Source organism: Streptomyces sp. H51 (assembly GCF_035656535.1).
Lineage (GTDB): Bacteria > Actinomycetota > Actinomycetes > Streptomycetales > Streptomycetaceae > Streptomyces.
The window spans coordinates 1-57,671 of the sequence record NZ_JAYMHD010000046.1 but is presented as its reverse complement, the minus strand read 5'-3'; the positions used below and the strand labels follow the sequence as shown (position 1 = coordinate 57,671).

Sequence of the window (57,671 nt, the reverse complement as noted above, 5' to 3'; positions counted from 1 at the left end):
GTCACCTGGCACACCCGGGCCTACGCCGACGGCGCGCGCGCCCATCTGCTGCGCCTGCTGGAGCGCCGGGTCGCGAAAGCGGCGACCGTCGTGCTCGGCACCTGCTCGGACCTCGTGGACCGGGCGCGCCGGACCGGGGCGCGCGACGCGCGGCTCGCCGCGGTGTCGCTGCCCGGCCCGCGGCCCCGCACGGCCGCCGAAGCCGACGACCCGGACCGGCAGCGCGCCAAACTCCGGGCCGAACTCGGCGCCACCGACCGGCCGTTGCTGGTGGCGGCCGGCTCCCTCGACCGGCACGGCGGCCATCAGACCCTGCTGGACGCCGCACGCGTGTGGGGCCGCCTCGACCCGGTGCCGCTCGTCGTGCTCGCGGGCGAGGGCCCGCTGCGTCCCGCCCTGCAACGCCGGGTCGAGGACGAGCGGCTGCCCGTCCGGCTCGTCGGGCTCCGCGACGACCTCGCCGAACTGCTCGCCGCGGCCGACGTCGCGCTGCTGACCAGCCGGTGGGAGTCGCGCTCGGTGCTCGCCCAGGAGGCCCTGCACGCGCGCGTGCCGCTGGTCGCGACCGAGGTCGGCGGCGTGCCCGACCTCGTCGGCGACGCCGCCGACCTCGTCCCGTACGGGGACGCCGCGGCCCTCGCCGACACCGTCGTACGCCTCCTCGGCGACCCCGAGCGCCGGGAACTGCTCGCGGAGCGGGGCGTCCGGCAGACGGCCAGCTGGCCCACCGAGGACCAGACGGTGGCCCAAGTGCTCAGCATCTACGACGAGTTGACCCAGATCTGGCCGCTCGGGCAGCCCCCGGAGAGGCGTTAGGGGACGTGCCGGCGGGCCCGCAGCGCCAGGCTCAACGCCAGTACCGTCTGCGGGTCCTCGAGGTCGGTGCCGAGCAACTCGCCGATGCGGGCCAGGCGGTTGTAGAGCGTCTGCCGGTTGAGGTGGAGCTCACGGGCGGTCTCCGCCTTGCGGCCCGCGTGCGCCAGGTACGTCTCCAGCGTGGGCAGCAGCGGCGGCCGGGAACGGCTGTCGTGATCGCGCAGCGGACCGATCGCGCGGTCCACGAAGGCCGCCAGGTCCGGATGGTCGCGCAGCCGCCACAGCAGCAGGTCGATGTCCAGGCGACGGGCGTCGTACCAGGGCCGGTCCGACAGCCCCTGCGCCGCGGTCGCCGTCTCGGCCGCGTGCCTGAGCCCCGCCGACGCCGCCGCCCAGCCGCCGGCCACCCCGACCACCACCACCGGGGGCTGGGTCCCCGGGCGCTGCATGCCGGCCCGTTCCACCCCGGCCCGCAGCGCCGCCGCCGCCCGGTCCGCCACCGCCGGCCGCTCCCGCTCCGAACGCAGGCCCAGCAGCACCAGCACCCGGCCCTCGACGGGCCGCACACCGAGCAGCACCGGGACCCCCACCGAGGACAGCTCCTCCAGGACCGCGCGCGCCAGCACCGCCCAGCCGCCTCCGGGGGAGAGGGTGTCGCCGAGCCGCATGACGACCGGCAGCAGCGGGCCGTCGCCCGGCTTGAAGCCCAGCACGCGGGCCTGCGCGGGCGCGTCCTGAGCGGTGATGCGGCCCTCGGCGAGATCGGTCAGGAAGTCGCCGCGCCCGCGCGCCGCCAGCTCCTCCTCCTGCCGGGCCTGCATCAGCACCACCGCGAGGATGCCCGCGGCCCGTTCGGCCGCCATGCGGTGGACGGGGGCGAGCGGAGCCCGTACGGGCAGCAGGACCAGCCGCGCCCGCACCGACCCGGTGCCGGGGCCGCCGCCGGGCACGTCCACGAGCACGGAACCGGCGGGCGGCGCGTCCTTGTGCTGGCTGCGCAGCCCTTCCCACACCTGGAGCGGATCCGCCCCTTCCGGCCCGGCGCCGGCCGCGTACAGGAGCTGGCCGTCCGTCGTCTCCAGGAAGACCGGGTTGCCGCCGAAGTCGGCCAGGATGCCCAGCACCTGCGGCACGCCACCGCCGCCCAGCAGCGCCTCGGTGCACCGGCGGTGCACCTCCTCGGCCCGCTGCAGCAGCGCGTAGTGGCCGTTGACGATCTCGGTGTGGATCTCCTCGGTGACCGTGACGAACGGCACCTCGCGGTGCAGCTGCACGAGCGGGAGGCCGGCCGTCCGCGCCGTGTCGACGAGGGCGGCCGGCAGGCGCGTGAAGCGCGGACCGAGCTCGACGACCAGGGCGGCGATGCCGCGCTCGGCCAGGGTGCGCACGAACGCGCGCTGTTCCGCCGGGCGCGTGCCCAGGCCGTACCCGGTGGTCAGCAGCAGTTCGCCGCCCTTGAGCAGCGAGGCGATGTTGGGCACCTCGCCCGCGTGCACCCACCGCACCGTCCGCTGCAGCCGGTCGCCGCCCGCCACGACCTCGGGCAGCCCGCTGCGCAGTCCGGGCAGCTCCAGCGCCCGCTGCACGGTGATCCCGGCGCCCTGGGTGTCGAATCCGCTGTTCATGCCGCTGTCCATGAGCCGGACGCTACCCGGGCACGTGCGCCGAGGGCATCCCCGGGCGCATCGGCGTCAGCCGGGCACGGCGGCCCGGCCCGCTCGCGGGTCAGGCCCGCAGATACGTGAGGACGGCCAGGACCCTGCGGTGGGTCCGGTCCGTCGGAGGCAGGTCCAGCTTGGCGAGGATGTTGCCGACGTGCTTGCCGACCGCGGCCTCGGAGACCACCAGCTCCTCGGCGATCGCGCCGTTGGACCTGCCCTCGGCGATCAGTGCCAGCACCTCGCGTTCGCGCGGGGTGAGCCGCTCCAGCGGATCGCGGCGGCGGCGCAGCAGCCGGCGCACCACCTCGGGGTCGACCACCGTCCCGCCGTCCGCGACCTTGCGCAGCGCTCCCACGAACTCCTCGACCTGGCCGACCCGGTCCTTGAGCAGATAGCCGACGCCCGACCCGTCGCCGGAATCCAGCAGTTCGGCGGCGTACGTCCGTTGCACGTACTGACTGAGGACCAGGACCGGGAGAGCGGGGCGCTTCTCCCGCAGCCGTACAGCCGCGTGCAGGCCCTCGTCCTGGAAACCGGGCGGCATGCGTACGTCCGTCACCACGATGTCGGGGACGTGCTCCTCGACCGCGGCGATCAGCGCCCGCGCGTCCCCGACGGCCGACACCACCTGGTGGCCGCAGCGGCCGAGCAGGCCGACGAGCCCTTCCCGCAGCAGCACGCTGTCCTCGGCCAGTACTACGCGGAGCGATCGGCCGCCCTGGTCAACTCGCAAGGAAACTCCACACGCAACAGAGTCGGTCCACCCGGCGGACTGGTCAGGGCAAGTCTGCCATCCAGGACCGACACCCGGTCCGCGAGACCGGTGAGGCCGCTGCCCGCCGAGGGGTCAGCGCCGCCGCGGCCGTCGTCGCTCACCTCCAGGACCAGGCGTCCGCCGCGATGACCGCCGCTCACCCGCGCGCGGCCGGCCCCGCTGTGCCTCGCGACGTTGGCGAGCGCCTCGCAGACCACGAAGTACGCCGCGGACTCGACCGCCTGGGGCGGCCGGCCCGGCAGTGCGAGGTCGACGTCGACGGGTACCACGCAGCGGTCGGCGGCGTCGGCGACCGCTGCCTGGAGGCCGTAGTCCGTGAGGACCTTGGGGTGGACGCCGTGGATGAGCTCGCGCAGTTCCGCGAGCGCCTTGCCCGCCTCCTCGTGCGCCTTGGCGAGCTGGTCGGCGAGCGGGCCGGGCGGGGCGTCGAGGCGGGCCAGCCCGAGGGCCATCGTCAGGGCCACCAGGCGCTGTTGGGCGCCGTCGTGCAGATCGCGCTCGATCCTGCGCCGCTCGGCCTCGAAGGCGTCCACCAACCGGACGCGGGAGCGGGCCAGTTCGACCACCCGGGCGCCGAGCTCGCCCTCGCGGGAGGCGATCAGCAGCCGGGTCAGCCCGGCACGGGCGCCCGCCGCGACGCCGAGCGCGTAAGCGCCCAGGCCCGTCAGGAGCAGACCCAGTACGGCTACGGCGAAAGCGGCCGGCCAGGTGGTGACCGTCCACTGCTTGAGCACCTTCGCCTCGTGGCCGTCGCCGATCGTGGCCATCAGCAGCGGGGTGGCGGCCATGGACAGCGGGAAGAACAGGGCGACCGTGATCGCCAGGGCGTCGACCGGCCACAGCAGCCCGGCGAACAGCAGCGTGTACCCGAGCTCCCGCCAGGTCGCCTGTTCCCGCAGCCGGGTGGTCAGCCAGGCCCACAGCCCGGGCGCGGCCGGCGCCTGGTGCCGGCCGGACACCGGGTCGCGGGCGATCAGGCGCAGCCTGAGCCGCTCCACCCAGGCCACCGGGATCCCGCCGAGGGCGACCACGACGAGCAGGGGCAGCCCCACCAGGACCAGGGTCAGCACGCCGCAGACCGCTGCCGCGGTCACCGTCCCCACCAGGGTGACGGCCCCGGTCACCGCGCCGGTGAGCAGATACGCGGCGGAGCGCCAGGGCCAGGCCGACAGCAGGAAGCCCGGCCGGGACATGGCCTGCCACACGTTCCGAGGGTGCATGTGCATGACCGTAGGGGGCCGCGTCGGCCGGGGCCATCGGGCCGGAGCCCGTGTCAGGGGTAGGCCTGGCCCTACCCCAGGTCTCGTTCCGGCCGTACTGCGCCAGGAGGGCGGTCCGCGGTTTCGTGGAGGCACCGACGAGCCGAGGAGCAGGTGCTGGTGGCGGAACACATGACCGACGACGCGATCCGATTGCGGTCCGTGACCCGGCGGTACGAGGCGGGCGGCACGTCCGTCACCGCCCTCGACCGGGTGTCGCTCGCCTTCCGGAGGGGGACCCTCACCGCCGTGATGGGCCCGTCCGGGTCCGGCAAGTCGACCCTGCTGCAGTGCGCCGCGGGCCTGGACCGGCCCACGTCGGGCTCGGTCACCTTGGGGGACACCGAGCTGACCACGCTGAGCGAGACCAGGCTGACCCTGCTGCGCCGCGAGCGCATCGGCTTCGTGTTCCAGGCGTTCAACCTGCTGCCCTCGCTGACCGCCGAGCAGAACGTGGCCCTGCCGCTGCGGCTGGCCGGCCGCCGCCCGAAGAAGGCCCAGGTGCGCGGGGTGCTCGAACAGGTCGGACTCGGCGACCGGGCGCGGCACCGGCCGGCGGAGATGTCCGGCGGCCAGCAGCAGCGGGTGGCCCTGGCCCGCGCCCTGATCACCCGCCCCGAAGTGCTGTTCGGCGACGAGCCGACCGGCGCGCTCGACTCCCGCACCGGCCGCGAGGTGCTGACCCTGCTGCGCGGCATGGCCGACCGGGACGGCCGGACGATCATCATGGTCACCCACGACCCGGTCGCCGCCTCCTACGCCGACCGCGTCGTCTTCCTCGTCGACGGCCGTGTCGACGGCGAGCTGACCGGCCCCTCCGCCGAGGAGATCGCGGCGCGCATGACCAAGCTCGAGGCGGCGCCGTGCTGAGCACCACGCTGCGTACCCTGCGCACCCGCTGGGTCACCTTCGCCGCCAGTTTCGTCGCCCTCTGCCTGGGCGTGGCGCTGATCGCCGTGATGGGACTGGCCCTGGCGTCCTCACTGGACGCCCCCGGCCGCGGGCCGGAGCGGTTCGCCGCCGCGCCGGTCGTCGTCAGGGGGCAGGACACCCTCGACGTGCCCACCCGGAAGGGCCGCCGCACCCAGAAGCTCGCGCAGCCGCGCGCCGTGCCCGCCGCCGCGATCGCGAAGCTGCGCGGCCTCGGGACCGTCGTCGAGGACCGGTCGTTCGCCGTGCGGGCCGACGGCGGGCCCTCCGATCTGGTCGGCCACCCCTGGTCCACCGCGGCCTTCGCGCCGTACGAGCTCGACGCCGGACGCGCGCCCGAGGCCGCGGACGAGGTCGTCGTCAGCGGTGACTGGGCCCGTCCCGGCACCCGGGTGCGGACCGACCGCGGCACCGTACGCGTCGTCGGCACCGTCGCCGGGCTCGGCTTCGAGAACGCCGTCTTCTGCACCGACGCCCGCGCCGCCGGACTGTCGCCGCGCAGCCTCCAGCTCGTGGTCGACGCCGATGCGGCGGCCGTGCGCGAGGCGGTGCGTGGCAGCGCGGGCGTCCGGGTCCTCACCGGGGACGCGCGTCGGTACGCGGACGCCGACCCCGACCGGGACGGCGAGGCCCTCACCGCGATGAACGCCATGTTCGGCACGGCCGGCGGCGTCACCGGGTTCGTGGCGGTGTTCGTGGTGGCCTCGACCTTCGCGTTCGCGGTGGCCCAGCGACGCCGCGAGTTCGGACTGCTGCGCACCGCCGGGGCGACCCCGGGGCAGATCCGCCGCATGGTCGTCTCCGAGGCGCTCGTGGTCGGCGCGCTCGCCTCGGCCGCCGGCTGTGTCCTCGGCTCCTACGGGGCTCCGAAGCTCGCCGAGTGGGCGGTCGACGAGAGCCTCGCGCCCCGCTGGTTCACCATCGGCGATCACACCTGGCCCTACCCCATGGCGTTCTCGACGGGCCTGTTCGTGGCCCTGTGCGGGGTGCTGGCCGCGTCCTGGCGGGCGGGGCGCACCGGTCCCGCCGAGGCACTGCGCGAGGCGTCCGTGGACACCCGGGCGATGACCTGGGGCCGCGGGCTGTCCGGCGCCGCCCTGCTGATCACCGCCGCGGTGACGTCGGCGCTGGCCCTGGTGACGGACCCGGGCGACCTGCTGCACCGCAAGACGTATGTGAGCCGGCCGATGCTGCTGATCACCGGGGTCGCGCTGCTCGCGCCGGTGCTGGTGCCGCCACTGACCCGGCTGATCGTCTGGCTGCCGGCCCGGCTGCCCGGCGCGAGCGGGATGCTGGTGCGGGAGAACGCCGCGGCCGGGGTGCGCCGTACCGCCGCCGTCGCGGCGCCCGTGCTGGTCACGGTCGCGCTGGCGGGCTCGCTGCTGGGCGCCACCGCCACCCTCGACGAGGCGAGGGCCACCGAGGCGCGCGAGCGGACGGCCGCCGACTTCGTGGTCACTCCGGCAGGCGACGCCGGCTTCGACGAGGCGACGCTGAAGCGGCTTCGGGCCGTGTCCGGCGCAAAGGTCTCCGCGAGCTCGTCGAGCGCCGTGTTCGTCCTGGAGGACGGCGTGGCGCTCATCAGGTCCGACGCCAGGGCCGTCGAGCCGGGACCGCTCGCGGCGACGGCACGCCTCCCGCTCGCCGCGGGGAAGGTGAGCGACCTGGACGACGACTCGGTCATCGTCAACGAGGAGTGGGAGAGGCACACCGTGGGCGAACGGGTGGACGTGTGGCTCGGCGACGGCACGCGGAAGTCCCTGAGGATCGCCGCGGTCATGACCATCGGCACCGGCGACAACGGCGTGTACGTCACCCCGCGCAACGCCCCCGCGGCGCCCGTCGACCGGGTCGACGTACGCCTCGCGGACGGCGCCGGCCCGGCCACCGTGGCCGCCGGTCTGCGCCAGGCGGTGCGGGCGTCGGGCGGGCAGGTCCGCACCAGGGACGCCTGGCTGCGGGCGACGCACTCCGGGACCGGCCGGACGACCCGGACGGGCCTCTTCCTGGTCCTGGGCATCGCCCTCCTGTACACCGGCATCTCACTGGCGAACACGATGGTCATGGCGACCTCCGACCGGGCCCGCGAGCTGGCTGTGCTGCGGCTGGCCGGCGCCACCGGGTGGCAGGTGCTGTGGCTGGTGGGCGCCGAGGCGCTGATGGTGGTCGTGATCGGCGGGCTGCTGGGAGCGCTGGTCGCCGGCATCGGCCTGGCGGGCCTGTGGAGCGCGCTGGGCCTGCTCTCGGTGCGGACGTCGATCGAGGTCCCGTGGGCGGCGCTCGCCGCCGTGCTGGGCGCCTGCGCGGTGATCGCCGTGGGCTCGGCGGTCGTGCCGGCCGGCCTCCGCCTGCGCCGCGGGGCGGTGAAGCCGGCGGGCGCACGCGAGTGACCGCCCGCCGACGCCGGAGCCGGGCGGCCGCCTGCGGCGGCCGACGGATCACCCGGCCGCGTGCCGTGCGGGCCCGCCCGCCCCGGTCGTCCGCACAGGTGACGACCGGGGCGGTGCGCGGTCAGCCGCCGTACGCGCCCGAGGCGGTCAGGCGCAGGGCCGTGTCGATCAGGGGCACGTGGCTGAAGGCCTGCGGGAAGTTGCCGACCTGGCGCTGCCGGCGCGGGTCCCACTCCTCGGCGAGCAGGCCGAGGTCGTTGCGCAGCGACAGCAGCTTCTCGAACAGCTTGCGCGCCTCGTCCACGCGGCCGATCATCGCGAGGTCGTCCGCCATCCAGAACGAGCACGCGAGGAAGGCGCCCTCGTCGCCGGGCAGGCCGTCGACGCCCTCGCTCTCGCCCTCGGTGGGGTAGCGCAGGATGAACCCGTCCGGGGTGGACAGCTCGCGCTGGATCGCCTCGATGGTGCCGATCACGCGCTTGTCGTCCGGCGGCAGGAAGCCCATCTGCGGGATCAGCAGCAGCGAGGCGTCCAGTTCCTTCGAGCCGTAGGACTGGGTGAAGGTGTTGCGCTCCTTGTCGTAGCCCTTCTCGCAGACGTCCCGGTGGATGTCGTCGCGCAGCTCGCGCCAGCGCTCCAGCGGGCCGTCCGCGTCGCCGGACTCGATGAGCTTGATCGTGCGGTCGACGGCGACCCAGGCCATCACCTTGGAGTGCACGAAGTGGCGGCGCGGGCCGCGCACCTCCCAGATGCCCTCGTCCGGCTCCTGCCAGTGCTTCTCCAGGTACCGGATGAGCTTCAGCTGGAGCAGGGACGCGTAGTCGTTGCGGGCCAGGCCCGTCATGTGGGCCAGGTGCAGCGCCTCGGTGACCTCGCCGTACACGTCCAGCTGGAGCTGGTGGGCGGCGCCGTTGCCGACCCGCACCGGCGCGGAGTTCTCGTAGCCGGGCAGCCAGTCCAGCTCCGCCTCGCCCAACTCCCGCTCGCCCGCGATGCCGTACATGATCTGCAGGTTGTCCGGGTCGCCGGCGACGGCCCGCAGCAGCCACTCGCGCCAGGCGCGGGCCTCCTCGCGGTAGCCGGTGCGCAGCAGCGAGGACAGGGTGATCGCCGCGTCGCGCAGCCAGGTGTAGCGGTAGTCCCAGTTGCGGACGCCGCCGATGTCCTCGGGCAGGGAGGTCGTCGGCGCGGCGACGATGCCGCCGGTGGGGGCGTACGTCAGCGCCTTCAGCGTGATCAGCGAGCGGATCACGGCCTCGCGGTAGGGGCCGTGGTACGTGCAGTGCTCGACCCACTCGCGCCAGAAGTCCGCGGTGGCCTGGAGCGACTGCTCCGGCTCCGGCAGCGCGGGCGGCTGCTTGTGCGAGGGCTCCCAGGAGATCGTGAACGCGATCCGGTCGCCCGGGGCGACGGTGAAGTCCGAGTACGTGGTGAGCCCCTTGCCGTACGTCTCGCACTCCGTGTCGTACCAGACGGAGTCCGGGCCGGCCACGGCCACCGTGCGCCCGTCGTGCCGGTGCACCCAGGGCACGACACGGCCGTAGGAGAAGCGCATCCGCAGCGCCGAGCGCATCGGGACCCGTCCCGTGACACCCTCCACGATCCGGATCAGCTGGGGGGCGCCTTCACGCGGGGGCATGAAATCGGTCACCCGGACCGTGCCGCGCGGGGTGTCCCACTCGGACTCCAGGATCAGTGAGTCGCCCCGGTAGCCGCGCCGGGCCGCCGTGGGGGGTTCGGCGTCGGAGGCGTGCGCGGGGCCGAGCCGCCAGAAGCCGTGCTCCTCGGTGCCCAGCAGGCCGGCGAAGATGGAGTGCGAGTCGAAGCGGGGCAGGCACAGCCAGTCCACTGTCCCGTCCCGGCAGACCAGCGCAGCTGTCTGCATGTCTCCGATGAGTGCGTAGTCTTCGATGCGCCCGGCCACGTGCAACTCCAGTCGAACGGCCACGTCGCCCCGGGAAGGGGCTGTCGCTAGTGCGGTCAAGGGGTCGTTGTATTGCGTCGTTCAGCGGTGAAGCAAAGCCGTCGTCCGGCTGTGTGGCAAAACGACGATTGGTGCTCAATGAACTGACGAGCTCTCGTTCTCCGGTGAGTACGGGCGGGGGTGTGCCGTCGTACCCGGCCGGGCTCGGCAGCGAGTGTCCGAGCAGGATACGACGCACGTAGATGATCTGCGTGCCGCTCTCGGCAACCCGGGTCGGCCGAACGGGTGAGCAGCGGGTGAGAGACCCGTGAGGGCGCGCGGGTCCGTGTCGACGCGTGTACGGAGAGTGGCCGGGCGCCGTGGTGTTCCGGCGCTGATACCCTGGTAGCCCGTGGACCGGTGGGAGAAACCCCCCGAACCGCAGCGACGGCACCCCCGGAGATTCCCGGTCGGCAGCCGCACAGCACCCAGACCGCGACCACGGGAGCCCTCTCTTGGCCATGCCCGCTGCTTTCCGAAACAGCACAGCCACGACGACCAAGCACATCTTCGTCACCGGGGGTGTCGCCTCCTCGCTCGGGAAGGGGCTGACGGCCTCCAGCCTCGGCATGCTGCTCAAGGCGCGGGGCCTGCGCGTCGTGATGCAGAAGCTCGACCCGTACCTGAACGTCGACCCCGGCACGATGAACCCCTTCCAGCACGGTGAGGTGTTCGTCACCAACGACGGCGCCGAGACCGACCTGGACATCGGCCACTACGAGCGCTTCCTCGACCGCGACCTGGACGGCTCCGCCAACGTCACCACGGGCCAGGTCTACTCGACGGTGATCGCCAAGGAGCGGCGCGGCGAGTACCTCGGCGACACCGTGCAGGTCATCCCGCACATCACCAACGAGATCAAGCACCGCATCCGCCGCATGGCGACGGACGAGGTCGACGTCGTGATCACCGAGGTCGGCGGCACGGTCGGCGACATCGAGTCCCTGCCGTTCCTGGAGACGGTGCGCCAGGTCCGCCACGAGGTGGGCCGCGACAACGTCTTCGTCGTGCACATCTCGCTGCTGCCCTACATCGGCCCCTCGGGCGAGCTGAAGACCAAGCCGACCCAGCACAGCGTGGCCGCGCTGCGGAACATCGGTATCCAGCCGGACGCCATCGTGCTGCGCTGCGACCGCGAGGTGCCGACCGCGATCAAGCGCAAGATCTCGCTGATGTGCGACGTCGACGAGGCCGCCGTGGTGGCCTGCCCCGACGCCCGCTCGATCTACGACATCCCGAAGACCGTGCACGGCGAGGGCCTGGACGCCTACGTCGTCCGCAAGCTGGACCTGCCGTTCCGTGACGTGGACTGGACGACCTGGGACGACCTGCTCGACCGCGTGCACAACCCCGACCACGAGATCACCCTCGCCCTGGTCGGCAAGTACATCGACCTGCCCGACGCCTACCTGTCGGTCACCGAGGCGCTGCGCGCCGGCGGCTTCGCCAACCGGGCCCGCGTGAAGATCAAGTGGGTCACGTCCGACGACTGCAAGACCCCGGCGGGCGCCAAGGCGCAGCTCGCCGACGTCGACGGCGTCTGCATCCCCGGCGGCTTCGGCGACCGGGGCGTGCTGGGCAAGGTCGGCGCCATCCGCTACGCCCGCGAGAACCGGATCCCGCTGCTGGGCCTGTGTCTGGGCCTGCAGTGCATCGTGATCGAGGCCGCGCGCAACCTGGCCGACATCTCGGACGCCAACTCCACCGAGTTCGACCCGGCCACCGCCCACCCGGTGATCTCCACCATGGCCGAGCAGCTGGACATCGTCGCCGGCGAGGGCGACATGGGCGGCACCATGCGCCTGGGCATGTACCCGGCCAAGCTGGCCGAGGGCTCCATCGTGCGCGAGGTCTACGACGGCAAGGAGTACGTCGAGGAGCGCCACCGCCACCGGTACGAGGTGAACAACGCCTACCGCGCGGAGCTGGAGAAGAAGGCCGGGCTGCTGTTCTCGGGCACCTCGCCGGACGGCAAGCTCGTCGAGTACGTCGAGTACCCGCGCGACGTGCACCCCTACCTGGTCGCCACGCAGGCGCACCCCGAGCTGCGCTCGCGCCCGACCCGTCCGCACCCGCTGTTCGCCGGCCTCGTGAAGGCGGCCGTCGAGCGCCGGCGGGAAGCGGGCGAGCGGGGGAATGCGAAGTAACACACCGGTTGTACGGTGGCCGGGGTGCGTACCTTCACCAGGTGAGCACCCCGGTTTTCGCTGTGCGCGTGGAAGGGCAGGGCATGACGATCAAGGACACCCCCGAGGAGTGGGAGATCCGGGCGACGGACACCCCCTTCACGGGCAACAAGACCTCGGTCCGCACCGACGACGTGGTCATGCCCGACGGAACGGTCGTCCACCGCGACTACCAGGTCCACCCCGGTTCGGTCGCCGTCCTCGCCCTCGACGAGGAGGACCGCGTGCTGGTCATCCGCCAGTACCGCCACCCGGTGCGCCACAAGCTGTGGGAGATCCCGGCGGGCCTGCTGGACGTGCCCGGCGAGAACCCGCTGAGCGCCGCCCAGCGCGAGCTGTACGAGGAGGCGCACGCCAAGGCCGGGGACTGGCGGGTCCTGACCGACGTCTACACCAGCCCCGGCGGCTGTGACGAGGCCGTGCGGATCTTCCTCGCCCGCGACCTGTCCGCGGCCGACGGCGAGCGCTTCGAGGTCGAGCACGAAGAGGCCGACATGGAGATCTCCCGGGTGCCGGTGGCGGAACTGGTCCGGGGCGTGCTCGCGGGCGAGCTGCACAACAACTGTCTCGTCGTGGGCGTGCTCTCGCTGGCCGCCGCGCGGGGCGGGGACGGGCTGGACGCGCTGCGCCCGGCCGAGGCGCCCTGGCCGGCGCGCCCGTTCGAGGCCTGACCGCGACCGGCCCCGCCGCCGCCCTCGTCGGTACGACCATCGCCTGATCCGATCGGGGGATCCGCCCGCCGCGCTCGTCACGGAACGTTGCAGAGCGTGAACTAGGCTCTGTGCATGCCCGGACCGGTTCCCGGCGGGCTTGCGCGTGCGGTGGGACGGGAGTGTGGCCCGTGACGGATCAGGCGGTGGACACGGCCGGCGTACGGCTGTCGGGGCGCGCTGCCGAGGAGAGTCGATTCCTGGGCCGCACCCGTGAGTTGAAGGAGCTGCGGGCCGACATCGAACGCGCGGGCCTGGACACCCTGGCCGGCCGCAAGGCCCCCCGCGCGCGCGTGCTGCTCATCGCCGGCCGGCCCGGCTCGGGCCGCACGGCCCTCGCCGAGGAACTCGTACGGCAGGTCGCGGACCGTTACCCCGACGGGGTGCTGCGCGCTCGTCTGAGCGAGCCCGACGGCACCCCCGTCCCCGTCGGGCGTACCGCCCGCGAACTGCTCGCCGCCCTGGACCGGTCCGCCCCGCCCGGGGCCACCGAGGACGACCTGACCGACGCCCTGCGCACCGCCCTCGCCGACCGCCGCGCCCTGCTCCTGCTGGACGACGCGGCCGACGCCGAACAGGTCGACGCGCTCCTCCCGGACAACCCGGACTGCCTGGTCGTCGCCGTGTCCGGCGGCCCGCTCACCGGCATCTCCGACGTGCGCCCCTGCACCCTCGGCGGCCTGGACGTCAAGTCCGCCATGGAACTGCTGACCCGGTACACCGGCTCCGTGCGCATCACCGTCGACCCGCTGGCCGCCGAGGGACTGGTGGAGGAGTGCCAGGCCCAGCCCGCCGCGCTGCTGCTGGCCGGCGGCTGGCTGGCCGCCCGCCCCGAAGCCGCCGTCGCCGACCTCGCCAGGCAGCTGCGCGCCCAGGGAGCGGAGGCGACCCCGCTCAGCCGGGCCTTCCGGCTCGCCTGCGCCGCGCTGCCCGCCCAGGCCGCCCGTATCCTGCGGCTGCTCTCCCTCGCCCCGGCCGGACTGGTCGACCCGCACACCGCCTCCGCGCTGGCCGGCTGCTCGGTGGGCGCCGCGCGCGCCGCCCTGGACGACTTCGTCGCCCGCGGCCTGCTGCGGCCGCTGGACTCGCCGCTGCCGCGGTACGAGGTGCCCGGCTGCCTGCACCCCCTGCTCGAGGCGCTCGCCGGGAGCCAGGACCGCCCCGGGGAGCTGCAGCTGGCCCGCGCCCGGATGCTGGAGCGGACCGTGCGGCTGCTGCAGTCGTGCCGGGCGATCACCGAGACCGACAGCATCGAGGCGCGCGAGAAGCTCCAGGGCATGCCGCGCTCCCTGCGCTTCCCCAGCCCGCGGGCGGCCGAGGAGTGGCTGCGCGCCGGCAGGCCCGCCCTGCTGGCCCAGGCCCGCCTGGCGGTGGCCGACGGCGAGCTGGACACGCTCGCCCGCCGTCTGATGTCCCAGCTGGTCAAGGCCATGATCGCGCACTTCGGCACGCAGGCCGCTGCGGCCGATCTGTACGGCGTCCACCGGCTCGTCCTCGACGTGGCCGAGCGGCGCGGCCTGCCCCGGGAGAAGGCCGCGGCGCTGCTGAACCTGGGCGACCTGGACGCCCGGACCGGGCGCACCGCCGAGGCGCTGGCACGCTACCGGGCGGCTCTGGACGCCGGACGCGAGGCGAACGACCCGTACGCGGCCGGCCGCGCGATGGAATCCGTAGGCGGCGCCCACCAGGAACTCGGTGACCACGACCGGGCCGCCGACTGGTTCGGCCGGGCTCTCGCCCAGCGCCTGGCCCGCGGCGAGCACGCGGACGCCGCCCGGCTGTACGGCCGTATCGCCGAGGCGCACACCTACACGGGCCGCTACGGCGAGGCGCTGCGCAACTGGCGCGCGGCGGTCGCCGGGTACCGCAGGACCGGCGACGTGGCCGCCCAGGCGCGGGCGTTGAGCGAGCTGGCGCGGGTCCAGGAGTACGCCGGGCGGCCCGAGGAGTCGCTGCAGACCTGTCACGAGGCGGTGGAGCTGGCCCACCGCGCCGGGGACGTGCGCCTGCAGGCCGCGCTGCAGTTGCGGCTCGCCGACACGATGGAGCACCTGGGCGATCCGGTGGCGGCCGGGGTGCACCGGAGCGCCGCCGACCGGCTGCTGGCGGAGGACCCGGAGGAGCCGGAGGAGGCGCCGGAAGGCACCGGCCAGCCGAAACACGGCGCTGATGCCTGCGAAATCCGTAGTACATCCGCTGAAGATTGATGCAATGAAAGGCTAGACAGCGGGAACACCTTCATTAAACTGGCTTTGCCGCACCTTCTCCTGCGGTGTCTCCCGGTGTGCCGCGGCATGCCTGGGTATGTCTTGTAATGCACCACATTCCCCCTGAGCCAAGGACCGTGATCCACGTGAAGGTCGGCATCCCCCGCGAGGTCAAGAACAACGAGTTCCGGGTGGCCATCACCCCCGCAGGCGTGCACGAGCTCGTGCGCAACGGGCACCAGGTCGTCGTCGAGCGCAACGCCGGTGTCGGCTCCTCGATCACGGACGACGAGTACGTCGCCGCGGGCGCGCAGATCCTCGACACCGCCGACGAGGTGTGGGCGACCGCCGACCTGCTGCTGAAGGTCAAGGAGCCGGTCGCCGAGGAGTACCACCGGCTGCGCAAGGACCAGACCCTCTTCACCTACCTGCACCTGGCCGCCTCCAGGGAGTGCACCGACGCCCTGCTGGAGTCCGGCACCACGGCGATCGCCTACGAGACCGTCGAGCTGCCCAACCGCGCCCTGCCGCTGCTCGCCCCGATGTCCGAGGTCGCGGGCCGGCTGGCCCCGCAGGTCGGCGCCTACCACCTGATGCGCGCCGGCGGTGGCCGCGGCGTGCTGCCCGGCGGCGTCCCGGGTGTGCCGGCCGGCAAGGCCGTCGTCATAGGCGGCGGCGTCTCCGGCTGGAACGCCGCGCAGATCGCCATCGGCCTGGGCTTCCACGTGACCCTGCTCGACAAGGACATCAACAAGCTCCGCGAGGCCGACAAGATCTTCGGCACGAAGATCCAGACCGTCGTCTCCAACGCCTTCGAGCTGGAGAAGGCCATCCTGGAGGCCGACCTCGTCGTCGGCGCGGTGCTCATCCCGGGCGCCAAGGCCCCGAAGCTGGTCACCAACGAGCTGGTCTCCCGCATGAAGCCCGGAAGTGTCCTTGTCGACATCGCGATCGACCAGGGCGGCTGCTTCGAGGACTCCCGCCCGACCACGCACGCGGAGCCGACCTTCCCGGTCCACGGCTCGGTCTTCTACTGCGTCGCCAACATGCCCGGCGCGGTGCCCAACACCTCCACCTACGCGCTGACCAACGCGACGCTGCCGTACATCGTCGAACTCGCCAACCGTGGCTGGGTGGAGGCGCTGCGCCGCGACCCCGCGCTGGCCAAGGGCCTCAACACCCATGACGGCAAGGTGGTTTACCGCGAGGTCGCCGAGGCACACGGTCTGGAGCACGTGGAGCTGGAGTCGCTGCTCGGCTGATCCCGGGCCAAGTCACCTTTTCATAAAGGCGATACGTCAACAACTCGCGTCAACCACGCACCCGCGGCCGGACCTTGCCCGACAAGGTCCGGCCGGATGTGTGTATGGTCACTCCGCGGCTCTCGACCAACTCGCCTCGAACGTGACACTTCGGTCGATTCGCGCGCCGGTGGGACCTGCCGTGCGACGGCCGTACGCCCTTGACAGAGGGATGTTTCATTGCCGACACATCCTGCCGGGTCCGGTGGATTGTGTTGCTGCGGACGCCCGACACGCCATAGAGTCGCCAATCGTCGGCATGGTGTCACGCTGACCTTGTCTAGAAGTTTCCTGGTCACCAAGGAGGTAAGACGACTTGTGAATGAGTCGACATTTTCTCCCGGGGGTGGTCAACCAGGAATGCCTGTCCGGGGCCAGGGCGGCCCCGCGGGATTCGAGGCTGTCGGCTCCGTCGCTGTGCGCACCTTCGCAGCCCACCAGAGTCACCACGCAGGCGTGACTCAGCCAGCACACCAGAGCATGGATGGCCATCACGTGAACGCCATGGCCGGCGACGGAAGTGGCGCGCCCCACAACCACTTCGCCGACTACGACGAACTGCCCGACGGGCACTTCTACGACCCCGACGCCGAGTACGAGCCCGATCCGGAGTACGCGGCCACGCTCGCGCCCGACGCCGCCCGCCAGCGCCGTGAGCGCATCGGCCCGACCGGGCGCCCGCTGCCGTACTTCCCGATCCCGGGTCCGCTGACCAGCCACGGCCCCGCGACGATCATCGCGATGTGCAACCAGAAGGGCGGCGTCGGCAAGACCACGTCGACCATCAACCTGGGTGCCGCGCTCGCGGAGTACGGCCGGCGTGTGCTGCTCGTGGACTTCGACCCGCAGGGCGCGCTGTCGGTGGGTCTCGGCGTCAACCCGATGGAGCTCGACCTCACCGTCTACAACCTGCTCATGGAGCGGGGCATGGCGGCCGACGAGGTGCTCCTGAAGACGGCGGTCCCGAACATGGACCTGCTGCCCAGCAACATCGACCTGTCGGCGGCGGAGGTCCAGCTGGTCTCCGAGGTCGCGCGCGAGTCCACGCTCCAGCGCGCCCTGAAGCCGCTGATGGCCGACTACGACTACATCGTGATCGACTGCCAGCCCTCGCTCGGCCTGCTCACCGTGAACGCGCTGACCGCCGCGCACAAGGTGATCGTGCCGCTCGAGTGCGAGTTCTTCGCGCTGCGCGGTGTCGCCCTGCTGACCGAGACCATCGAGAAGGTCCAGGAGCGGCTCAACCCGGAGCTGGAGCTCGACGGGATCCTCGCCACGATGTACGACTCGCGCACGGTGCACAGCCGTGAGGTGCTCGCGCGTGTCGTCGAGGCGTTCGACGACCACGTCTACCACACGGTCATCGGCCGCACGGTCCGCTTCCCGGAGACCACGGTCGCCGGTGAGCCGATCACCACGTACGCCTCGAACTCCGTCGGTGCCGCCGCCTACCGCCAGCTCGCCAGGGAGGTGCTCGCCCGGTGTCACGCCGAGTGAGTCTGCCGGGGGCCGACGAACTCTTCCGTACGACAGGGGGGACGGCGCTCCAGCCGTCCAGCCCACGGCGGGCCAACGGCGAGGCCCGCGTGCCCGCTCCCGCGGGGGAGAGCGACGGCATCGCGGCCGCGGAGGACGCGCCGCAGTCGGTGCCCGCGCAGGGCGGCGACGGCGACGGCGCGGAGCACGTGGCGGTGGAGCCGGAGTCGGCCGACGCGGGCCAGTCCCGCAGCCGGGGCGCGGAGCGCTCGGACCGCCGACAGCAGGGCCAGCAGGCGCAGGAAGGTTCTGCCCCGGGCGCCCAGCCTCGCAAGCGCGGACGGGCGGCGGCGCGGCGGCCCAGCGGGCGGGAGAGACACGACGAGAAGATCACCGTCTACGTCTCCGCCGAGGAACTGATGGACCTCGAGCACGCGCGTCTGGTGCTGCGCGGCGAGCACGGGCTGGCCGTCGACCGCGGGCGCATCGTGCGCGAGGCGGTCGCCGTGGTGCTGGCCGACCTGGAGTCCCGCGGGGACGCGAGCATCCTCGTCCGCCGGCTGCGTGGGCGGTAGCGGTAGCCTGCGGAGGCCATGACCTCCCGCGACGCTCCCGTCCCCGGCGCATCCGCCGGCCGTCGGCGCGCGCTGGGGAGAGGCCCCGGGGTGCCGCCGGCCGCTCCGCCGGCCGAGCGCACGACGCCCGTGGCGGACCCGGAGCCGCTGGAGCCCGGGGCACCCGTGACCGAACCACCGGCAGCCGCGGAGCCACCCGCACGCGCCGAGCCGCCGATGCCTGTGGTGCCCGCGGAGCCGGAGCGGTCGTCGGAGTCCGTCGCTCCGGGAACCGTCGTCCCTGAGCCGGAAACCGAGCCCGAGCGCGGGCACGATGCCGAGCGCGGGCACGATGCCGAGCGCGGGCACGAGCCGGGACCCGTGCCGGACGGGGCGGCCGGTGGCTCCGAGGCGGCCGGTGACGGCGTCTTCACGGTCCGGCTCGCCAACTTCGAGGGGCCCTTCGACCTCCTCCTCCAGCTCATCTCGAAGCACAGGCTGGACGTCACCGAGGTGGCGCTGTCGCAGGTGACCGACGAGTTCATGGCGCACATCCGGGCCCTGGGGCCGGACTGGGACCTGGACGAGACGACCGAGTTCCTGGTGGTCGCCGCCACGCTGCTCGACCTCAAGGCGGCCCGGCTGCTGCCCGCCGCCGAGGTGGAGGACGAGGCGGACCTGGCGCTGCTGGAGGCGCGCGACCTGCTGTTCGCGCGGCTGCTGCAGTACCGCGCCTACAAGCAGATCGCCGACATCTTCAGTCACCGCCTCGACCAGGAGGCCCGCCGCCACCCCCGTACCGTCGGCCTCGAACCGCACCACGCCGAGCTGCTGCCCGAGGTGGTCATCAGCATCGGCGCGGAAGGGTTCGCCGGACTCGCGGTCAAGGCGATGCAGCCCAGGCCGAAGCCGCAGGTGTACGTCGACCACATCCACGCGCCCCTGGTGAGCGTGCGGGAGCAGGCCGGCATCGTCGTCGCCCGGCTCAGGCAGCTCGGCGAGGCCAGCTTCCGCACGCTGGTGGAGGACACCGACGACACGCTGACCGTCGTGGCCCGCTTCCTGGCGCTGCTGGAGCTGTACCGCGAGAAGGCGGTGGCGCTGGACCAGGAGGCGGCGCTGGGGGAGCTGACCGTGCGCTGGACGGGCGGCGAGGGGGACGCCCGGCCGATGGTGACCGACGAGTTCGACCGGCCGCCCGAGCGGCCCGAGGAGGACAAGGCGTGAGCGAGGAGACCACCGACGTTCCGGCCGGGCTGCGCACGGTCGCCGATCTCGGCCTCAAGCCCGCCCTGGAGGCGGTCCTGATGGTCGTGGACGAGCCCGCGACCGAGGAGCACCTGGCCCGGATCCTGGAACGGCCGCGCCGGCAGGTCGCGGCCGCGCTGCGCGAGCTGGCCGACGAGTACACCGCCCAGGGACGCGGCTTCGAGCTGCGGCTGATCGCGGGCGGCTGGCGGTTCTACACCCGCCCCGAGTACGCGGTGGCCGTCGAGCGCTACGTCCTCGACGGCCAGCAGGCCCGGCTGACCCAGGCCGCACTGGAGACCCTGGCGGTGGTCGCCTACCGGCAGCCGGTGAGCCGCAGCCGCGTCTCGGCCGTACGAGGAGTCAACTGCGACGGTGTCATGCGCACCCTCCTGCAGCGCGGTCTGGTCGAGGAGGCGGGTACGGAACCCGAAACAGGTGCGATCCTGTACAGGACGACGAACTACTTCCTGGAGCGGATGGGCCTGCGCGGCCTGGACGAACTCCCGGAGCTCGCGCCCTTCCTCCCGGAGGCGGAGGCGATCGAGGCCGAGACCCAGGAGGGCGTGCCGTCGTTCGATCCGGACGCTCCGGATTCCGAGGACGCAGACGACAAGACGGAACTTTGATGCGAAGCAGCAGCGGCAGGAACAGCAGCGGAAACAACGGCGGGAGCCGTGGTGGCAACAGCGGCGGCCGCGGCGGGAGCAGCGGTGGCCGCGGCAACTACCGCGGCGCCGGCAACTCCCGGGACGACAAGCAGGGGAGCGGCAGGCCGAAGAAGCCGCGCCCGGAGGAGCGGCGCTACGACGTGGGACCCGGCGCCACCCAGGACGGCCCGAAGTCGGGCCGTGGCACCTCGGCGCGCGGCGGTGCCAAGGGCGGCCCCAGGCAGGGCCAGGGCACCGGGCGCGGCCGTACGGCTCCGGCGAGTTCCCGTGAGTACGACGCCCGCGCCGAGGAGCGCAACCGGGAGCGGTACGCGGGCCGGAAGGACGTCAAGCTCCCCAAGACCTTCCCGGGCGCCGAGCAGGAGGGCGAGCGGCTGCAGAAGGTCCTCGCCCGCGCGGGCTACGGCTCCCGGCGAGCCTGCGAGGAGCTGATCGAGCAGGCCAGGGTCGAGGTCAACGGCGAGATCGTCCTGGAGCAGGGCAAGCGGGTCGACCCGGAGAAGGACGAGGTGAAGGTCGACGGGCTGACGGTCGCCACGCAGTCGTACCAGTTCTTCTCGCTGAACAAGCCGGCGGGCGTGGTGTCCACGATGGAGGACCCCGAGGGCCGTCAGTGCCTCGGCGACTACGTCACCAACCGGGAGACCCGGCTGTTCCACGTGGGCCGTCTCGACACCGAGACCGAGGGCGTGATCCTGCTCACCAACCACGGCGAGCTGGCGCACCGGCTGACGCACCCCAAGTACGGCGTGAAGAAGACCTACCTCGCGCACATCGTCGGACCGATCCCGCGGGACCTCGGCAAGCGCCTGAAGGACGGCATCCAGCTGGAGGACGGGTACGCGCGGGCGGACCACTTCCGGGTCGTCGAGCAGACCGGCAAGAACTACCTGGTCGAGGTGACCCTGCACGAGGGCCGCAAGCACATCGTGCGCCGCATGCTCGCCGAGGCCGGCTTCCCGGTCGACAAGCTGGTGCGCACGGCCTTCGGCCCGATCACCCTGGGCGACCAGAAGTCGGGCTGGCTGCGCCGGCTGTCGAACACGGAGGTCGGCATGCTGATGAAGGAAGTCGACCTGTAGGAGCGTCCCGCACCGGGCGACGCCGCGCTCACCCCGCCGGTGAGCGCGGCGTCGACGTGTCGAGGAGGCGCCGCATGGTCTCCGCGGCCCGGACCGCCGCCGTGCCGCAGCAGTTGTTGAACAGGACGTGGACCTGGTCGACCCGGGCCGCCAGGGCGTGCAGGCGGGGCAGCCACTCGGTGAGTTCGGACTCGGAGTAGTCGTGGCGGAAGCGGTCCTCCTTGCTGCCCGTGCCCCAGGCGGGGCTGCGTCCGTGGAAGCGGACGACGGACAGGCGGCGGGAGGTGACCGGGGTGACCGGGGGGACGGAGCCGGGCAGGGACCGGGCCATGTCGACGGCCACGGCCGTCATGCCGTACCGGGCGAGCAGCGCGCGCGTCGCCCCGGCCCATTCCGCGTTCCACCACCCGGGGTGCCGGAACTCCACGGAGACGGGCCAGCCGGCGGTCCGCTCGGCACACTCCCGCAGGAACACCCCGGTCCGTCTGCCCGGCCGGAACCACGGCGGCAACTGGAACAGCACGCTGCCGAGCCGCCCCGCCGTGCGGAGGGGCTCGATCCCCTCGGTGAACCGTGCCCACACCTCGTCCAGCACCTTCGGGTCGCGATGCCCGGCGGGCAGCCCGCCGGGCATCGCCGAGTCCCGCGTCGGGTGCCCGGTCAGCAGCGAGAACGCCTTCACGTCGAAGACGAAGCCCTCCGGCGTCCGCTCGGCCCACAGGCGGCTGTTGCGTGCGGCGGGCAGCGCGTAGTACGCCGAGTCGACCTCCACGACCGGGAACCGCTCGGCGTAGTACCGCAGCCGCCCTTCGGCGTCCCGCCGCCCCGCCGGATACCAGCCGCTGCCGACCAGCGCCCGGTCCGTCCACGAACACGTGCCCACCAGGATCTCGCCCATCGCGTGCGGTTACCCGGCGAGGGGTTGTGGAAGCACCCGGCGACATTTATAGTCGGTATGACTATTAAGGAGGTGGGGTGCATGGCTCTCGGCGCGGACGAGTCCGGCAGCGATGCGGCGGGCTACGACAAGTACGCCTATGAACCCTTCGCCGTCACCGTCGACCTCGCCGTCCTCACCCTGCGCTCCGGCGCCCTGCACGTGCTGCTCGTCGAGCGCGGACAGGAGCCGTACGCCGGTCACTGGGCGCTGCCCGGCGGCTTCGTCGAGCCGGACGAGTCCGCCGAGACGGCCGCCCGGCGCGAACTCGCCGAGGAGACCGGCCTTCAGGACGTCACCGGGCTGCACCTGGAGCAGCTGCGCACGTACAGCGAACCCGGCCGCGACCCCCGCATGCGGGTCGTGTCGGTCGCCTTCACCGCCCTGCTGCCCGACGCGCCCGAACCGCGGGCGGGCAGCGACGCGGCGCGGGCGAGCTGGCTGCCGTACGACTCGGCCGGCCCCCTCGCCTTCGACCACGACCGGATCCTGGCCGACGCCCACGAGAGCGTCGGCGCCAAGCTCGAGTACACCTGCCTCGCCACCGCGTTCTGCCCGCCCGAGTTCACGCTCGGCGAGCTCCAGCAGGTCTACGAGACGGTGTGGGGCACCCCGCTCGACCGCCCCAACTTCCGCCGCAAGGTGCTCACCACGCCCGGCTTCGTCGAACCGGTCCCCGGCGCCGCCCGGTTGACCGGGGGCCGCGGCAAACCGGCCGCGCTGTACCGCGCCGGCCCGGCCACCACCCTGTACCCGCCCCTGCTCCGACCGTCCCGGGAAGGACACCCCGCATGAGCGACTGGACCGTCCACAAGCGTGCCGCCTCCGGTTCGTTGACCGGCCTCGCCCTCGGGGACGCCCTCGGTTTCCCCACCGAGTTCGACGACGTGCCGTCGATCCTCGCCGAGTTCGGGCCGTGGCGGGAGATGGCGCTGCCGCAGCCGGCCGTCGTCTCCGACGACACGCAGATGACGCTGGCGCTCGGCCGCGCGCTCAGGACCGCGATGGACCGCGGGGTGCTGGCCCCGAAGCGGCTGGAGCGGCCGCTGCGCGAGGAGTTCGTGGGCTGGTACCAGTCGCCGGAGAACAACCGGGCCCCGGGGAACACCTGCCTGCGGGCGTGCAGCCTGCTGAAGGAGGAAGGCCGGCCCTGGCAGGACGCCAGCCAGATCGACTCCAAGGGCTGCGGCGCCAACATGCGCGTGGCGCCGGTCGGCCTGGCGCCCGGCCTGAGCGACGACCAGCGCGCGGGCGCGGCCCAGTTGCAGGCCGCGCTCACGCACGGGCACCCCACGGCCCTGGCCGCCTCCGACCTCACCGCCCACGCCGTGCGCCTCCTCGCGCAGGGCGCCGAACCGACCGGCCTCGTCGGCCTGCTGCGGTCGTACGCCCATGACAACCGCGCCCGCTACCACCAGGCGTGGCTCGGCGACCTGTGGACCCGGGCCGGCGACCCCAGCCCCGAGAGCTTCATCGCCCGCGGCTGGGACGAGTGCCTGGAGATCCTCGTCCGTCTTCAGGACGCCGTGCGCACCGTCTCGCCCGAGACCGACCCGTGCCTGGCCACCGGCGCGGGCTGGATCGCCGAGGAGGCCCTGGCGACGGGCCTGCTGTGTTTCCTCCTCTTCGTCGACGAGCCGGTGACCGCCATCCGCCGGGCCGCCTGCACCTCCGGCGACTCCGACTCCATCGCCTGCCTCACCGGCGCCTTCGCGGGCGCGTACCGCGGGGCGGAGGCCTGGCCCACGGAATGGGCCGACCGCATCGAGTACCGGAGCGACCTGACGACCCTCGGGGCACTCTGGGACGCCTGAGCGGTGGGCGGCTCGGTGGAGGGCGGCCGAGTGCTGGGCGGCCGAGTGCTGGGCGGCCCGGTGGTGGGCGACGCCCCGCATGCCGGGCAGGCGCGCGTGCGGGCCGACGCGGGGCGGCCGCACGTCCTGCCGGAGGAGGCGCGGGGCGTCTCAGCGCCGCCCGGCATCTCGCGGGCGGCGGGCGCCCCGCACGTCTTCGTCGCCCCGTACGTCTTGGTCGTCCGGGTCCGGCAGGCGGGCTGAGGCGCGGCGGACGCGGACGAGGAAGTCCTCCACCCCGCGCCGGTCCGGCTCCTCGGGCAGCGGGCTGCGCCTGACGGCCTCGTCCGCCTCGGCCGCCAGGCGGTTCATCCGGGACTCCACCTCCGGCCACGGCACCTCGCCGCGCCTGACCGCCAGCAGCGGCTCGCGCAACTCGCCCACGTGGACGGTCAGGACGCCCGTGCGCAGCAGGTCGCGGCAGGTCGCCAGCAGGCGCAGCATGTGCATGGCGTGCTTCCAGCGCGGGGCGCCGTACGAACGGACGTCGGCCGCCAGCTTCCTGCGCTGGCCGAGCGCGTAACGGCTGAACGACTCGTGCGCCCGGCGGGAGAGGAACGCCCCGCGCAGCGCGAGGAGTTCACGGCCGGTGTCGTCGACGTGCTCGACCAGCGGGGAGTGCAGGCACTCCAGGATGTTCGGGTTCGCGCGCAGGGCCAGTTCGCAGAAGCGCTCCAGCTCCCAGCTGAACTGTTCCTCGGCCGGCCCCTCGACGTGCGTCGGCGGCTTCTCGAACCGCCAGAACAGGGAGGTGGGGGCGACGAACACGCCCCGGCGGTCGGTGTCGCTGACGTCCGTGGCCAGGCCGAAGGCGCGCGAACCCATCACGCAGGAGTAGACGGTGTGGTCGCGTACCAGGGCCTCGGGGAGCATGCCCGGAGCGTACGCGGCACCGCCCGCCGGGCGGATCGAATTTTCCGCCGCCTCGGCCCGTCTCGGTCTGTCTCGGCCCGCCTCGGCCCGTTTCGGTCTGTCTCGGCCCCTCTCGGCTCGCATCGGCCGTCTCGGCCCCTCTCGGCTCGCATCGGCCGTCTCGGCCCGTCTCGGTCCGCTTCGATCCGCCGCTCGCTCCGCCGTCTCAGCGGGCGGGCGCCGCGTCCCCGGCCGGCGGGCGCTGACTACGCTGGTCCGCGAGAGCCGATACGCACGCCGAGCAAGGAGCAGCACCGTGGCGGTACGAGCGGTCCGGGGGGCCGTCCAACTGGAGCGGGACGACGCCGACCACATGAACGAGCAGGTCGGTGCCCTGCTCACCGCCGTCCTGGAGCGGAACGGGCTGACCGCCGACGACCTGATCAGCGTCTGGTTCACGGCCACGCCCGACCTGCACAGCGAATTCCCGGCGGCCGCCGCCCGCAAGCTCGGCGCCGGTTTCGCCGACGTACCCCTGATCTGCGCGCAGGAACTCGACGTCGAGGGAGCCATGCCCCGCGTCGTCCGGATCCTCGCGCACATCGAGTCCGACCGGCCCCGCGCCGACGTCGCCCACGTCTACCTCGGCGCCGCGGCCGCCCTGCGCAAGGACATCGCCCAGTGAGAACCGCACTCGTCATCGGCACCGGCCTCATCGGCACCTCCGCCGCGCTCGCGCTGTCCCAGCGGGGCGTCACCGTCCACCTCAGCGACCACGACCCGGAGCAGGCCGTCACCGCGGCCGCCCTCGGCGCCGGCACGGCCGAGGCACCCGAGGGGCCCGTCGACCTCGCGATCGTCGCGGCGCCGCCCGCGCACACGGCGACCGTGCTGGCCGACGCCATGCGCCGGGGCGCCGCCCGCGGCTACCTCGACGTGGCCAGCGTCAAGGGCGGTCCGCGCCGTGAGCTGGAGGCGCTGGGCCTGGACCTGACGTCGTACATCGGCACCCACCCCATGTCGGGCCGCGAGAGGTCCGGCCCGCTGGCCGCCACCGCCGACCTCTTCGAGGGCCGCCCCTGGGTGCTGACCCCCACCCGGGACACCGACACCGAGGTGCTCAACCTGGCCCTGGAACTGGTCTCGCACTGCCGGGCGGTGCCCGTGGTGATGGACGCCGACGCGCACGACCGGGCCGTCGCGCTGGTCTCCCACATGCCCCACCTGGTGTCCAGCATGGTCGCCGCGCGCCTGGAGCACGCCGAGGAGACCGCCGTACGGCTGTGCGGGCAGGGCATCCGGGACGTGACCCGGATCGCCGCCTCGGACCCCCGGATGTGGATCGACATCCTGTCCGCGAACCCGGGGCCGGTGGCCGACCTGCTCACCGACGTCGCCGCCGACCTGGAGGAGACCGTGCAGGCCCTGCGCGCGCTCCAGGCCTCCGACGAGGCCAAGCGGCGCGAGGGCAGCTCCGGCATCGAGGACGTCCTGCGGCGCGGCAACGCCGGCCAGGTCCGGGTCCCCGGCAAGCACGGGTCCGCCCCGCGGGCCTACGAGGTCGTGGCCGTCCTCATCGACGACCAGCCCGGCCAGCTGGCCCGCATCTTCGCCGACGCGGGCAGGGCCGGGGTGAACATCGAGGACGTGCGCATCGAGCACGCGACCGGGCAGCAGGCGGGCCTGGTGCAGCTGATGGTGGAACCGCAGGCGGCGCCGGTGCTGTCGGCGGCGCTCAGGGAACGGGGCTGGGCCGTCCGGCAGTGAACCGTCCCAGCGGTCCGGCGGTGACCGCCCGGGTCGTCCGCCTGCAAGAGGGGGTCCGGGGAGCCAGTAACCTTGTGCGGGGCACCCTCGCCGCCCCGCACACTCCCACCACACCGCACCAGGAAGGTGTCCCCCTGTGGAAAACGGTGCCGCCCAGCCCGTGATCGTCGCCATCGACGGCCCCGCCGGCACGGGCAAGTCGAGCACGTCCAAGGCCGTGGCCGCCCAGCTCGGCCTGAGCTACCTGGACACCGGCGCCCAGTACCGGGCGATCACCTGGTGGATGGTGAGCAACGGGATCGACATCGACGACCCCTCCGCGATCGCCGCCGTGGCCGGCAAGCCGGAGATCGTCTCCGGCACCGACCCGGAGAACCCGACCATCACCGTCGACGGCATAGACGTGGCCGGTCCCATCCGTACCCAGGAGGTCAGCTCCACGGTCAGCGCGGTCAGCGCCGTGCCCGAGGTGCGGGCCCGCATCACCGAGCTGCAGCGTTCCCTGGCGGCCTCCGCCGAGCAGGGCATCGTGGTCGAGGGCCGCGACATCGGCACCACCGTGCTGCCCGACGCCGACCTGAAGATCTTCCTCACCGCCTCCCCGGAGGCGCGTGCCGCCCGCCGCAGCGGCGAGCTCAAGGGCGCCGACGTCCACGCCACCCGCGAGGCCCTCATCAAGCGCGACGCGGCCGACTCCAGCCGCAAGACCTCGCCGCTCGCCAAGGCGGACGACGCCGTCGAGGTGGACACCACGGACCTCACCCTGGCCCAGGTCATCGAGTGCGTGGTCACCCTCGTCGAGGAGAAGCGGGCGGCGAAGTGACAGCGGCTTCCGAGCGGGGTGCCGAGGTCGGGCGGCGTATCGGCGTCGGCCTGATGTACGGGCTGTGGAAGCCGCGGGTGCTGGGCGCCTGGAAGGTTCCGGCGACGGGTCCGGCGATCCTCGCCGTCAACCACTCCCACAACATCGACGGCCCGATGGTCATGGGCGTGGCGCCCCGGCCGACGCACTTCCTGATCAAGAAGGAGGCGTTCGTCGGGCCGCTCGACCCCTTCCTGCTGGGCATCGGCCAGCTCAAGGTCGACCGGTCCGTCGCCGACCGCACGGCGATCACGCAGGCGCTCGACGTCCTGTCGGCCGGCGGCGTGCTCGGCATCTTCCCCGAGGGCACCCGGGGCGAGGGCGACTTCGCCTCGCTGCGCGCGGGGCTCGCCTACTTCGCCGTGCGCAGCGGCGCGCCGGTCGTCCCGGTCGCCGTGCTGGGAAGTTCCGAGCGCCGCGGACGGTTGATGAAGGGGCTTCCCCCGCTGCGCAGCCGCATCGACGTCGTCTTCGGCGACCCCTTCGAGGCCGTGGAAGGGGCGCGAAGCTCCTATACGGGTGGTGGCGGGCGACGGGCGGGCGGCAGCGGACGGCGCACCCGCAAGGCGCTGGACGAGGCGACCGAGCGCATCCAGAAGCAGCTGACCACCCACCTGGAAAACGCCAGGCGCCTGACCGGGCGCCGGGCCACACTGAGTAACTGAGTAGTGGACCGGCCCGTCGGAAGACGGCTGTTCCACCGATCACCACGATGAACGAGGTACCGACTTCATGAACGACCAGATCACCTCCGGCGGCTCGGGCGAGGAGCACGAGCACGGAGCGCTTGGCGACGCCGAGTACGCCGCGTTCATGGAGCTCGCCGCGGAAGAGGGCTTCGACGTCGAGGACGTCGAGGGCGCCATCGAGGCGGCCGGGCACGGTCCGCTGCCCGTGCTGGCCGTCGTCGGCCGCCCGAACGTCGGCAAGTCGACCCTGGTGAACCGGATCATCGGCCGCCGCGAGGCCGTCGTCGAGGACAAGCCGGGCGTCACCCGCGACCGGGTCACCTACGAGGCCGAGTGGGCCGGCCGCCGCTTCAAGGTCGTCGACACCGGCGGCTGGGAGCAGGACGTCCTCGGCATCGACGCCTCCGTGGCCGCGCAGGCCGAGTACGCGATCGAGGCGGCCGACGCCGTGGTGTTCGTGGTCGACGCCAAGGTCGGCGCGACCGACACGGACGAGGCCGTCGTACGGCTGCTGCGCAAGGCCGGCAAGCCCGTCGTGCTGTGCGCCAACAAGGTCGACGGCCCCAGCGGCGAGGCCGACGCGGCCTACCTGTGGTCCCTCGGCCTCGGCGAGCCGCACCCCGTCTCCGCGCTGCACGGCCGCGGCACCGGCGACATGCTGGACGCCGTCCTGGAGGCGCTGCCGGAGGCACCGGAGCAGACCTTCGCCGCCGCCGTCGGCGGCCCGCGCCGGATCGCCCTGATCGGCCGCCCGAACGTCGGCAAGTCCTCGCTGTTGAACAAGGTGGCGGGCGAGGAGCGCGTCGTCGTCAACGAACTCGCCGGCACCACCCGCGACCCGGTCGACGAGATCATCGAACTCGGCGGCAAGACCTGGAAGTTCGTCGACACGGCCGGCATCCGCAAGCGCGTCCACCTGCAGCAGGGCGCCGACTACTACGCCTCGCTGCGCACGGCCGCGGCCGTGGAGAAGGCCGAGGTGGCGGTCGTCCTGATCGACGCCGCCGATTCGATCTCCGTGCAGGACCAGCGCATCGTCACCATGGCCGTCGAGGCGGGCCGCGCGCTCGTCCTCGCCTACAACAAGTGGGACACCCTCGACGAGGAGCGCCGCTACTACCTGGAGCGGGAGATCGAGACGGAGCTGGGCCAGGTGGCGTGGGCGCCGCGCGTCAACGTCTCGGCGCGGACCGGCCGGCACATGGAGAAGCTGGTTCCGGCGATCGAGACCGCCCTGGCCGGCTGGGAGACCCGCGTCCCGACCGGCCGCCTGAACGCCTTCCTCGGTGAGCTGGTCGCCGCCCACCCGCACCCCATCCGGGGCGGCAAGCAGCCGCGCATCCTCTTCGGCACCCAGGCCGGCACCAGGCCGCCGCGGTTCGTGCTGTTCGCCTCCGGCTTCATCGAGGCGGGCTACCGGCGCTTCATCGAGCGGCGGCTGCGCGAGGAGTTCGGCTTCGAGGGGACGCCGATCCACATCTCGGTGCGGGTGCGCGAGAAGCGCGGCGCGAAGAAGAAGTGAGCCGTCCGGACAGGTGGAAGTGAGTCACCCTGACACGTGAGGAGGGGCGGCCCCGACCGGGGCCGCCCCTCCTCACGCGTCAGGTCGCCTTGCTCGGCGCGGGCGGCAGGGCGGGAGGGACGTGGTGCAGCCCGGTGCCCTGCGGGCCGACGTGCGCGACGCGCTGCCACTGCGACTGCTGGCGAGCGCTGTAGGCGCCCGCACTGTAGGCGCCGTACGAACTGCTGAACGACCCCGGCCGGTGACCGTCGGCGGCCGGGCTGCGCGGGATGTTCCCGAAGGCGGTGAAGCCCAGGTCCTCCTCGCCGCTGCGGTCACCCGGCAGCGCGCGGAAGGACTTGACGTACTCGGCGTAGAGCGCGTCGTAGATCGGCGTGGCCGATGGGCCGCCATGGTGGTCCTGAGCCGGCCGCGAGGACGGGACCGGCTGGCGGGACGGGCGGCGGGGAACGTCGTAGGTGTGCACGTATGTCCAAACGACCCCGGGTCAAAGGGGATGCGGGGCTCGTCTCACGTCCCCGCGAGAGGCATGGCGGCCGCCACCAGCTTGCCGCCCGCCGCCGCCCGGTCGAGCGCGTCCCGCAGCAGGTCCTCCCGCGGCTGGCGGCCGATCGACCCGACCGGCGCGGCGAACACCAGTGCCTGCTGGTGCTTGTGGGCGGCGTTGCGCCAGCTCTCGGTCACCTGCAGTGGCTGATGGGCCTGCCACCAGGCCACCGGCTGCCCGCCGTGCAAGCCGGGCTGCAGGACGGCGTGCAGCTGGCCCATGGCGAGCAGCACCGACCAGCCGTGCAGCACCGGCGGCACCTCGGCCAGCTCCGTCAGCGGCATGAAACCCTGCTCGATGAGCAGCGGCAGGAAGTCGTCCCCGGGGCCGGCCGTGCCCGGCCGCACGACGGGCGCGGTCGGCTCGACGACCAGGGCCGGGTGCAACTCCCCGGCCACCAGGACGAGTCCGCTGGTCACCCCGAGCACGGCCTGCTCGGGGACGACCTTCGCGGGCTGCGGGCCCGCGGCGTCCCCGGAGATGGACCGCACGGCTCCCTGGAGCTGTTCCTCGGTGACCTGCACGACCTGCGAGGGCAGGCAGGTGGCGTGGGCGAAGGCGAGGACGGCGGTCTCGTCGCCGACGAACAGGACGGTGCTGGTGCGCTCCTGTCCGGTGTCCCCCGGTGTGCGGCAGGACGTGCAGTCGTAACCGCCGGGGGCGTTCTCTCCGGCGAGCAGCCGGTCGGCCTCTTCGTCGCCGATCTCGGCGCGTACCTCGTCGCTGACGTCGAGCATGCGCGGCACGGGTGGCTCCCTCGGGATGTGATGCGTGGCGGGGCCGGGTGGCTCCCGGCCCGTGAACCGGGCGGATCCCGGGCTCATGAAGAAGACAACGGGGATCTGTGGCGGTAGTCACGCTCGGCGGCGAACGGAATCGAACCATCCACCGCGCAGGGTGACGATGGGTGCGGAATCGGGCACTCACCGTCAATTGCCGGGAACCGGAGGGGAGTTGCTTCCGTGAGGTGACTCACAGAATAGCCGGACAGGTGGTCGACAAATCCTGAAATCACGGAATGAAGTGGGTGGCCGAAATTTGCCGATACCTCGGGTAACGGTGAACTGGCCTGGAAAGACAGGCAGTTGGTTGATCCCGGCTCGGTGACCTCCCTACATTCCTCCGCCGTGTGCAACGAGCGGTGCAACGAGCACCGTTCGGGTCCGTTTGCGGATCCATGTCCTTCGGGAAGGAATCACATGTCCGAATGTGCCGATACCACCCGCGACAACGTCCGTAGGGCGCGTACGACTGCGGTCCTCGCCGGGGCCGCTCTGCTCGCCGCGCCCCTCGGACTGCTGACCGCGACCGGCGACGCCGCGGCGGCGGACGGCGGGGTGTGGGACCGTATCGCCCGCTGCGAGAGCGGCGGCGACTGGCACATCAGCACCGGCAACGGCTACTACGGAGGACTCCAGTTCTCCGCCGGCACCTGGCGCGCGTACGGCGGCACGGCCTACGCGCCGACGGCCGACAAGGCCACCAGGGAACAGCAGATCGCCGTCGCCGCCCGGGTCCAGCGCGCCCAGGGCTGGGGCGCCTGGCCGACCTGCGCGGCACGGGCCGGGGCGTACGGCGACGCGCCCGCGGCCGCCTCCGGCCCCGCGTCGGCCACCGGGTCCGCCACGTCGAAGCCGCCGAAGCCGCCGAAGTCGTCGGAGCCGTCCGAGCCGTCGGAGCCGGTGAAGGCGCCGGAACGTTCGGCGGGCCACCCGGGCCGCGGGGAGTCCCGCGGCGACTACACCGTCCGCGCGGGCGACACGCTGAGCACGATCGCGGCCCGGCACGGGACCACCTGGCAGCGGCTGTACGCCCGCAACAAGGCCGTCGTCGGCGCCGATCCCGATGTCATCATGCCCGGGCAGCGGCTCGAGATCTGACCGGACCGGACCAGACCGGACCCACCCCATCCCACCCCCACACCAGACCCACCCCGCCCCGGCCCGGATCCCTGCCCGGATCCCGGGTCGGGGCGCCGTCGACGCTCCGCCTCGTGGTCCCGTCCCTTGGCCCCGCCTCGTGGTCCCGCATCGCGGTCCCCGCCGATGCCCGCCGGCCGGCACGGCACCCGTCGGGTCTTCGGGGAGTCGCCGGGCCGCCTGTTCCGAGTCGCCGGTGGACTTGCGCCGCGCCGTCCGGGAGCCGACCCTTGAAAGGACCGGGTGTGCCTTGCCCGGACCGGCACCCGGTGGTGAGCCGGACGCTTCCCGGCCTGAAGACGCACTCCCGCCGACAGCCGACGGGAAGGGCCGGGTGTCCCAGGGCGACATGAACCGCACCTGCTTCGACGTGCCGCAACTGCCGTACGAGGCGTAGATCATGCAACCAAAGCACCGGGTCGCGGGTCCAACCGGGCAGAGCATGCCGAGGAAGGCCCCGAGAAGGGACCCGAGGGGAGATCCGCACCGCATGACGACGCCGGCTCGGCGGACCGCGCCGCTGCGCGCCGACTGCATCGCCGACTCCGCGGGCGGGCTGACCTTCGACGTCCCCGCGGCGGGGGAGGCGGGGACGGCCCACCTGGTGCTGCGCCGCCGGGACGGGCGGGAGGAGGTCTGCCTGCCGCTGACCCCGGCGGCGAGCGGCCGCCTGCGCGCCGCGCTGCCCAGCATCGTCGCGCTTCCCGAGGGCCGCTGGGACGCCTACGCCTGCACGGACGACGGCGAGACACGGCGCCTCGTGCCCGGCGTCACCGACCTGCGCTCCCTCGCCGCCCGCACACCCAGCGGCTCCCGCGGACACGTCGCCGTGCGCGTTCCCTACGCGACCCGGCAGGGCAACCTCACCGTCCGCAGCTGGCTGCGCGCCCCGCACGCCGAGGCGGGCGACCTGCGCACCGGCGAGGGCACGCTCACGGTGCACGGACGCGTGTACGGCGCCGCGCTCACCGCCGACGCCTGCGCCGAACTGCGCGGCCGCCACGCCCCGGACCCCGTGCGGCGGCTGGACATCCGCGCCGACGACGCCGAGTTCCGCTTCACCGTGCCCTACGCCCGCCTGGAGCCGGGCATCTGGGACCTGTGGCTGCGGCCCGCGGGGAAGGCGGGGCCGGGCGTACGGATCGCGCGGCTGCTGGACGACGTCGCCGACCGGAAGCCCGGGCCGGCCGGCGCGCGCGTGCGCGTGGACACCCCGCGCGGCCCGGTCGAGGCCGGGCCCTACTACACACGGGACAACGACCTCTCGGTGTCCGTCACGCCGATCACGCCCATCACGCCGGTCACGCAGGCCGCCCCGGTCGGGTCACCGCGGTGACCCGTCGCGGACAGAAGCTGTCCGCGACGTCCGGCAGACTCGGGTCATGTTGGAGACCTCGGCACGACTGCTGCGCCTGCTCTCGCTCCTCCAGGCCCACCGCGAATGGTCCGGCGCCGACCTCGCCGAACGTCTCGGCGTCACCCCGCGCACCGTGCGCCGGGACGTGGAGCGGCTGCGCGAGCTCGGCTACCCCGTCAACGCCAGCCCCGGCACCGGCGGCGGCTACCAGCTGGGCGCGGGGGCGGAGCTGCCGCCGCTGCTGCTGGACGACGACGAGGCCGTCGCCGTGGCCGTCGGGCTGCGCACGGCCGCCGGGCAGGGCATCGAGGGCATCGGCGAGACGTCCGTGCGGGCCCTCGCCAAGCTGGAACAGGTGCTGCCGGGCCGGCTGCGCCGTCGCGTGGGCGCGCTGAACGCCTTCACCGTGCCGATGCTGCGCGGCCCGCAGTCCTCCGCCGTCGACCCCGCGGTGCTGACCGAGCTGGCCGCCCTGTGCCGGGACTGCGAACGCCTGCGCTTCGAGTACCGCGACCACGACGGCGCACCCAGCCGCCGCGCGGTCGAGCCGCACCGCCTGGTGTGCACCGAGCGCCGCTGGTACCTGGTCGCCTGGGACCTGGACCGCGACGACTGGCGCACCTTCCGCGTCGACCGCATCACCCCCAGGCCCCCGCACGGCCCCCGCTTCGCCCCGCGCACCCCGCCGGCCGACGACCTCGCGGCGTACGTCTCCCAGGGCGTCTCCACGCGCGTGTACGCCGAGCACGCCGTCATCCGGCTGCTGGCGCCGCTGGAAACGGCGGCCGAACGCATCTCGCCGTCGGCCGGCCGGCTGGAGGCGGACGGGCCCGGCCGCTGCGTCCTGCGGGCCGGCGCCGCGAGCCTCGACCTGATGGTGCTGTACGTCATGATGACCGGCTTCGACTTCGAGGTGCTGGAGCCCGCCGAGCTCACCGACGCGATCAGGGCCGCCCGCGACCGCCTGTCCCGGGCCCTGGGCGAGGCTCCGTGATGCGGGGATCCTGTGGACGAACGGTGCTTTCGCTATGTCCGGGCGGTTCGCGCCTCCCGGAAGGAATCCACCGGGAATGGGGTCCGGGGGGACTTTCAGGGCGTTTTCCGAGCGGATATGGGAGGCATCGTCGCACCGCGCGGGAATTCCGTTCGCCTACCCGCGGAAGATGTCCGGAACCGTCCGAACGAGTGACGGTGTTCGACCGAAACGCGTGTCGTGGTCCTGTGACAGAAGTGTGACCGGAGCAGGACGGGCGGCCCTCCGCGCCGGTCCGGCCTTCCCCGGCCGCGGGCCAGGGCCTAGCGTGGCGGCATGGACTCGATTCCCACTCCGCCGGCGGAGCCCCAGGACAGTCCGGAGGGCTACGTCGGCCTCGTCGCCGCCGCGGCCGAGCGGCTCGCGCGCGAGCGCGGCTGGAGGACGGTGCGCTCGCTGCCGCCGGGGGCGATCATCACGATGGAGTACCGCGTCGGCCGGCTGAACTTCGAGGTGACCGACGGCCGGGTGACGCGGGCCTGGAAGGGCTGACGGACGGCTACGGCCCCGGCTCCGCGAGGGAACCGGGGCCGTAGCCGTGCGGGGGAGGCTGTGCGTACCGGCCCTCGCCGCGCCGGTGGCGTCAGCCGCCCGTGACCGGCCGGGCCGCCGAGGTGGTCGTGGTGCGCGGGACGCGGTCGGCGTGCGGCGGCCTGCGACTGCCGACCGGCGTGACCGGCGTGCGCTCCGAGCGGGTCGTGTGCGGTCCCGGGGCGAGGTAGACGGGCGCGCGTGGCGAACGGGACATGGCGGCGACCGTCTCGCGGGCCGCGGCCTCGTCCTGCGCGGAGGAGGCCCGCGGTTCGGTGAGCGCGGGCACCGCGACCGGGGCGGGCGCCGCGGCGGTGACGCCGCCGCGGGCGCGCCAGCGGTCGCGCAGGTCGAAGAGGGCGACCTCGGCGCCGGCGATCAGCGGCTCGCACCAGGGCAGGGCGAGCAGGATGAGCAGACCGGCGGTCCAGCCGAGCAGCACGTCGCTCAGCCAGTGCGTACCGAGGTACACGGTGGCCATGCCGACGCCGAGCGCGGTCACCGCGGACACGGCGGACAGCCAGCGGCGGGCTCTCGGGGTGGACGCCAGATAGGCCAGGATGCCCCAGGTCACCACCGCGTTCGCGGTGTGGCCGCTGGGAAATATGTCGCCGCCCAGGCCCATCTCGTTGGAGCCGATGGTGGTGGCGTAGTGCGGGCCGAGACGGCCCATGCCGAGCTTGGCGGCGCCCACCGTGATGTTCAGCAGCAGCAGCGAGGCGCCCAGGGTCAGCAGCGGGCGCAGCGTGTGCTGCCGCCAGGAGCGCCAGCCCAGCCAGGCCGCGACCATCACCGCGGTGGGTCCGCGCTGGCCCAGGACCACGTAGTAGTCGACGAACCAGTGGATGCCGGACCACTGCTGGTACGGCCGGAAGAACATGACCTGCCAGTCGAGGCGGACCAGCCACGAGGTGGTCACCACGAGCCACACGATCGCCAGGTAGAAGGCGAACGTGCCGACGAGCAGCGCCACCCGGTGCCGGCTCATCCTCGGCACGTCGAGGTTGGCCGGTCGTTGCGGCTCCCGGTCCAGCCTGGTGAACACCCGGTCCAGACGGGTGAGGATTCGTTCGGTACGCACCCAATCGACGTTACAGCGAGTGAGCTCAGTTCTCCGTCGAATCAGCGGCTTTGTGATGACGATGTGATGTGGGATTCCTCTCAGCCGGGCTTTATTTCCAGCGAATCCGCATTGCCGGGGCCGGGTGCTCCTTCAATTCCTTCGATCATTCCATGGAACGGTTGAATGGAGCTTTTGAATTCGTTCACCGAATCCTGGTGCGGATTTATCCGGACGCTCATCACACAGCGCGGTCGCTCACGGCGGACCGGAGCCGTTCAGCCAGAACGCGCCGTACACGGCGGACGCCGCCGCGACCCCGCCCACCACCAGCGCCGACCTGGACGGGCGCAGCCGCGCCAGGGCCACGGCGAGGGGCAGCAGCAGCGGGAAGGCGGGCATCAGCAGGCGCGGTTTGGAACCGAAGTAGCCCGACGCGCACAACGCGAGGGCGGTGACCGCGCCCGCGTACACCAGGAGCGGGAGCGGCTGGCGCTGCCGCACGCACGCCCCGTACAGCAGGCCGACCAGGACGACCCCGGCGATCAGGCCGACGCCCGCGAGGGCCGACGGGAGGGACGTGAACCTGCCGGCGACGAAGCGGGCGAAGGCGTAGCCGCCGTCGAAGCCGTTGCGCCAGCCCGCCTGGACGTCGAGGTAGCCCAGGGGACCCCTGCCGGTGTGCCGGCCGACCCACAGGACGTACCCGGCCGCACCGAGGGGCGCGAGCAGCATGCCGAGGGCGCGCTGTCGGACGGTCGCGCCCCCTGGGGGCGGGCTGTCCCCGCGGTGGGGGGCGTGTGCGGTGTCGCGTGCGCCGTGCGGGCCGGAAACGCTCCCGTTTCGCACGAACGAGGCTGCGGCCGCCGCCCACACGGCGGCCGCCACCGCGAGCCCCACCGGCCGGGTCAGCCCCGCCAGCAGGGCCAGCGAGCCGGCCGCCGGCCACCGGCCGGCCAGCACCGCGTACAGCGACCAGGCGGCCAGCGCCGTGAACAGCGACTCGCTGTACGCCATCGACTGCACGACCCCGACGGGCAGGGCCGCCCACAGCAGCACCGCACACACCCCGGCCCGCGGGCCGTACAGCCGGTCCGCGACGGCGAAGATCCCCCAGGCCGCCGCGAGCGAGGACACCAGGGCGACCGCGAACCCGGCGCCGGCGTACGACAGCGGCGTCACGGCGTGCAGCAACCGCTCCAGCCAGGGCAGCAGCGGGAAGAACGCCAGGTTCGAGTGGACGTCCCCGTTCGGCAGCCGCACCTCGTAGCCGTAACCGAGCCCGGCGACCCTCGCGTACCACAGCGAGTCCCAGCGGGCGGTGAGCAGGGTGTACGCGCTCCGGCCGCGCGCCGCGCTCCACAGGGCCAGCACCACCAGGCCCAGGGCGCGCACGGCCGCGTACCCGAGCAGGGCCGGGGCCGCCCGGCGCAGGGCCGCGGTGCCGGGCGGGGCGGCGCGCGTCGCGAGATCGGTCACGGCCCCGATTATCGGCCGCACCCGGAACCGGCCGGCCGGGAGGGGCGTGGTCGCGGTGGAGGGGAGTGGCGTACGCCACACAGGTTCGCGCGGAGTCTGAGAGGTCCGCCACTCGGTAGTGTCCGGATCTCGCGTACGCTGACGTGTCACTCGCCTTCGTTTGCGCGGGCCGGGGAGCGCTGCTCCTCTCGGCCGAGTCACGGGGAGTCCCCCACCCGTGAGCCCGCCGGACGCGAGGGAAAGTCTGGGAGGTACGTACATGTCCCTAACGACCACGGCCGCCGCTGAGCTGCGCCGTCGGGCGGCCGGGGCCGGTGCCAACCGCTGGGTCGTCCTCGTCGTGCTGTGCGTCAGCCTGCTGCTGGTGGCGGTCGACGCGACCGTGCTGCACGTGGCGGTGCCGGCCGTCACCGAGGACCTGAGGCCCGGCGCGATAGAACTGCTCTGGATCGTCGACGTCTACCCGCTCGTCTGCGCCTCGCTGCTGATCCTCTTCGGCACGCTCGGCGACCGGGTCGGCCGCAGGCGGATCCTGCTCCTCGGGTACGCGCTGTTCGGCGTCGCCTCCGGGCTGGCCGCCCTGGCCCGCGATCCCCAGGTTCTGATCATGGCGCGGGCGCTGCTCGGCGTCGGCGGCGCGATGATCATGCCGGCCACCCTCTCGATCCTGCGCCAGGTCTTCCCCGACCGGCGTGAACGGGCGCTCGCGATCGGCGTCTGGAGCGCGGTCGCCGCGGTCGGCGCGGCCGTCGGCCCGCTGCTCGGCGGCTTCCTGCTGGAGCACTTCTGGTGGGGGTCGGTCTTCCTGGTCAACATCCCGCTGATGCTGGTCAGCCTGCCGGTGGGCCGGATCCTGCTGCCGGAGTCGCGGGGCGCGAGCGACGGGCCCTGGGACGTGGTCGGCGCGCTCACCGCGGCGGCCGGGCTGTTCGGCGTGGTGCTGGGCGTGAAGCGGCTCGGCGGCGGCGAAGCGCCGGGAAGCGTGTTCACGGTGGTGCCCCTGGTGGTGGGCGCGGTGCTGCTGGTGCTGTTCGTGCGCAGGCAGCGGCGCCGTACGCATCCGCTGGTCGACCTCGGCATGTTCGCGCGGCCGGCGTTCAGCACGTCCGTGGGGTGCATCATTCTGGCGATGCTCGCCCTGGTGGGCCTGGAGCTGATCGCCGCGCAGTACCTGCAGCTGGTGCTCGGGCTGTCGCCCCTGCAGACGGGCCTGCGGCTGATGCCGCTGACGTTCGCGGCGATGGCGGCCGGGCTGGCGGGGGCGCGGATGCTGAGGCGCTTCGGGCCGCGCCGGATGGTGTGCTTCGGGTTCTGCCTGACCGCCGGGGCCGTGGTGCTGCTGACCGCCATGGGCGCGACGGACGACCCCGCGCTGCTGCTGTCCGGTTTCGTGCTGCTGGGCTTCGGTCTGGAGACGACGCTGTTCGGGGCGTACGAGTCGATGCTGAGCGAGGCCCCGACCGCGCAGGCCGGCGGGGCGGCGGCGATCGGGGAGACGTCCTACCAGTTGGGCGCGGGCATCGGGATCGCGCTGCTGGGCAGCGTGATGAACGCGGCGTACGCGCCGGGGCTGTCGGCCGTCCCCGGCGTGCCGGCGTCGGCGTCCGCCTCGGCGGGGCATTCGCTGGGCGAGGCCTACGAGGTCGCCGGGAAGCTCGGCGGGCCGGTCGGCGCGGCCCTGCACCGGGCGGCGCGGGACTCCTTCGTGCACGGGCTGCACGTGACGCTGCTGGTGAGCGCCGGGCTGTTGCTGCTGGGGGCGGTGATGGCGCTGCGGCTGCCGAGGGTGATGCAGTGCGCGGAGCCGCCGGCCGTCGAGGTGCCCGCACCCCGGGAGGCCACCCAGCCCCGTGTCTCGGTGTGATCCAAGGGGATTCTGCCGCCCGTCACCGGGGCGGCGCATGGCCGCCGGCCCCCTGCGTCCCGAGCAGGTCGGCTTCGGCGGACCGGACGCACCGGCTCGTGCTGGGCAAGGCGCTCACCGGACTCGGTGCCTTCCGGTGAACCCCGCGTGGGACGGGGCCGGTGAGCGGCCTTGCCTCAGCTCTGGTTGAAGAACCCGTCCGTCCGGTGGGAGGCCGGCTCGCCGCTCACGATCTCGGTGTCGGCCGGGCTCAGCAGGAACACGCGGTTGGACACGCGGTCGATCGAGCCGCGCAGGCCGAAGATGAGCCCGGCCGCGAAGTCGACGACGCGCTTGGCGTCGCCGGCCTCCATGGCCGTGAGGTTGATGATCACCGGTACGCCCTCGCGGAACATCTCGCCGATGGCGCGAGCGTCCCGGAAGCTGTCCGGGGTGATCGTGCCGATGCGGCGACCGCGGTCCTCCGCGACGTCCGTGGCCACCCTGACCCGCGGGTCGGTGACCCAGGCATCCCCGGGCTCGGTCCCTTCGGAGTAGTCGTCGTCGTAGTAACGCTCGTCATCGTTGTCGTCGACGAGGCCAAGCCAGGCACTCGCCTTGCGTACCGATCCCATGGACGCCTCCTCTCACAGCGGTCTTTCGTGCTTTCCGCATCCCTATGGTCATCCATGATGCGGACGTCGCGCCAAGTGGATAGACGCCGCGCGGGGGGTTTGTGACGGTACTGGTGCACAGCGAATCCGTCGAGAGTCCGTATGTCCCAAGGGTTCTTGCCCAAACGGCTGCTGACTGTGAGTGAAATATGATTCTTGCTGGCGGACGGGTGACGGGCGGCGCGTACGGGTGAAGGAACGGCCGGTACGATGCGCCAGTTCAACGCTTTGCAGGTGGTCGCGCACGCCACGGGGGGATCGTCTTGTTCGGAATTGTCAGACCTTGTCGGCATCGGCTGGGGGAGCGCCTGGGGGCCCAGTGGATGGCCCATCTGTGCGGGTTGTGTCTCGCTCTCCGTAAGGACCACGGACAGTTCGCGCGATTCGTGACGAACTATGACGGACTTCTCGTATCGGTGCTGACGGAGGCTCAGGCGGAAGGGCAGGACGGACGGCGGCGCACGGCGGGTCCGTGTCCCCTGCGCGGCATGCGCACCGCGTCCGTCGCGCGGGGCGAGGGGGCGCGGCTCGCCGCCGCCGTCTCGCTGGTGCTCGCCTCGGCCAAGGTGCGCGACCATGTCGCCGACGGTGACGGGCTGCTGGCCCGCCGGCCCGTGGCCGTCGCCGCCCGCCGGGTCGCCGCGAGCTGGGGTGCGGCGGGCGCCCGCGGCGGTGTCGCCGTCGGGTTCGACACCGCCGTCCTGCTGGACGCGGTGGAGCGGCAGACCGGTATCGAGGCGCTCGCCGGGCCGGGGACGTCCGTACTGACGGTCACCGAGCCCACCGAGACGGCGACCGCCGCCGCCTTCGCCCACACCGCGGTGCTGGCCGGGCGGCCGGGCAACGCCGAGCCGCTCGCCGAGGCCGGCCGTCTCTTCGGACGGCTCGCGCACCTGTTGGACGCCGTGGAGGACCAGGAGGCGGACGCCGCCTCGGGCGCGTGGAACCCGCTCACCGCCACCGGGACACCGCTCACCGAGGCCCGGCGGCTGGCCGACGACGCGCTGCACGGGATACGGCTGGCGCTGCGCGAGGCCGAGTTCACGGACGGCGCGCTAGTGCACCGGCTGCTCGTGCACGAGCTGCGCACCTCCGTCGACCGGGCCTTCGGCACCGCATCCTGTGCCCACGGGGTGGTGAACTCGGCGTCCGGTCCGTCCGCGCCGCCCGGCGGGCCGGGCACCCCGCTGCCGCCGGGGCCGCCCCGCGCCCCGCGCGGGATCATCGCGGGCTGCGCGGTGTGGCTGGGGCTCGCCTGCACCTGCCAGATGTGCTGCGGCGAGTTCGAGGACCCATGGAGCCGCCAACGCCGGGAAGGCCTGTGCAGCAACAAGGACTGCAGTGAATGCTGCGATTGCTGCGACAACTGCGGCGATTGCTGCGACAACTGCGGCGATTGCTGCGACTGCTGCGATTGCTGCGACTGCAGCTGCGACTGCTGAACCGGATGTCCGCCGCCGTCCGCCGGTGAGAGCCGGCGGACGGCGGCGCCGGGCTCCGGGGCACCGGCGTCGTCGAGCGAATCGCCGTCTACGCGCCCGGGCCGCACCCTGGCCGGCGCCTCGACGTCCACCTCGCCGACCCGCGTCCGCCGACCCGCGTCCGCCGACCCGCGTCCGCCGACCCGCGTCCGCCGACCCGCGTCCGCCGACCCGCATCCGCCGGGCGGCGGGCGCATCCGGCGCGCCGCGCGGTCGCCGCTGCCGTGGATGAACCACCACGCCGAGGACGTCACCGTGTCGACCGACGAGACGGCGGCCGTGGAGACCCGTTGCGGGAGGCCCCACACCGCACGGGTGGGCCGGCGTCGACGGACGCACCTTCGCCGACCGGCAGTTGCGGGCCGGACCTGCGCCGGCCCCACGAGCGGGCCGTCGCCGTCCCGCGAGGAACCCGCCCGGCGCGCCGCCGCCCGGTTCGCCGACGTGGCCCTCGTCCGGGGCACGGGCCGCGCGCGGGCGGCGGCCGCGGGGGACCGGCTGGGGGAGGCGGCCGCACGGGACCGGCTGCGGGAGGCGGCCGCCGCATACGGGCGCGGCCCGCGGGTGCTCGCGAGTCTCCTCGTCGATCCCGGCGGGGGCGAGCACGCCGCCGAGCCCGGGGCGGCCGGTCGGGGCTCACGTCCCGGCCGCGGCCGAGGCGGTCCCAGGCGGAGGACCGCGCGGGGCGCGCTGTACCGGGGCGGCCCCGTGGACCTCGCCGAGCCGATCGCCGCCCGGTGCACCGGCGGTGCCGCCGACGGCTTCCCCCGCACGCCCGTCGGGCCGCGCCGCGACCTGGAGCGTCCGGTCGGCGGAACGGCCGCGCCGCTTCAGCACCGCGGCCTGTTCCGCACCTTCTGTCCGGGCGGCACACTGAGGGACCACCGGGGCCTCGCGGCCCCCGTCGTCCGGCACACCGCGGCCGGTGACGCGTCCTGACGGTCCGGCATGCCGAGGCCCCGTCGTCACCCCGAGTCGCTGCCGCGGACATGACAAGTATCGCGCCATTCCGACGGTGCCTCACGGAGTGCCGCTGGGTGCGGAGTTCCACCCTCCAGGGTGAAGAACAGCGAGAATGCTTCGGTACGCGGCAAGATCAACGGCTTTGCGGTGGAGCCCGGTTGGACGTCACGCGGCCGAAAGGCGCCCTTGCGCCGCTCGACGGTACGGCCGAATACTCCCGGCAAGCGCCTCGTCAGAGACACAGCGTGTCCGAAATCCGGACATCTGTGCGCCTGGCTGCGCCTCACGGGCCCCGACCCCACGCGGGCCCCCGAATTCCCATGGAGGGAACGAAAAGTGAGGATCAAGCGCACCACTCCCCGCAGCGGAATCACGAGACGGACTCGGCTGATCGCCGTCACCACCGGACTCGTGGCCGCGGCAGCGGTCGCGGTCCCCAGCGCGAACGCGTCCAGCGACGCATCCTTCAGCACCGCCCAGCTCAAGAGCGCGGGCAACTCGGTGCTGAAGGCCGACGTCCCGGGCACCGCCTGGGCCGTCGACAGCAAGACCAACCGGGTCGTCGTCACCGTCGACAGCACGGTCTCCAAGGCCGAGATCGCGAAGATCAAGCGCCAGGCCGGCAGCAACGCCGGGGCCCTGACCATCAAGCACACCCCGGGCACCTTCAAGAAGCTGATCTCCGGCGGCGACGCGATCTATGCGAGTAGCTGGCGCTGCTCGCTGGGCTTCAACGTCCAGGACTCCAGCGGGAACTACTACTTCCTGACCGCCGGTCACTGCACCGACGGCGCGGGCACCTGGTGGTCGAACTCGTCCCACTCGACCACCCTCGGCAGCACCGCCGGGTCCAGCTTCCCCACCAACGACTACGGCATCGTGCGCTACACGAACACGTCCGTGACCAAGTCGGGCACCGTGGGCAGCCAGGACATCACCAGCGCGGCCACCCCGTCGGTCGGCACCACCGTCTACCGCCGCGGTTCCACGACCGGCACGCACAGCGGCCGCGTCACCGCGCTCAACGCGACCGTCAACTACGGCGGCGGCGACATCGTCTACGGCATGATCCAGACCACGGTCTGCGCCGAGCCCGGCGACTCCGGCGGCCCGCTGTACGGCGGCACCACCGCCTACGGTCTGACCTCCGGCGGCAGCGGCGACTGCACCTCCGGCGGCACGACCTTCTTCCAGCCGGTGACCGAGGCGCTCAGCGCCTACGGGGTGCACGTCTACTGATCCGCTGCCGATACGCGCCACCGGCGCGCGCATGAGCCGACCCGCGCATGAGCCGACCCGTGGCCGGCAGCGTCCGAGCCCCCGCACGCCCCACCGTGCGGGGGCTCGCCCGTGCCGTGGTCCCGTCCCGCACGTCGGGGCGGGACTTTCGCACGATGTGAACAGGGACCTTCGTCCCCCCAAGTGGGGGCCGGTCTCGCGCCCCCCGCACCGGGCCGCCGCGGTCGAATGGATGTGTCAGCGAAGGGTTGTGGTGGAGGAGGCCGGCCATGCAGGTCGAAGAACGGGTGGACGTACTGGTCGAGGGCGCGCTGGAAGCACTCCGCCAGTTCGAGACCTACGACCAGGAGCAGGTCGACCACATCGTCAAGAAGGCGTCCCTCGCGGCCCTGGCCGCCCACGGCGACCTGGCCCGTCTCGCGGTCGAGGAGACCGGCCGGGGCATCTTCGAGGACAAGGCGGTCAAGAACATCTTCGCCTGCGAGCACGTCACCCACTCGATGCGCGGTCTGCGCACCGTCGGCGTGATCCACCGCGACGAGCTGACCGGCGTCACCGAGATCGCCGAGCCGGTCGGGGTCGTCTGCGCGATGACACCGGTCACCAACCCGACCTCCACCACCGTCTTCAAGGCGCTCATCGCCCTGAAGACCCGCAACCCGATCGTCTTCGCCTTCCACCCCAACGCCCAGGAGTGCTCGCGCGAGGCCGCCCGCATCGTGCGGGACGCGGCCGTCGCGGCCGGCGCGCCGGAGAACTGCGTGCAGTGGATCGACGAGCCGTCGATGGAGGCGACCCGGCTGCTGATGAACCACGACGGCGTCTCCACCATCCTCGCCACCGGCGGCAACGCGATGGTCCGCGCCGCCTACTCCTGCGGCAAGCCCGCCCTCGGCGTAGGCGCCGGCAACGTGCCCGCCTACGTCGCGGCCGACGCCGACCTCGCCCGGGCGATCCACGACGTCGTCCTGTCCAAGGCCTTCGACAACGGCATGATCTGCGCCTCCGAGCAGGCGGTCATCCTGGACCGGGAGGTCTACGAGGCCGGCATCGCCGAGATGAAGCGGCTGGGCGCCCACGTCGTCACCGCCGCCGAGAAGGAGAAGCTGGAGCAGTTCCTCTTCGGCGTCAGCGCGCACGGCACCAACTGCGGTGAGGCCAGGCTGAACGCCGCGATCGTCGGCAGGTCCGCCGCCTGGATCGCCGAGCAGGCCGGATTCGCCGTGCCCGAGGACACCTCCGTCCTGGTCGCCGAGTGCACGGAGGTCGGCGCGCGTGAGCCGCTGACCAGGGAGAAGCTGTCGCCGGTGCTCGCCGCGCTGAAGGCCCTGGACACCGAGGACGGACTGCGGCTGTCCACCCAGATGGTCGAGTTCGACGGCCTCGGACACTCCGCCGCCATCCACACCGAGGACGAGGAACTCGCGGAGGAGTTCGGCAAGCGGGTCAAGGCGATCCGCGTGATCGTCAACGCGCCGGCCAGCCTCGGCGGGATCGGCGACGTCTACAACGCCTTCCTGCCCTCGCTCACCCTCGGCTGCGGCTCGTACGGACACAACTCGGTGTCCAACAACGTCTCGGCGGTCAACCTGCTCAACATCAAGCGGATCGGGCGGCGCAACAACAACATGCAGTGGTACAAGGTCCCGCCGAAGATCTACTTCGAGAAGGGCGCCCTGCGCTACCTGAAGGCCATGCCCGACGTGCACCGCGTCACCGTCGTCACCGACCGCACCATGGAGCAGCTCGGCTTCGTCCGCCGGGTCACCGAGATCCTCAACTCCCGTGAGGAACCGGTCCTGATGCAGTACATCGACAACATCGAGCCCAACCCGGAGCTGTCCACCGTGCAGGCGGGCGCGGCCGCCATGCGGGAGTTCCGGCCGGACACCATCATCGCGCTCGGCGGCGGTTCGCCGATGGACGCGGCGAAGGTCATGTGGCTGATGTACGAGCGGCCGGAGGTCGAGTTCGCGGACACCAAGGAGAAGTTCTTCGACATCCGCAAGCGGGCCTACAAGTTCCCGCAGCTGGGCGAGAAGGCCAAGCTGATCGCCATCCCGACCACCTCGGGCACCGGCTCGGAGGTCACCCCCTTCGCGGTCATCTCCGACCCGGAGGCCGCCAAGAAGTACCCGCTCGCCGACTACGCGCTCACCCCGCACGTGGCCATCGTCGACCCGGTCCTGTCGATGAACCTCCCGCCGACGGTGACCGCCGACTCCGGCTTCGACGCGCTGACCCACGCGACCGAGGCGTACGTCTCGGTGTACGCCAGCGACTTCACCGACGGGCAGGCGCTCCAGGCGATCCGGCTGATCTTCGAGAACCTGGAGGCCTGCGTGAAACAGGGCGCGAAGGCGCCGAAGGCCCGGGAGCGGATGCACAACGCCTCGACCATCGCGGGCATGGCGTTCGCCAACTCCTTCCTCGGCCTCGTCCACGCCATGGCGCACACCCTGGGCAACACCTTCCACGTCGCCCACGGCCGCACCAACGCGCTGCTGCTCCCGCACGTCATCCGGCACAACGGCACGGTCACCCACAAGGCGACCCCGTGGCCGAAGGCCGAGACCTACCGGGCGCCCGAGCGCTACCAGGACATCGCCCGCATGCTGGGCCTGCCGGCGGCCACCCCCGCGGAGGCCGTGGAGTCCTACGCCCGGGCGGTGGAGGAGCTGCGCGAGCGCTGCGGCATCCCGGCCTCCTTCAAGGAGGAGGGCGTCGACGAGGAGGCCTTCCTGGCGGCGCTCCCGCAGCAGGCCCTCAACGCCTACGCCGACCAGTGCGCGCCCGCCAACCCGCGCATGCCGATGATCGACGAGATGCAGGAGCTGATGCGCAAGGCGTACTACGGCACCTGACCCGACCGGGTCCCGCCCGGCCCACCACGACGCCGGGCCCCCGGCCGCCACCGCCGCCCCCGCCGACCTGACCGGCGGGGGCGGTGGCCGTCCGGGGGCAATGGCCTTCCTGCCGGCCTGCCCGCCGTGGCGTGGTGTGCCGGCCGTGGGCGGTGTCCCGCCGGGCAGCCGGTGGGCCGTCGGGGCCGGTGGGCCGGTGGGCAGCCGGTGGGTCGTGGGGCCGGTGTGCGGTGTGCCGGTGGGTCGTGGGGCCGGTGTGCGGTGTGCCGGTGGGTCGGCGGTGGCCCGGTGTGCGGCTACGAGGCGTGCGCCGGGCGGTGCCCGGCCCGGTGCCGTTCGTGCAGGGCCGCCGCCGCCAGGGTGACCGCGATCCCGGCCGCCGCCCAGGCCGACAGCACCAGCAGGGCGGAGGCCGTGTCGTTGCCGTCGAAGTAGGCGATCGAACGTGCCGTCCAGGTTCCGGCGCCCGTCGGCAGCGCCGGGCCGATGGTCTTCCAGAACGGCGGCAGCAGCGGCAGCGGGAAGGCGCCGCCGGCGCTCGGGTTGCCCGCGATCACCACGAGCAGGATCGCCAGGCCGATGCCGACGATGCCGAAGACGCCCTGCAGGGCCAGGGTCGCCGCCCCCACCGCGAAGGTGGTCAGCGCGCCGAGCCACCACAGGGCGGCCACGCTGCCGGGCAGGGCGCCCAGGATCGGGCCGACCACGACGGCGCCGCCGAGGCCGCCGCCGACCGCCACCAGCGCCATGACGCCCAGCCGGATCAGCGCCCGCGGGACGTTCGCGGGCCGTGCCCCCGTGCTGATGGCCAGGATCGAGGCGCACAGGTAGCCGCCGACGCACCAGCCCACGACCAGGTAGAAGGACGACAGCGCGTTGAAGTCCTGGGGTGAGGCCGGGGCGACGTCCACCGTCCGGACGGTCCGCCGCTGGGAGGCCTCCAGGACGGTGAGGTACTTCTCCAGGGTGGTCGCGAGCAGGGCTCCGCCGCCGCTCGCGACCAGGAGCCGGTCCGTGCCGCCCGTCGGATCGATCACCAGCGCGCCGTCGATCTCCCGGTTCAGGAGCTGACGGCGCGCCGTCGCCTCGTCGGCCACCGCGCGCGGGTCCAGGGGGGAGCCGGGAAGCTTCCCCAGCCGGGCCACCGCCTGCCCGGCCGCGGCCGGCGGAGCGGCCACCGCGAAGGGCACGTCCCGGGGGCGCGGGTGGTGCAGCGCGCCCACGTAGGAGGCGATGAACAGCACCTGGAGGGCGATCACACCGAGGATCAGCAGTGAGGCCCGCGGGGTGACGGCGTCCTTCACTTCCCCGAGCAGGGTGGTCCGTGTCATGCCCTCACGCTCCGGGGCGGCGGTCGTTTGCGCAGGTGGGAAGCGCCCGAATGGTTGTCGTACAGACGTTCGGGAATTGGTCTATGGTGGGGTGAGGGAGTCGGGAACTGATGTTCGATACGGTCCGGTAACGGTTCGAAGCGGGAGGTGCGGATGTCAGGGTTCACGCATCTGCACACCGTCTCCGGGTTCTCCCTGCGCTACGGCGCCTCGCACCCGGAGCGGCTGGCCGAGCGCGCCGCGGAGCGGGGCATGGACGCCCTCGCCCTCACCGACCGCGACACCCTCGCGGGCACCGTGCGCTTCGCCAGGGCCTGCGCGAAGACGGGAGTACGGCCCCTGTTCGGCGTGGAACTGGCGGTGGAGCCGGCGACGGCGGACCCGCAGCCGGGGTCCGTGCGCGGAGGCAGGCGGCGCACGCCGGTGCGCGGCGGCGCCTTCGTCGACGAGTCGGCGCCCCGGGTCACCTTCCTGGCCCGGGACGGCGCGGCCGGCTGGGCCGGCCTGTGCCGTCTCGTCACCGCCGCCCACGGCCCCGTCCCCGGCTCCGCCCGGGCGGGGGGATCCCCGTCCGCCGGTACGCCCCTGCTGCCTTGGGCCGACAACCACGCCGACGGCCTGACCGTCCTGCTCGGCCCCGCGTCCGACGTCGGCCGCGCCCTCGCCGCGGGCCGCCCCGACCGCGCCGCGAAGCTCCTCGCCCCCTGGCGGGAGGTCTACGGCGACGCCCTGCGCCTGGAGGCCGTCTGGCACGGCCGCGCGGGTACCGGTGCCGGCTCCCTGCGGCTGGCCGCCCGCACCGTCGGTTTCGCCGCCGAGCAGCGGATCCGGCCGGTGCTCAGCAACGCCGTGCGGTACGCCGACCCCGGCCTCGGCCCGGTCGCCGACGTCCTGGACGCGGCCCGCCGCCTGGTCCCGGTCGACCTCGGCAGGGAACTGGACTCGGGGGAGGCCTGGCTCAAGGACCCGGACGCCATGCTGCGCGCGGCCGAGCGGATCGTGGAGGCCGCGGGCTTCCGGCCCGAGGCGGCCCACCGCCTGCTGGAGCAGACCCGGGCGACGGCCGCCGCGTGCCTGGTCGACCCCGAGGACGACCTGGGCATCGGCACCGTCCACTTCCCCGAACCGCACCTGGCCGGCGCCGGGCGCCGCACCGCCCAGCGGGCGCTGGCCTCGCGGGCGGCGGCGGGCATGGTGCTGCGCGGCTACGCCGGCCGGCGCGCCTACTGGGAGCGCATGCACCGGGAGCTGGACATCATCGCCCACCACGGCTTCGCCTCCTACTTCCTCACGGTGGCCCAAGTCGTCGACGACGTGCGGAGGATGGGCATCCGGGTCGCCGCCCGCGGCTCCGGGGCGGGCTCCCTGGTCAACCATCTCCTCGGCATCGCGAACGCCGACCCGGTCGAGCACGGGCTGCTGATGGAGCGCTTCCTGTCCAAGGAGCGGGTCGTCCTGCCCGACATCGACATCGACGTGGAGTCCGCGCGCCGCCTGGAGGTCTACCGCGCGATCATCGACCGGTTCGGCGCCGAGCGGGTCGCGACGGTCGCGATGCCGGAGACGTACCGGGTGCGCCACGCGATCCGCGACGTGGGCGCGGCTCTGTCCATGGATCCCGCCGACATCGACCGCATCGCCAAGTCCTTCCCGCACATCCGCGCCCGCGACGCCCGCGCGGCTCTGGAGGAACTGCCCGAACTCAGGCGCCTGGCGGGGGAGAAGGAGAAGTACGGAAGGCTGTGGGAACTGGTCGAGGCGCTCGACGCCCTGCCGCGCGGAGTCGCCATGCACCCCTGCGGGGTGCTGCTCTCCGACGCCTCCCTCCTCTCCCGCACGCCGGTCGTGCCGACCAGCGGCGAGGGCCTGCCGATGTCGCAGTTCGACAAGGACGACGTCGAGGACCTCGGGCTGCTCAAGCTCGACGTGCTCGGCGTGCGGATGCAGTCGGCGATGGCGCACGCGGTCGCGGAGGTGGAGCGGGCCACGGAGGAGCGGATCGACCTGGACGGACTGCCGCCCGGCGACCCGGCGACGTACCGGCTCATCCGCTCCACCGAGACGCTGGGCTGCTTCCAGATCGAGTCGCCGGGCCAGCGGGACCTGGTGGGGCGGTTGCAGCCGAGCACCTTTCACGACCTGGTCGTCGACATCTCCCTGTTCCGGCCGGGCCCGGTCGCCGCCGACATGGTGCGGCCGTTCATCGAGGCACGGCACGGGCGGGCGCCGGTGCGGTTTCCGCACCCGGACCTGGAGGAGCCGCTGAGGGGGACGTACGGGGTCGTCGTCTTCCACGAGCAGATCATCGACATCGTCGCCATCATGACCGGCTGCGGTCGCGGCGAGGCGGACCGGGTGCGGCGCGGACTGTCCGACCCGGAGTCGCAGGCGCGCATCAAGGTCTGGTTCGCGCAGCACGCGGCGGCGCGGGGGTACGACGCAGAAACGATTCAGCGGACCTGGGAGACCGTCGAGGCCTTCGGGTCGTACGGGTTCTGCAAGGCGCACGCCGTCGCCTTCGCGGTGCCGACGTACCAGTCGGCGTGGCTGAAGGCGCATCACCCGGCCGCCTTCTACGCGGGGCTGCTCACGCACGATCCCGGGATGTACCCGAAGCGGCTGCTGCTGGCGGACGCGCGGCGGCGCGGGGTGCCGGTCCTGCCGCTGGACGTGAACCGGTCGGCGGTCGCACATCGTATCGAACTGGTGTCTGAATCGGGTGTCTGGGGGCTGCGGTTGGCCCTCTCCGACGTGCACGGCATCAGCGAGGCGGAGGCGGAGCGGATCGCGGACGGGCAGCCGTACGCCTCCCTGGTCGACTTCTGGGAGCGGGCCCGCCCGAGCCGTCCGCTCGCCCAACGGCTCGCCCAGGTGGGCGCGTTGGATGCCTTCGGCGCCAACCGCCGGGATCTGCAACTGCACCTGACCGAGCTGCACCGGGGCGCCCGGGGCGCGGGCGGCGGCCAGCTGCCCCTGGCCGGCGGGCGCAGGACCGCCCCGGCCGGGCTGCCCGACCTCTCCTCGGCGGAGCGGCTCAGCGCCGAACTGGGCGTGCTGTCGATGGACGCCTCGCGCAACCTGATGGACGACCACCGGGAGTTCCTCGACGAGCTGGGCGTGATGTCGGCGCGTCGGCTGCGCGAGGCACGGCACGGCGAGACGGTCCTGGTCGCGGGCGCCAAGGCGGCCACCCAGACCCCGCCGATCCGCTCCGGCAAGCGCGTCATCTTCACCACCCTGGACGACGGCACGGGCCTGGTCGACCTCGCCTTCTTCGACGACTCCCACGACACCTGCGCCCACACCGTCTTCCACTCCTGGCTGCTGCTGGTGCGCGGGGTGGTGCAGCGGCGCGGCCCGCGCAGCCTCAGCGTGGTGGGCGCCGCCGCCTGGAACCTCGCGGACCTGCTGGAGGTGCGCCGGGAGGAGGGGCTCGACGGGGTCGCGGCCCGGCTGGCCGAGCCGGCCGGATCCGGCCGGGACGGCGCCACCGGGAACCGCGCCGCGCGCGAGGACGGCGACGGCTCCGCGCCGGAGGACGGCGGCGGTTCCGCGCCGGAGGACGGCGGCGGTTCCGCGCCGGAGGACGGCGGCGGTTCGTCGCCGACCCGGCTCGCCGGTTCGGACGGGCGGCCGGCGCCCGCGGGCTCCGCGGCCCGCGACCCGATGGAGGACCGGAGGATCCGCATGCCCACGGGGTACCGGATGCACCCCTGGGCGGATCTGCGCCCCGCGGGCGAAGGGCCCGCGGTGGGAAGGAAGTTGTGGCACCAGAGTCCGGGGAGTGCGGGATGACCGTTCTGTGCGTACGTTTCCAGCTGCCGCCGGCGCACGAGGCCGACCTGCCGGGGCTGCTCGGGCTGCTCGAGGAGTTCACGCCGGTCGTCCAGGCGCTGCCGCCGGACGGGGCGCTGGCCGATCTGCGCGGCGCCGAGCGGTACTTCGGACGCAGCGCGGTGGAACTGGCGTCGGTGATCCGGGTCCGTGCCCTCGCGCTGCACGGCGTCGACTGCGTGATCGGCGCCGGGCCCGGGCCGATGCTGGCCCGCGTGGCGCTGCGCGACGCCCGGCCCGGGACGACCCGCGCGGTGCCCGAAGACCCGCACGGCATCGCGGAGTTCCTCGCGGACCGGCCCGTCGCCGCGCTCCCCGGCGTCGGCGCGGCGACCGCCCGCACCCTGGGCGAGTACGGCCTGGACACCCTCGGCCGGGTCGCCGCCGCGCCGCTGTCCACGCTCCAGCGCCTGGTCGGCGCGAGGGCGGGCCGCGAACTGCACGAGAAGGCGAACGGCATCGACCGCGGCCGCGTCGTCCCGAACGCCGTCTCCCGTTCCCTGGCCGCCGAACGCCCCTTCACCCGAGACGAGCTGGACCCGGACCTGCACCGCCGCGCCCTGCTCTCGGCCGCCGGCGAACTCGGCGCCCGGCTGCGCGCCGTGGACAAGGTCTGCCGCACGCTCACCCTCACCGTGCGCTACGCCGACAGGTCCGCGACCACCCGCAGCCGCACCCTGAAGGAGCCGACCGCCCACTCGGCCGCGCTGACCGCGGCGGCGTACGGCATGTACGAGGCGCTGGGCCTCCAGCGCGCCCGGGTCCGCGCGGTGCACCTGCGCGCCGAGGGCCTCGCCCCCGCCGGACAGGCCTCCCACCAGCTCACCTTCGACCCCGCCGACGAGAAGGCCCGCCGTCTGGAGGAGGTCGCGGACCGCGCCCGCGCCAAGTTCGGCCCGGACGCGGTGAAGCCGGGGACGCTGGCGGCGTGAACCCGGCCGGCGGGGTGGTCAGTTCGCCCACGGCGGGCTGATCCGGGTTCCGTCGGCCAGTTCGGCCTCCAGGCCGATGGACGTGGTGACCCAGGAGATCGCGGTCTGGTCGGTCGGGTTCTCGACGCCGAAGGCAGTGCCCGGGCTGACGATCACCGTGTCGCCCGCGGTGACGCGGTCGGTGCGGCCGTCCAGGGTGACCAGCAGCTCGCCGATGAGCAGGTGGAAGACCTCCTCCCGGCTGACGGTGTGCACGGGCGCCCGGGTGCCCGCCGGGATCTCGCCCCGCCAGGCGCACAGCTCCTTGCTGCCGGTGAGGGGAGTGGCGTACGAGACGAAGCGGGCGCCGTGGATCTCGTGGGTGACGGCGTCGGACGTGCGGATGACGGGCATGGGTGCCCTCCGTTCCGGGAGACGGTGAAAATAGTCAAGCTGCTTGACCATGTGGACCGGTGCCATGGTCAAGCTTCTTGACCATTTCGTCAAGGGTTGTGAACTGCTGTTGGCTGGCTGGGCACAGGCGCGTTCTGGCGCACTTGAGTGAGTGTCCGGGCTGTGGCACGCGCGCTCTCATGGGCGGGAACGAGGGTTCCTCGGTCGAATGTGTGACCTTTTCCGGTGGTGGTCGTTGAGCGTGGTGACGGGTGTTTGGCCGGTGTGGGGATGGGGTGATCGGGGGTGGGTGGGCTGCGGGAGTTGGCGGCGCCGTTCGTCGTCGCCGGTCCGTCGGGTGTGGCGGTCCGTGACCGGCTCAAGCGCCTGAGTGCCGAGGACGAGCGGGTTCTTCGTCTGGTCGGTGATCATCTGGGCACGCTCGCCTCGAGGGACCTGAAGGCCCGCTGCGCGGCCGGGCTGGATCATGACGGCGAGCAGTGGGCCGCGCGTAAGCGGGCCCTGACGGAGGTGTCTTCCTCCCGCTGGGCCGGGTCGGTCACCAGGGCCACCCGCGATCAGTGGGCGCTGGCCCGGCGCGGGCAGCTCGCGCACATCCAGAGCCTGGAAGCCGGTGTGGCCATGATCGCGCACCGGCTGTCGCTGCCGGTCGGTGAGAAGGGCGCCGGGCGGGCTCCGGGCGGCTACCGCAGCAGGCGGGAGTGGCATGCCAAGTCACGCCGTCTGCACGTGCTCGCCGGCCGGCTGAATGCGGTCCGGGCGGACTGGGAGGCCGGAGTCGTGCACGTGGTGCGGGGCGGCAAGCGGCTGCTGAACACCCGCCACCACCTGCAGACCGCGCAGCTCACCGAGGAGCAGTGGCGCATCCGGTGGCAGGCCGGGCGCCGGTTCCTCCAGGCCGACGGCGAGTCCGGCAAACGCTTCGGCAACGAGACCGTCCGCGTCACTCCCGGCGGTGAGATCTCCCTCAAGCTCCCCGCCCCCTTGACGCACCTGGCCAACGCCCCGCACGGCCGGTACGTGCTCGCCGCGAAGGTGGCGTTCGCGCACCGGGGCGCGCAGTGGGCCGACCGCGTCACCGCAAACCGGGCCGTCGCCTACCGCATCCACGAAGACGTGCAGCGCGGGCGCTGGTACCTGACCGCATCGTGGACGATCCCCCCGGCTATGACCGTGCCCCTGGCCGCGGCCCGCACGAACGGGCTGATCGGCGTCGACACCAACGCCGATCACCTGGCCGCCTGGCGCCTCGACCAGCACGGCAACCCCGTCGGCGCACCCCTCCGCTTCTTCTACGACCTGACCGGCAACGCCCGGCACCGGGACGCCCAGGTCCGCCACGCCCTCACCCGGCTCCTGCACTGGGCCGCACGGCACCACCTCGCAATCGCGATCGAAGACCTCGACTTCACTACGGAGAAGACCCGCGAGAAACACGGCCGCCGCAGGAAGTTGCGCAATCTCATCTCCGGCATGCCCGTCGCCAGGCTGCGGGCCCGCCTGGTGTCGATGGCGGCCGAACGCGGCATCACCATAGTCGCCGTCGACCCGGCCTACACCAGCCGCTGGGGCGCCCAGCACTGGCAGACACCCCTCACCGGCACGAACAGGAAGACCACCCGCCACGACGCAGCAGCCGTGGCAATCGGACGGCGCGCCCTGGGGCACCCGATCAGGCGACGGACGGCACCGCCCCCTGCTCACCGGAGTGATGAGCAGGGGCATCGGACCGTCCAGGCCCGGCCGGGCGCCTCGGGGCGCGAGGAACCCCGCCCCCGCGTCCCCGGACCACGGACACGATCCGTGCGCGCCGGACACGGAGCGAACGCGGGTGACCCGGACGCCCCAACACCGTTCGGGGCGTCCGGCTGAGCATGAGTTCTGGCTGCAGGACTCACTCCCGCTCAGTCTTTAGGAACGGTGTTTCAATGCCTCCGTGCAGAACTCCGAGGCCATGGCCCTGTCCGCCGCCCTGCTCGCCGTCGCCGGCGAGCTGACGCAGCGCATCAACGAGGGCGTCGTCGCCCGCGGCTTCGAGGGGGTGCGGCCCGCGCACGGCTTCGCCTTCGCGCGGCTCGCCCCGGACGGCGCGACGGTGACCGACCTCGCCGCTCACCTCGGCGTCACCAAGCAGGCCGCCAGCCAGCTCGTCGACGAGATCGTGCGCAAGGGGTACGCCGAGCGGCGGCCGCATCCCGTCGACGCGCGGGCCCGGCTGATCGTGCTGACGGAGCGCGGGCGGGCCTGCACGCGGGCCGCGGAGGAGGCGGCCGCGGAAGCGGTGCGCCGGTGGACCGAGCTGCTCGGGGAGGGCGAGGTGCGGGCGCTGTCCGACCGGCTGGCGCGCCTCGCCCCCTACGGCCCCATCCGGCCCGCCTGGTGACGCACCATCAGGCGTTACCACCGAATCTGCTGTCACTGGAAGTTTTTACTGACGCGTAACTTCACGTCTGTACTACTCGCCCGTAACTTGATGGGTGAACAGCATCCTCGTGATCCGGATCACAAGGCGTCCTGCCGTCGCAACTCCCTTGAGCCGCAAGGAGATCACTCGATGCTGCCCTGGAAAAGACTCCTCAGACCCCTGACCGCGCTGCTCCTCACCGCCGCCGTCGCCCTGGTCCCCGCCACCGCCGCCCCCGCCTCCACCGCCCCCAGCGCGGGCTGGAACGACTACTCCTGCAAGCCCTCGGCCGCCCACCCCCGGCCCGTCGTCCTGGTCCACGGCACCCTCGGCAACTCCGTCGACAACTGGCTGGGCCTCGCCCCGTACCTGAAGGACCGCGGGTACTGCGTCTTCTCCTTCGACTACGGCCAGCTCCCCGGCGTCCCCGTCTTCTACGGCCTCGGCCCCGTCGACAAGTCGGCCGAGCAGTTGTCCGCCTTCGTCGACAAGGTGCTCACCGCCACCGGCGCCGGCAAGACCGACATCGTCGGCCACTCGCAGGGCGGCATGATGCCCCGCTACTACCTGAAGTTCCTCGGCGGCGCCGCCAAGGTGAACGCCCTCGTCGGCATCGCCCCCAGCAACCACGGCACCGACCTGAACGGCCTGACCAACCTGCTGCCCTACTTCCCGGGAGCCGCGGACCTGCTGTCCACGGCCACCCCGGCCCTGGCCGACCAGATCACCGGCTCCGCGCTCCTCACCAAGCTCAACGCCGGCGGTGACACCGTCCCCGGCGTCCACTACACCGTTCTCGCCAGCAAGTACGACGAGGTCGTCACGCCGTACCAGAGCCAGTACCTCAGCGGCTCCGACGTGCACAACGTCCTGCTGCAGAACCTGTGCTCGCTCGACCTCTCCGAGCACCTGGCGATCGCGCTGCTGGACCGGATCGCCTTCCACGAGGTGGCCAACGCCCTCGACCCGGCACACGCCACCGCCACCACCTGCGCGTCGGTGTTCAGCTGACCCCGCGTCGGGGCCTGCCCGGCCTGAGCCGCCGGACACGCCCCGACGCTGCCGCCGGCCCCGCCTGACGGCCGTGCCCAGCGGCCCCGCCTAGCGGCCGTGCCGCCCGCCGGCCGCGCGGCGGCGGACCGAGGCGAACCCGGCCGCCGAGCCGAGCGTCAGGGCCGCCGCGCCGCCCACGGCGAGGTACGGGGCGCTGCCGTCGCCGCCGGTCTCGGCGAGGCGCCGCGCGGCCCCGGCCGCCTTCGGCGCGGCGGCCGCGGCGGCGTCCGTGCCGCGGCCGTCCGCGGTGCCGTCCGCGGCGATGGTCGGCCGCGCGGAGGTACGGGCGTCGTAGTCGCCGTGACCGTGGTGCTCGACCGTCGACCTGCCGGCACCGTCCTTGATCTGCTCCCCGGAGGGCGCGGACGCGCTCGGCGCCGGCGACGGACCGGCCGTCGCGGCACCGCCGTCGTCGCCGCCGAAGGCGACGTCCGAGCAGGAGTGGAACGCCTCCGGGCTGGCCGAGCGCTGCCAGACCGCGTAGAGCAACTGCCTGCCGGAGCGCTGGGGGAGCCTGCCGGAGAAGGTGTAGTGGCCGCCCGACGCGACCGGGTCGGTCGCGGTGGCCACCGGGTGCTCCAGATCCAGGTCGGACCAGGCGAGCGGCTGGACCGGGTCGTAACCGGCCTTGGTGATGGACACCGTGAAGGTGCCGTTGTGCGGGGCGGTCACGCGGTACCCGAAGGTGTACGGGCCGCTGCTCACGCCGGTGGCGGGCCAGTCGGCGCGAGCCAGGTCGAGCCCCTTGAACTCCTCGTTGCCCGCGCTGCACAGCCTGCCGTCCGGGATCAGCTCCCGGTGCCGTCCGTTCGCGTCCCCGATGCGGATGCCGTTCCAGTCGTACAGCGCCTGCGTGCCGCCCGCCGCGACCGCCGCCCGGCACGCGTCCGACTTCGGGCTCTCGGGCCCCTCGGCGTGGCACTGGGCGACCCGGCTGACCGGGTCCCCCATCGAGCCGTGCGCGGACGCCGGGGCGGCGGCGAGGGCGGTCAGCGCGAGCGGGGCCGCGCCGAGGGCGGCGAC

At 73.4% G+C, this 57,671-nt stretch carries 45 protein-coding genes and 2 pseudogenes (1 of these 47 running past the window's edge); 33 read left to right on the top strand and 14 right to left on the bottom strand.

Annotation, left to right across the window (positions count from 1 at the left end):
- Nucleotides 1–816, top strand: the 3' portion of a protein-coding gene (locus VKA29_RS13585; protein WP_324785740.1) for a glycosyltransferase family 4 protein. 345 nt of this gene lie to the left of the window's left edge; the window shows 816 of its 1,161 coding nt (coding positions 346–1,161); its start codon lies off the left edge, out of view; its stop codon occupies nucleotides 814–816.
- On the opposite strand, the gene VKA29_RS13580 is transcribed toward VKA29_RS13585, so the two are convergent.
- The 3 genes from VKA29_RS13580 to VKA29_RS13570 all read right to left on the bottom strand — a co-directional run bounded on the left by VKA29_RS13580 (nucleotide 813) and on the right by VKA29_RS13570 (nucleotide 4,445).
- A complete protein-coding gene (locus tag VKA29_RS13580) occupies nucleotides 813–2,453 on the bottom strand; it encodes a PucR family transcriptional regulator (RefSeq protein WP_324785739.1) in 1,641 nt (546 codons plus the stop codon). The two genes, VKA29_RS13585 and VKA29_RS13580, sit on opposite strands and share 4 nt — an antisense overlap.
- 88 nt (nucleotides 2,454–2,541) lie before the next feature.
- On the bottom strand, nucleotides 2,542–3,210 hold the full coding sequence (locus VKA29_RS13575) for a response regulator transcription factor (RefSeq protein WP_324785738.1): 669 nt from the start codon (nucleotides 3,208–3,210) through the stop codon (nucleotides 2,542–2,544).
- On the bottom strand, nucleotides 3,174–4,445 hold the full coding sequence (locus VKA29_RS13570) for a sensor histidine kinase (RefSeq protein WP_324785748.1): 1,272 nt from the start codon (nucleotides 4,443–4,445) through the stop codon (nucleotides 3,174–3,176). The genes VKA29_RS13575 and VKA29_RS13570 overlap by 37 nt, the downstream gene beginning before the upstream one ends.
- A gap of 198 nt (nucleotides 4,446–4,643) precedes the next feature.
- Here VKA29_RS13570 and VKA29_RS13565 point away from each other — a divergent pair, with 198 nt between their 5' ends.
- Together VKA29_RS13565 and VKA29_RS13560 are read left to right on the top strand one after the other, a co-directional pair.
- Nucleotides 4,644–5,381, top strand: a complete 738-nt coding sequence (locus tag VKA29_RS13565; RefSeq protein ID WP_324785747.1) for an ABC transporter ATP-binding protein — start codon at nucleotides 4,644–4,646, stop codon at nucleotides 5,379–5,381.
- Complete coding sequence (locus tag VKA29_RS13560; protein WP_324785737.1) at nucleotides 5,375–7,831, top strand: ABC transporter permease; 2,457 nt, start codon at nucleotides 5,375–5,377, stop codon at nucleotides 7,829–7,831. Before VKA29_RS13565 ends, VKA29_RS13560 begins: the two co-directional genes overlap by 7 nt.
- 121 nt (nucleotides 7,832–7,952) lie before the next feature.
- On the opposite strand, the gene VKA29_RS13555 is transcribed toward VKA29_RS13560, so the two are convergent.
- Nucleotides 7,953–9,755 carry a glycoside hydrolase family 15 protein gene (locus tag VKA29_RS13555; RefSeq protein WP_324785746.1) on the bottom strand — a complete coding sequence of 601 codons (1,803 nt, stop codon included), beginning with the start codon at nucleotides 9,753–9,755 and terminating at the stop codon, nucleotides 7,953–7,955.
- A 500-nt stretch (nucleotides 9,756–10,255) separates the two neighbouring features.
- Between VKA29_RS13555 and VKA29_RS13550 the strand changes: the two genes are divergently transcribed.
- The 9 genes from VKA29_RS13550 to VKA29_RS13510 all read left to right on the top strand — a co-directional run bounded on the left by VKA29_RS13550 (nucleotide 10,256) and on the right by VKA29_RS13510 (nucleotide 21,229).
- Nucleotides 10,256–11,941: a CTP synthase gene (locus VKA29_RS13550; protein ID WP_324785736.1), complete on the top strand. Its 1,686-nt coding sequence runs from the start codon at nucleotides 10,256–10,258 to the stop codon at nucleotides 11,939–11,941.
- 83 nt (nucleotides 11,942–12,024) lie between these two features.
- The gene (locus VKA29_RS13545) at nucleotides 12,025–12,651 is read left to right on the top strand and encodes an NUDIX hydrolase (protein WP_324785744.1); all 627 of its coding nucleotides are present in this window, start codon (nucleotides 12,025–12,027) and stop codon (nucleotides 12,649–12,651) included.
- 170 nt (nucleotides 12,652–12,821) lie between these two features.
- Complete coding sequence (locus VKA29_RS13540) at nucleotides 12,822–14,897, top strand: tetratricopeptide repeat protein (protein WP_324785735.1); 2,076 nt, start codon at nucleotides 12,822–12,824, stop codon at nucleotides 14,895–14,897.
- A 137-nt stretch (nucleotides 14,898–15,034) separates the two neighbouring features.
- Nucleotides 15,035–16,159 carry an alanine dehydrogenase gene (ald, locus tag VKA29_RS13535; RefSeq protein ID WP_324785734.1) on the top strand — a complete coding sequence of 375 codons (1,125 nt, stop codon included), beginning with the start codon at nucleotides 15,035–15,037 and terminating at the stop codon, nucleotides 16,157–16,159.
- 399 nt (nucleotides 16,160–16,558) lie between these two features.
- Nucleotides 16,559–17,695, top strand: coding sequence for a ParA family protein (locus VKA29_RS13530; RefSeq protein WP_324785733.1), 1,137 nt, complete (start codon nucleotides 16,559–16,561; stop codon nucleotides 17,693–17,695).
- Nucleotides 17,680–18,249, top strand: a complete 570-nt coding sequence (locus VKA29_RS13525) for a hypothetical protein (RefSeq protein WP_324785732.1) — start codon at nucleotides 17,680–17,682, stop codon at nucleotides 18,247–18,249. The genes VKA29_RS13530 and VKA29_RS13525 overlap by 16 nt, the downstream gene beginning before the upstream one ends.
- Before the next feature lie 18 nt (nucleotides 18,250–18,267).
- Nucleotides 18,268–19,455, top strand: coding sequence for a segregation and condensation protein A (locus tag VKA29_RS13520; protein ID WP_324785731.1), 1,188 nt, complete (start codon nucleotides 18,268–18,270; stop codon nucleotides 19,453–19,455).
- Nucleotides 19,452–20,105 carry an SMC-Scp complex subunit ScpB gene (scpB, locus tag VKA29_RS13515; protein ID WP_324785730.1) on the top strand — a complete coding sequence of 218 codons (654 nt, stop codon included), beginning with the start codon at nucleotides 19,452–19,454 and terminating at the stop codon, nucleotides 20,103–20,105. Before VKA29_RS13520 ends, scpB begins: the two co-directional genes overlap by 4 nt.
- Entirely contained in the window at nucleotides 20,105–21,229 is a 1,125-nt protein-coding gene (locus VKA29_RS13510) for a pseudouridine synthase (RefSeq protein WP_324785728.1), read from the top strand. Before scpB ends, VKA29_RS13510 begins: the two co-directional genes overlap by 1 nt.
- A 28-nt stretch (nucleotides 21,230–21,257) precedes the next feature.
- On the opposite strand, the gene VKA29_RS13505 is transcribed toward VKA29_RS13510, so the two are convergent.
- A complete protein-coding gene (locus tag VKA29_RS13505; protein ID WP_324785727.1) occupies nucleotides 21,258–22,127 on the bottom strand; it encodes a DUF72 domain-containing protein in 870 nt (289 codons plus the stop codon).
- Nucleotides 22,128–22,208: 81 nt separating this feature from the next.
- On the opposite strand from VKA29_RS13505, the gene VKA29_RS13500 reads away from it, so the two are divergent.
- Together VKA29_RS13500 and VKA29_RS13495 are read left to right on the top strand one after the other, a co-directional pair.
- Nucleotides 22,209–22,961 (top strand): NUDIX hydrolase, encoded by a 753-nt coding sequence (locus VKA29_RS13500; protein WP_324785726.1) that lies wholly within the window; start codon nucleotides 22,209–22,211, stop codon nucleotides 22,959–22,961.
- The gene (locus VKA29_RS13495) at nucleotides 22,958–23,980 is read left to right on the top strand and encodes an ADP-ribosylglycohydrolase family protein (protein WP_324785725.1); all 1,023 of its coding nucleotides are present in this window, start codon (nucleotides 22,958–22,960) and stop codon (nucleotides 23,978–23,980) included. The genes VKA29_RS13500 and VKA29_RS13495 overlap by 4 nt, the downstream gene beginning before the upstream one ends.
- Nucleotides 23,981–24,130: 150 nt before the next feature.
- On the opposite strand, the gene VKA29_RS13490 is transcribed toward VKA29_RS13495, so the two are convergent.
- The gene (locus tag VKA29_RS13490; RefSeq protein ID WP_324785724.1) at nucleotides 24,131–24,892 is read right to left on the bottom strand and encodes a DNA polymerase beta superfamily protein; all 762 of its coding nucleotides are present in this window, start codon (nucleotides 24,890–24,892) and stop codon (nucleotides 24,131–24,133) included.
- Between the two features lie 295 nt (nucleotides 24,893–25,187).
- Here VKA29_RS13490 and aroH point away from each other — a divergent pair, with 295 nt between their 5' ends.
- The 5 genes from aroH (at nucleotide 25,188) to der (ending at nucleotide 29,711) form a co-directional block, all read left to right on the top strand.
- Entirely contained in the window at nucleotides 25,188–25,556 is a 369-nt protein-coding gene (gene aroH / locus VKA29_RS13485; protein WP_324785723.1) for a chorismate mutase, read from the top strand.
- Nucleotides 25,553–26,638, top strand: a complete 1,086-nt coding sequence (locus tag VKA29_RS13480) for a prephenate dehydrogenase (RefSeq protein WP_324785722.1) — start codon at nucleotides 25,553–25,555, stop codon at nucleotides 26,636–26,638. Before aroH ends, VKA29_RS13480 begins: the two co-directional genes overlap by 4 nt.
- A gap of 136 nt (nucleotides 26,639–26,774) precedes the next feature.
- Nucleotides 26,775–27,461 carry a (d)CMP kinase gene (gene cmk / locus VKA29_RS13475; RefSeq protein ID WP_324785721.1) on the top strand — a complete coding sequence of 229 codons (687 nt, stop codon included), beginning with the start codon at nucleotides 26,775–26,777 and terminating at the stop codon, nucleotides 27,459–27,461.
- 53 nt (nucleotides 27,462–27,514) lie between these two features.
- Complete coding sequence (locus VKA29_RS13470) at nucleotides 27,515–28,165, top strand: lysophospholipid acyltransferase family protein (RefSeq protein ID WP_324785743.1); 651 nt, start codon at nucleotides 27,515–27,517, stop codon at nucleotides 28,163–28,165.
- Nucleotides 28,166–28,232: 67 nt separating this feature from the next.
- The gene (der, locus tag VKA29_RS13465; RefSeq protein WP_324785720.1) at nucleotides 28,233–29,711 is read left to right on the top strand and encodes a ribosome biogenesis GTPase Der; all 1,479 of its coding nucleotides are present in this window, start codon (nucleotides 28,233–28,235) and stop codon (nucleotides 29,709–29,711) included.
- A 79-nt stretch (nucleotides 29,712–29,790) separates the two neighbouring features.
- Here the strand turns inward: der and VKA29_RS13460 are convergent, their stop codons facing one another.
- Nucleotides 29,791–30,177: a hypothetical protein gene (locus tag VKA29_RS13460; protein WP_324785719.1), complete on the bottom strand. Its 387-nt coding sequence runs from the start codon at nucleotides 30,175–30,177 to the stop codon at nucleotides 29,791–29,793.
- A gap of 44 nt (nucleotides 30,178–30,221) precedes the next feature.
- Nucleotides 30,222–31,004 carry a hypothetical protein gene (locus tag VKA29_RS13455; protein ID WP_324785718.1) on the bottom strand — a complete coding sequence of 261 codons (783 nt, stop codon included), beginning with the start codon at nucleotides 31,002–31,004 and terminating at the stop codon, nucleotides 30,222–30,224.
- Between the two features lie 453 nt (nucleotides 31,005–31,457).
- Between VKA29_RS13455 and VKA29_RS13450 the strand changes: the two genes are divergently transcribed.
- The 4 genes and pseudogenes from VKA29_RS13450 to VKA29_RS13435 all read left to right on the top strand — a co-directional run bounded on the left by VKA29_RS13450 (nucleotide 31,458) and on the right by VKA29_RS13435 (nucleotide 35,059).
- A complete protein-coding gene (locus VKA29_RS13450; protein WP_324785717.1) occupies nucleotides 31,458–32,138 on the top strand; it encodes a transglycosylase family protein in 681 nt (226 codons plus the stop codon).
- Between the two features lie 529 nt (nucleotides 32,139–32,667).
- On the top strand, nucleotides 32,668–33,513 hold the full coding sequence (locus tag VKA29_RS13445; RefSeq protein ID WP_324785716.1) for a hypothetical protein: 846 nt from the start codon (nucleotides 32,668–32,670) through the stop codon (nucleotides 33,511–33,513).
- A 46-nt stretch (nucleotides 33,514–33,559) separates the two neighbouring features.
- A pseudogene (locus tag VKA29_RS13440) lies at nucleotides 33,560–34,522 on the top strand (helix-turn-helix transcriptional regulator); the annotation flags it as partial.
- Between the two features lie 321 nt (nucleotides 34,523–34,843).
- A complete protein-coding gene (locus VKA29_RS13435; protein WP_324785715.1) occupies nucleotides 34,844–35,059 on the top strand; it encodes an I78 family peptidase inhibitor in 216 nt (71 codons plus the stop codon).
- A gap of 91 nt (nucleotides 35,060–35,150) precedes the next feature.
- On the opposite strand, the gene VKA29_RS13430 is transcribed toward VKA29_RS13435, so the two are convergent.
- Both VKA29_RS13430 and VKA29_RS13425 read right to left on the bottom strand, forming a co-directional pair.
- On the bottom strand, nucleotides 35,151–36,179 hold the full coding sequence (locus VKA29_RS13430; protein ID WP_324785714.1) for a phosphatase PAP2 family protein: 1,029 nt from the start codon (nucleotides 36,177–36,179) through the stop codon (nucleotides 35,151–35,153).
- Between the two features lie 237 nt (nucleotides 36,180–36,416).
- Nucleotides 36,417–37,637 (bottom strand): hypothetical protein, encoded by a 1,221-nt coding sequence (locus tag VKA29_RS13425; RefSeq protein ID WP_324785713.1) that lies wholly within the window; start codon nucleotides 37,635–37,637, stop codon nucleotides 36,417–36,419.
- A gap of 259 nt (nucleotides 37,638–37,896) precedes the next feature.
- On the opposite strand from VKA29_RS13425, the gene VKA29_RS13420 reads away from it, so the two are divergent.
- On the top strand, nucleotides 37,897–39,501 hold the full coding sequence (locus VKA29_RS13420) for an MFS transporter (protein WP_324785712.1): 1,605 nt from the start codon (nucleotides 37,897–37,899) through the stop codon (nucleotides 39,499–39,501).
- Nucleotides 39,502–39,677: 176 nt separating this feature from the next.
- On the opposite strand, the gene VKA29_RS13415 is transcribed toward VKA29_RS13420, so the two are convergent.
- The gene (locus VKA29_RS13415) at nucleotides 39,678–40,115 is read right to left on the bottom strand and encodes a cell division protein SepF (RefSeq protein WP_324785711.1); all 438 of its coding nucleotides are present in this window, start codon (nucleotides 40,113–40,115) and stop codon (nucleotides 39,678–39,680) included.
- Between the two features lie 302 nt (nucleotides 40,116–40,417).
- Between VKA29_RS13415 and VKA29_RS13410 the strand changes: the two genes are divergently transcribed.
- From VKA29_RS13410 to adhE, 4 genes are all read left to right on the top strand, one after another.
- Entirely contained in the window at nucleotides 40,418–41,596 is a 1,179-nt protein-coding gene (locus tag VKA29_RS13410; protein WP_324785710.1) for a DUF5685 family protein, read from the top strand.
- Nucleotides 41,597–41,863: 267 nt separating this feature from the next.
- Nucleotides 41,864–42,574, top strand: a complete 711-nt coding sequence (locus VKA29_RS13400) for a hypothetical protein (RefSeq protein ID WP_420718485.1) — start codon at nucleotides 41,864–41,866, stop codon at nucleotides 42,572–42,574.
- Nucleotides 42,575–42,934: 360 nt separating this feature from the next.
- Nucleotides 42,935–43,837 carry a S1 family peptidase gene (locus VKA29_RS13395; protein WP_324785708.1) on the top strand — a complete coding sequence of 301 codons (903 nt, stop codon included), beginning with the start codon at nucleotides 42,935–42,937 and terminating at the stop codon, nucleotides 43,835–43,837.
- Between the two features lie 269 nt (nucleotides 43,838–44,106).
- Nucleotides 44,107–46,701 (top strand): bifunctional acetaldehyde-CoA/alcohol dehydrogenase, encoded by a 2,595-nt coding sequence (adhE, locus tag VKA29_RS13390; protein ID WP_324785705.1) that lies wholly within the window; start codon nucleotides 44,107–44,109, stop codon nucleotides 46,699–46,701.
- 296 nt (nucleotides 46,702–46,997) lie between these two features.
- Here adhE and VKA29_RS13385 read toward each other — a convergent pair whose 3' ends face one another.
- The gene (locus tag VKA29_RS13385; protein WP_324785703.1) at nucleotides 46,998–48,032 is read right to left on the bottom strand and encodes a DUF3533 domain-containing protein; all 1,035 of its coding nucleotides are present in this window, start codon (nucleotides 48,030–48,032) and stop codon (nucleotides 46,998–47,000) included.
- 153 nt (nucleotides 48,033–48,185) lie between these two features.
- Between VKA29_RS13385 and dnaE the strand changes: the two genes are divergently transcribed.
- The gene (gene dnaE / locus VKA29_RS13380) at nucleotides 48,186–51,827 is read left to right on the top strand and encodes a DNA polymerase III subunit alpha (RefSeq protein WP_324785701.1); all 3,642 of its coding nucleotides are present in this window, start codon (nucleotides 48,186–48,188) and stop codon (nucleotides 51,825–51,827) included.
- Nucleotides 51,824–52,798, top strand: a complete 975-nt coding sequence (locus tag VKA29_RS13375; protein WP_324785699.1) for a DNA polymerase Y family protein — start codon at nucleotides 51,824–51,826, stop codon at nucleotides 52,796–52,798. Before dnaE ends, VKA29_RS13375 begins: the two co-directional genes overlap by 4 nt.
- Nucleotides 52,799–52,816: 18 nt before the next feature.
- On the opposite strand, the gene VKA29_RS13370 is transcribed toward VKA29_RS13375, so the two are convergent.
- Nucleotides 52,817–53,191, bottom strand: coding sequence for a cupin domain-containing protein (locus VKA29_RS13370; RefSeq protein WP_324785698.1), 375 nt, complete (start codon nucleotides 53,189–53,191; stop codon nucleotides 52,817–52,819).
- Nucleotides 53,192–53,476: 285 nt separating this feature from the next.
- On the opposite strand from VKA29_RS13370, the pseudogene VKA29_RS13365 reads away from it, so the two are divergent.
- The 3 genes and pseudogenes from VKA29_RS13365 (at nucleotide 53,477) to VKA29_RS13355 (ending at nucleotide 56,606) form a co-directional block, all read left to right on the top strand.
- Nucleotides 53,477–55,106 (top strand): annotated as a pseudogene (locus VKA29_RS13365) (IS200/IS605 family accessory protein TnpB-related protein).
- Nucleotides 55,107–55,127: 21 nt separating this feature from the next.
- A complete protein-coding gene (locus tag VKA29_RS13360; protein WP_324785696.1) occupies nucleotides 55,128–55,574 on the top strand; it encodes a MarR family winged helix-turn-helix transcriptional regulator in 447 nt (148 codons plus the stop codon).
- Between the two features lie 171 nt (nucleotides 55,575–55,745).
- Entirely contained in the window at nucleotides 55,746–56,606 is an 861-nt protein-coding gene (locus VKA29_RS13355; protein WP_324785695.1) for an esterase/lipase family protein, read from the top strand.
- A 90-nt stretch (nucleotides 56,607–56,696) separates the two neighbouring features.
- On the opposite strand, the gene VKA29_RS13350 is transcribed toward VKA29_RS13355, so the two are convergent.
- Nucleotides 56,697–57,671, bottom strand: a 975-nt coding sequence (locus tag VKA29_RS13350) for a lytic polysaccharide monooxygenase (RefSeq protein WP_324785694.1), incomplete at its 5' end; no start/stop codon positions are given.

Coding starts and splice junctions, on each gene's coding strand:
- VKA29_RS13580 (WP_324785739.1), bottom strand. CDS start 2,453: ATGGACAGCGGCATGAACAGCGGATTCGACACCCAGGGCGCCGGGATC.
- VKA29_RS13570 (WP_324785748.1), bottom strand. CDS start 4,445: ATGTCCCGGCCGGGCTTCCTGCTGTCGGCCTGGCCCTGGCGCTCCGCC.
- VKA29_RS13565 (WP_324785747.1), top strand. CDS start 4,644: ATGACCGACGACGCGATCCGATTGCGGTCCGTGACCCGGCGGTACGAG.
- VKA29_RS13550 (WP_324785736.1), top strand. CDS start 10,256: ATGCCCGCTGCTTTCCGAAACAGCACAGCCACGACGACCAAGCACATC.
- VKA29_RS13545 (WP_324785744.1), top strand. CDS start 12,025: ATGACGATCAAGGACACCCCCGAGGAGTGGGAGATCCGGGCGACGGAC.
- VKA29_RS13530 (WP_324785733.1), top strand. CDS start 16,559: ATGCCTGTCCGGGGCCAGGGCGGCCCCGCGGGATTCGAGGCTGTCGGC.
- VKA29_RS13520 (WP_324785731.1), top strand. CDS start 18,268: ATGACCTCCCGCGACGCTCCCGTCCCCGGCGCATCCGCCGGCCGTCGG.
- VKA29_RS13510 (WP_324785728.1), top strand. CDS start 20,105: ATGCGAAGCAGCAGCGGCAGGAACAGCAGCGGAAACAACGGCGGGAGC.
- VKA29_RS13505 (WP_324785727.1), bottom strand. CDS start 22,127: ATGGGCGAGATCCTGGTGGGCACGTGTTCGTGGACGGACCGGGCGCTG.
- VKA29_RS13500 (WP_324785726.1), top strand. CDS start 22,209: ATGGCTCTCGGCGCGGACGAGTCCGGCAGCGATGCGGCGGGCTACGAC.
- VKA29_RS13495 (WP_324785725.1), top strand. CDS start 22,958: ATGAGCGACTGGACCGTCCACAAGCGTGCCGCCTCCGGTTCGTTGACC.
- VKA29_RS13490 (WP_324785724.1), bottom strand. CDS start 24,892: ATGCTCCCCGAGGCCCTGGTACGCGACCACACCGTCTACTCCTGCGTG.
- VKA29_RS13470 (WP_324785743.1), top strand. CDS start 27,515: ATGTACGGGCTGTGGAAGCCGCGGGTGCTGGGCGCCTGGAAGGTTCCG.
- der (WP_324785720.1), top strand. CDS start 28,233: ATGAACGACCAGATCACCTCCGGCGGCTCGGGCGAGGAGCACGAGCAC.
- VKA29_RS13450 (WP_324785717.1), top strand. CDS start 31,458: ATGTCCGAATGTGCCGATACCACCCGCGACAACGTCCGTAGGGCGCGT.
- VKA29_RS13445 (WP_324785716.1), top strand. CDS start 32,668: ATGACGACGCCGGCTCGGCGGACCGCGCCGCTGCGCGCCGACTGCATC.
- VKA29_RS13435 (WP_324785715.1), top strand. CDS start 34,844: ATGGACTCGATTCCCACTCCGCCGGCGGAGCCCCAGGACAGTCCGGAG.
- VKA29_RS13420 (WP_324785712.1), top strand. CDS start 37,897: ATGTCCCTAACGACCACGGCCGCCGCTGAGCTGCGCCGTCGGGCGGCC.
- VKA29_RS13415 (WP_324785711.1), bottom strand. CDS start 40,115: ATGGGATCGGTACGCAAGGCGAGTGCCTGGCTTGGCCTCGTCGACGAC.
- VKA29_RS13400 (WP_420718485.1), top strand. CDS start 41,864: ATGAACCACCACGCCGAGGACGTCACCGTGTCGACCGACGAGACGGCG.
- adhE (WP_324785705.1), top strand. CDS start 44,107: ATGCAGGTCGAAGAACGGGTGGACGTACTGGTCGAGGGCGCGCTGGAA.
- VKA29_RS13385 (WP_324785703.1), bottom strand. CDS start 48,032: ATGACACGGACCACCCTGCTCGGGGAAGTGAAGGACGCCGTCACCCCG.
- dnaE (WP_324785701.1), top strand. CDS start 48,186: ATGTCAGGGTTCACGCATCTGCACACCGTCTCCGGGTTCTCCCTGCGC.
- VKA29_RS13375 (WP_324785699.1), top strand. CDS start 51,824: ATGACCGTTCTGTGCGTACGTTTCCAGCTGCCGCCGGCGCACGAGGCC.
- VKA29_RS13370 (WP_324785698.1), bottom strand. CDS start 53,191: ATGCCCGTCATCCGCACGTCCGACGCCGTCACCCACGAGATCCACGGC.
- VKA29_RS13355 (WP_324785695.1), top strand. CDS start 55,746: ATGCTGCCCTGGAAAAGACTCCTCAGACCCCTGACCGCGCTGCTCCTC.